The organism is Candidatus Deferrimicrobiaceae bacterium, assembly GCA_036504035.1.
Taxonomy (GTDB): Bacteria; Desulfobacterota; Deferrimicrobia; order Deferrimicrobiales; family Deferrimicrobiaceae; genus JANXPS01.
Genome location: DASXVV010000008.1, coordinates 172,100 through 229,770, shown reverse-complemented (window position 1 = coordinate 229,770; position 57,671 = coordinate 172,100). Strand labels below are relative to the sequence as shown.

At 55.3% G+C, this 57,671-nt stretch carries 49 protein-coding genes and 3 pseudogenes (2 of these 52 running past the window's edge); 31 read left to right on the top strand and 21 right to left on the bottom strand.

Annotated features, from left to right (window positions below; genetic code table 11):
• The 5 genes in view from VGK27_05735 to VGK27_05715 are tightly spaced (at most 40 nt apart) and all read right to left on the bottom strand, a layout consistent with a single transcriptional unit that may run on beyond the window.
• Positions 1 to 586, bottom strand: partial view of an HAD family phosphatase gene (locus VGK27_05735; protein ID HEY3489607.1) — the 5' portion only. The gene continues 74 nt to the left of window position 1, outside the view; 586 of the gene's 660 nt are visible here — the first part of the coding sequence; its start codon is at positions 584 to 586; its stop codon lies off the left edge, out of view.
• Positions 570 to 2,744, bottom strand: coding sequence for a DNA translocase FtsK 4TM domain-containing protein (locus VGK27_05730; protein ID HEY3489606.1), 2,175 nt, complete (start codon positions 2,742 to 2,744; stop codon positions 570 to 572). The genes VGK27_05735 and VGK27_05730 overlap by 17 nt, the downstream gene beginning before the upstream one ends.
• Before the next feature lie 6 nt (positions 2,745 to 2,750).
• Positions 2,751 to 4,400, bottom strand: a complete 1,650-nt coding sequence (locus VGK27_05725; GenBank protein ID HEY3489605.1) for a ribonuclease J — start codon at positions 4,398 to 4,400, stop codon at positions 2,751 to 2,753.
• Positions 4,401 to 4,440: 40 nt separating this feature from the next.
• The gene (locus tag VGK27_05720; protein ID HEY3489604.1) at positions 4,441 to 5,157 is read right to left on the bottom strand and encodes a lysophospholipid acyltransferase family protein; all 717 of its coding nucleotides are present in this window, start codon (positions 5,155 to 5,157) and stop codon (positions 4,441 to 4,443) included.
• On the bottom strand, positions 5,154 to 5,732 hold the full coding sequence (locus VGK27_05715; protein HEY3489603.1) for a JAB domain-containing protein: 579 nt from the start codon (positions 5,730 to 5,732) through the stop codon (positions 5,154 to 5,156). The genes VGK27_05720 and VGK27_05715 overlap by 4 nt, the downstream gene beginning before the upstream one ends.
• Positions 5,733 to 5,810: 78 nt before the next feature.
• On the opposite strand from VGK27_05715, the gene VGK27_05710 reads away from it, so the two are divergent.
• Together VGK27_05710 and VGK27_05705 are read left to right on the top strand one after the other, a co-directional pair.
• A complete protein-coding gene (locus VGK27_05710; protein HEY3489602.1) occupies positions 5,811 to 6,764 on the top strand; it encodes a MoxR family ATPase in 954 nt (317 codons plus the stop codon).
• Entirely contained in the window at positions 6,761 to 9,796 is a 3,036-nt protein-coding gene (locus VGK27_05705) for a transglutaminaseTgpA domain-containing protein (protein ID HEY3489601.1), read from the top strand. The genes VGK27_05710 and VGK27_05705 overlap by 4 nt, the downstream gene beginning before the upstream one ends.
• Here VGK27_05705 and moaC read toward each other — a convergent pair.
• Positions 9,793 to 10,236 (bottom strand): annotated as a pseudogene (moaC, locus tag VGK27_05700) (cyclic pyranopterin monophosphate synthase MoaC). The gene VGK27_05705 and the pseudogene moaC sit on opposite strands and share 4 nt — an antisense overlap.
• An 82-nt stretch (positions 10,237 to 10,318) precedes the next feature.
• Here moaC and VGK27_05695 point away from each other — a divergent pair.
• Genes VGK27_05695 through VGK27_05660 form a run of 8 tightly spaced genes read left to right on the top strand, consistent with a single transcriptional unit; the run spans position 10,319 to position 21,473 of the window.
• Positions 10,319 to 11,791, top strand: a complete 1,473-nt coding sequence (locus VGK27_05695) for a hypothetical protein (protein HEY3489600.1) — start codon at positions 10,319 to 10,321, stop codon at positions 11,789 to 11,791.
• Complete coding sequence (locus VGK27_05690) at positions 11,792 to 12,361, top strand: hypothetical protein (protein ID HEY3489599.1); 570 nt, start codon at positions 11,792 to 11,794, stop codon at positions 12,359 to 12,361.
• Between the two features lie 3 nt (positions 12,362 to 12,364).
• Positions 12,365 to 16,789: a tetratricopeptide repeat protein gene (locus tag VGK27_05685; protein HEY3489598.1), complete on the top strand. Its 4,425-nt coding sequence runs from the start codon at positions 12,365 to 12,367 to the stop codon at positions 16,787 to 16,789.
• Positions 16,786 to 18,099, top strand: a complete 1,314-nt coding sequence (locus VGK27_05680; protein HEY3489597.1) for a tetratricopeptide repeat protein — start codon at positions 16,786 to 16,788, stop codon at positions 18,097 to 18,099. The genes VGK27_05685 and VGK27_05680 overlap by 4 nt, the downstream gene beginning before the upstream one ends.
• Positions 18,054 to 18,356 (top strand): hypothetical protein, encoded by a 303-nt coding sequence (locus tag VGK27_05675; protein HEY3489596.1) that lies wholly within the window; start codon positions 18,054 to 18,056, stop codon positions 18,354 to 18,356. Before VGK27_05680 ends, VGK27_05675 begins: the two co-directional genes overlap by 46 nt.
• Positions 18,353 to 19,354, top strand: a complete 1,002-nt coding sequence (locus tag VGK27_05670; protein HEY3489595.1) for an AgmX/PglI C-terminal domain-containing protein — start codon at positions 18,353 to 18,355, stop codon at positions 19,352 to 19,354. The genes VGK27_05675 and VGK27_05670 overlap by 4 nt, the downstream gene beginning before the upstream one ends.
• Before the next feature lie 7 nt (positions 19,355 to 19,361).
• Positions 19,362 to 20,363, top strand: coding sequence for a HEAT repeat domain-containing protein (locus tag VGK27_05665; GenBank protein ID HEY3489594.1), 1,002 nt, complete (start codon positions 19,362 to 19,364; stop codon positions 20,361 to 20,363).
• Positions 20,364 to 20,423: 60 nt separating this feature from the next.
• The gene (locus VGK27_05660; protein HEY3489593.1) at positions 20,424 to 21,473 is read left to right on the top strand and encodes a YifB family Mg chelatase-like AAA ATPase; all 1,050 of its coding nucleotides are present in this window, start codon (positions 20,424 to 20,426) and stop codon (positions 21,471 to 21,473) included.
• On the opposite strand, the gene VGK27_05655 is transcribed toward VGK27_05660, so the two are convergent.
• Together VGK27_05655 and VGK27_05650 are read right to left on the bottom strand one after the other, a co-directional pair.
• The gene (locus tag VGK27_05655) at positions 21,454 to 22,983 is read right to left on the bottom strand and encodes a recombinase family protein (GenBank protein HEY3489592.1); all 1,530 of its coding nucleotides are present in this window, start codon (positions 22,981 to 22,983) and stop codon (positions 21,454 to 21,456) included. The genes VGK27_05660 and VGK27_05655 overlap by 20 nt on opposite strands.
• A 45-nt stretch (positions 22,984 to 23,028) precedes the next feature.
• Positions 23,029 to 23,511 (bottom strand): DUF6530 family protein, encoded by a 483-nt coding sequence (locus VGK27_05650; protein HEY3489591.1) that lies wholly within the window; start codon positions 23,509 to 23,511, stop codon positions 23,029 to 23,031.
• Positions 23,512 to 23,853: 342 nt separating this feature from the next.
• Here VGK27_05650 and VGK27_05645 point away from each other — a divergent pair.
• Positions 23,854 to 24,006: pseudogene (locus VGK27_05645) on the top strand (IS4 family transposase).
• A 113-nt stretch (positions 24,007 to 24,119) separates the two neighbouring features.
• Here the strand turns inward: VGK27_05645 and VGK27_05640 are convergent.
• Positions 24,120 to 26,057, bottom strand: a complete 1,938-nt coding sequence (locus tag VGK27_05640) for a hypothetical protein (GenBank protein ID HEY3489590.1) — start codon at positions 26,055 to 26,057, stop codon at positions 24,120 to 24,122.
• A 1,194-nt stretch (positions 26,058 to 27,251) separates the two neighbouring features.
• Positions 27,252 to 28,061: an ArdC family protein gene (locus VGK27_05635; protein ID HEY3489589.1), complete on the bottom strand. Its 810-nt coding sequence runs from the start codon at positions 28,059 to 28,061 to the stop codon at positions 27,252 to 27,254.
• A gap of 144 nt (positions 28,062 to 28,205) precedes the next feature.
• Between VGK27_05635 and VGK27_05630 the strand changes: the two genes are divergently transcribed.
• From VGK27_05630 to VGK27_05610, 5 genes are all read left to right on the top strand, one after another.
• Positions 28,206 to 29,453, top strand: coding sequence for a type IV secretion system DNA-binding domain-containing protein (locus VGK27_05630; protein ID HEY3489588.1), 1,248 nt, complete (start codon positions 28,206 to 28,208; stop codon positions 29,451 to 29,453).
• A 182-nt stretch (positions 29,454 to 29,635) separates the two neighbouring features.
• Positions 29,636 to 30,259, top strand: a complete 624-nt coding sequence (locus VGK27_05625; GenBank protein ID HEY3489587.1) for a hypothetical protein — start codon at positions 29,636 to 29,638, stop codon at positions 30,257 to 30,259.
• Between the two features lie 95 nt (positions 30,260 to 30,354).
• Positions 30,355 to 31,935, top strand: coding sequence for a M23 family metallopeptidase (locus VGK27_05620; GenBank protein ID HEY3489586.1), 1,581 nt, complete (start codon positions 30,355 to 30,357; stop codon positions 31,933 to 31,935).
• Between the two features lie 167 nt (positions 31,936 to 32,102).
• Positions 32,103 to 32,561, top strand: coding sequence for a hypothetical protein (locus VGK27_05615; protein ID HEY3489585.1), 459 nt, complete (start codon positions 32,103 to 32,105; stop codon positions 32,559 to 32,561).
• A 24-nt stretch (positions 32,562 to 32,585) separates the two neighbouring features.
• Positions 32,586 to 32,915 (top strand): hypothetical protein, encoded by a 330-nt coding sequence (locus tag VGK27_05610; protein ID HEY3489584.1) that lies wholly within the window; start codon positions 32,586 to 32,588, stop codon positions 32,913 to 32,915.
• Positions 32,916 to 33,019: 104 nt separating this feature from the next.
• On the opposite strand, the gene VGK27_05605 is transcribed toward VGK27_05610, so the two are convergent.
• Both VGK27_05605 and VGK27_05600 read right to left on the bottom strand, forming a co-directional pair.
• Positions 33,020 to 33,580, bottom strand: coding sequence for a hypothetical protein (locus VGK27_05605; protein HEY3489583.1), 561 nt, complete (start codon positions 33,578 to 33,580; stop codon positions 33,020 to 33,022).
• Positions 33,581 to 33,707: 127 nt separating this feature from the next.
• On the bottom strand, positions 33,708 to 34,187 hold the full coding sequence (locus tag VGK27_05600; GenBank protein ID HEY3489582.1) for a hypothetical protein: 480 nt from the start codon (positions 34,185 to 34,187) through the stop codon (positions 33,708 to 33,710).
• 238 nt (positions 34,188 to 34,425) lie between these two features.
• Here VGK27_05600 and VGK27_05595 point away from each other — a divergent pair, with 238 nt between their 5' ends.
• From VGK27_05595 to VGK27_05585, 3 genes are all read left to right on the top strand, one after another.
• Positions 34,426 to 35,136 (top strand): LexA family transcriptional regulator, encoded by a 711-nt coding sequence (locus tag VGK27_05595; GenBank protein HEY3489581.1) that lies wholly within the window; start codon positions 34,426 to 34,428, stop codon positions 35,134 to 35,136.
• Positions 35,137 to 35,943: 807 nt separating this feature from the next.
• Entirely contained in the window at positions 35,944 to 36,546 is a 603-nt protein-coding gene (locus tag VGK27_05590; protein HEY3489580.1) for a hypothetical protein, read from the top strand.
• Positions 36,494 to 37,036, top strand: a complete 543-nt coding sequence (locus tag VGK27_05585) for a hypothetical protein (GenBank protein ID HEY3489579.1) — start codon at positions 36,494 to 36,496, stop codon at positions 37,034 to 37,036. Before VGK27_05590 ends, VGK27_05585 begins: the two co-directional genes overlap by 53 nt.
• Positions 37,037 to 37,233: 197 nt before the next feature.
• On the opposite strand, the gene VGK27_05580 is transcribed toward VGK27_05585, so the two are convergent.
• Positions 37,234 to 38,298, bottom strand: a complete 1,065-nt coding sequence (locus tag VGK27_05580; GenBank protein ID HEY3489578.1) for a tyrosine-type recombinase/integrase — start codon at positions 38,296 to 38,298, stop codon at positions 37,234 to 37,236.
• Positions 38,299 to 39,061: 763 nt separating this feature from the next.
• Between VGK27_05580 and VGK27_05575 the strand changes: the two genes are divergently transcribed.
• From VGK27_05575 to VGK27_05550, 6 genes and pseudogenes are all read left to right on the top strand, one after another.
• The gene (locus VGK27_05575) at positions 39,062 to 39,343 is read left to right on the top strand and encodes a helix-turn-helix transcriptional regulator (protein HEY3489577.1); all 282 of its coding nucleotides are present in this window, start codon (positions 39,062 to 39,064) and stop codon (positions 39,341 to 39,343) included.
• A 767-nt stretch (positions 39,344 to 40,110) separates the two neighbouring features.
• Positions 40,111 to 40,338 carry a hypothetical protein gene (locus VGK27_05570; protein ID HEY3489576.1) on the top strand — a complete coding sequence of 76 codons (228 nt, stop codon included), beginning with the start codon at positions 40,111 to 40,113 and terminating at the stop codon, positions 40,336 to 40,338.
• A 115-nt stretch (positions 40,339 to 40,453) separates the two neighbouring features.
• The gene (locus VGK27_05565; protein ID HEY3489575.1) at positions 40,454 to 41,110 is read left to right on the top strand and encodes a hypothetical protein; all 657 of its coding nucleotides are present in this window, start codon (positions 40,454 to 40,456) and stop codon (positions 41,108 to 41,110) included.
• Positions 41,111 to 41,131: 21 nt separating this feature from the next.
• Complete coding sequence (locus VGK27_05560) at positions 41,132 to 43,285, top strand: type IV secretion system DNA-binding domain-containing protein (protein HEY3489574.1); 2,154 nt, start codon at positions 41,132 to 41,134, stop codon at positions 43,283 to 43,285.
• Positions 43,286 to 43,310: 25 nt separating this feature from the next.
• Positions 43,311 to 46,475, top strand: a complete 3,165-nt coding sequence (locus tag VGK27_05555; GenBank protein HEY3489573.1) for a metallophosphoesterase — start codon at positions 43,311 to 43,313, stop codon at positions 46,473 to 46,475.
• A gap of 407 nt (positions 46,476 to 46,882) precedes the next feature.
• Positions 46,883 to 47,091: pseudogene (locus VGK27_05550) on the top strand (integrase core domain-containing protein).
• 399 nt (positions 47,092 to 47,490) lie between these two features.
• Here VGK27_05550 and VGK27_05545 read toward each other — a convergent pair.
• From VGK27_05545 to VGK27_05515, 7 genes are all read right to left on the bottom strand, one after another.
• A complete protein-coding gene (locus VGK27_05545; protein HEY3489572.1) occupies positions 47,491 to 48,879 on the bottom strand; it encodes an NUDIX domain-containing protein in 1,389 nt (462 codons plus the stop codon).
• Between the two features lie 8 nt (positions 48,880 to 48,887).
• On the bottom strand, positions 48,888 to 49,574 hold the full coding sequence (locus VGK27_05540; protein ID HEY3489571.1) for a hypothetical protein: 687 nt from the start codon (positions 49,572 to 49,574) through the stop codon (positions 48,888 to 48,890).
• 20 nt (positions 49,575 to 49,594) lie between these two features.
• Complete coding sequence (locus VGK27_05535) at positions 49,595 to 50,125, bottom strand: hypothetical protein (protein ID HEY3489570.1); 531 nt, start codon at positions 50,123 to 50,125, stop codon at positions 49,595 to 49,597.
• 512 nt (positions 50,126 to 50,637) lie between these two features.
• Entirely contained in the window at positions 50,638 to 51,564 is a 927-nt protein-coding gene (locus VGK27_05530) for a reverse transcriptase family protein (GenBank protein HEY3489569.1), read from the bottom strand.
• A 16-nt stretch (positions 51,565 to 51,580) separates the two neighbouring features.
• Positions 51,581 to 51,865 carry a helix-turn-helix transcriptional regulator gene (locus VGK27_05525; protein HEY3489568.1) on the bottom strand — a complete coding sequence of 95 codons (285 nt, stop codon included), beginning with the start codon at positions 51,863 to 51,865 and terminating at the stop codon, positions 51,581 to 51,583.
• A complete protein-coding gene (locus VGK27_05520; GenBank protein ID HEY3489567.1) occupies positions 51,834 to 52,166 on the bottom strand; it encodes a hypothetical protein in 333 nt (110 codons plus the stop codon). Before VGK27_05520 ends, VGK27_05525 begins: the two co-directional genes overlap by 32 nt.
• A gap of 552 nt (positions 52,167 to 52,718) precedes the next feature.
• Positions 52,719 to 53,249, bottom strand: coding sequence for a helix-turn-helix transcriptional regulator (locus tag VGK27_05515; protein ID HEY3489566.1), 531 nt, complete (start codon positions 53,247 to 53,249; stop codon positions 52,719 to 52,721).
• Between the two features lie 122 nt (positions 53,250 to 53,371).
• Between VGK27_05515 and VGK27_05510 the strand changes: the two genes are divergently transcribed.
• The gene (locus VGK27_05510; GenBank protein ID HEY3489565.1) at positions 53,372 to 53,722 is read left to right on the top strand and encodes a hypothetical protein; all 351 of its coding nucleotides are present in this window, start codon (positions 53,372 to 53,374) and stop codon (positions 53,720 to 53,722) included.
• On the opposite strand, the gene VGK27_05505 is transcribed toward VGK27_05510, so the two are convergent.
• Positions 53,719 to 54,717: an NAD(P)-binding domain-containing protein gene (locus VGK27_05505; GenBank protein ID HEY3489564.1), complete on the bottom strand. Its 999-nt coding sequence runs from the start codon at positions 54,715 to 54,717 to the stop codon at positions 53,719 to 53,721. The genes VGK27_05510 and VGK27_05505 overlap by 4 nt on opposite strands.
• A gap of 105 nt (positions 54,718 to 54,822) precedes the next feature.
• Here VGK27_05505 and rplU point away from each other — a divergent pair, with 105 nt between their 5' ends.
• The 5 genes in view from rplU to VGK27_05480 are tightly spaced (at most 24 nt apart) and all read left to right on the top strand, a layout consistent with a single transcriptional unit that may run on beyond the window.
• Positions 54,823 to 55,137, top strand: a complete 315-nt coding sequence (gene rplU / locus VGK27_05500) for a 50S ribosomal protein L21 (protein HEY3489563.1) — start codon at positions 54,823 to 54,825, stop codon at positions 55,135 to 55,137.
• Between the two features lie 24 nt (positions 55,138 to 55,161).
• A complete protein-coding gene (gene rpmA, locus VGK27_05495) occupies positions 55,162 to 55,419 on the top strand; it encodes a 50S ribosomal protein L27 (protein HEY3489562.1) in 258 nt (85 codons plus the stop codon).
• A gap of 16 nt (positions 55,420 to 55,435) precedes the next feature.
• Positions 55,436 to 56,443 (top strand): GTPase ObgE, encoded by a 1,008-nt coding sequence (gene obgE / locus VGK27_05490; GenBank protein HEY3489561.1) that lies wholly within the window; start codon positions 55,436 to 55,438, stop codon positions 56,441 to 56,443.
• A complete protein-coding gene (proB, locus tag VGK27_05485; GenBank protein HEY3489560.1) occupies positions 56,433 to 57,638 on the top strand; it encodes a glutamate 5-kinase in 1,206 nt (401 codons plus the stop codon). The genes obgE and proB overlap by 11 nt, the downstream gene beginning before the upstream one ends.
• Positions 57,635 to 57,671 carry the beginning of a glutamate-5-semialdehyde dehydrogenase gene (locus VGK27_05480; protein ID HEY3489559.1) on the top strand. 1,223 nt of this gene lie beyond the right edge of the window, so only the first 37 of its 1,260 coding nucleotides appear in the window; its start codon is at positions 57,635 to 57,637; the stop codon falls past the right edge of the window. Before proB ends, VGK27_05480 begins: the two co-directional genes overlap by 4 nt.

Here is a 57,671-nt window from a genome sequence, read left to right as displayed (position 1 = left end):
CGGCAAAGGTCAGCCCGTGGAGACCGGCAAGCCGTGCCCCCTCGGCGTATTCGGGAATGTCGTCGATGTAGACGCAGGCGCCTGCCGGAACGCCCAGCTTCGAGACCGCATCGGCATAGATCCGGGGATCGGGCTTGAGCGTCTTGACCCGGTAGGAGAGCGTAACCGTCGAAAAGCACGGAAACGGGGGCGACGACCGGATGTGGTGCCGAAAGTGCAAAGGGTTCGTGTTGGAAAGCAGGCCGACCGGGTAGCGGGAGGCCAGCCGCCGGATGAGATCGGCGGTGCCCGCGATCGGGGCGAAGAGGTCGGTGTAAGCCGCGACAAACTCGGGCATGGGCATCTCGGCGCCGGTGCGGGCGATCACGCAGCGATAGAACGCCGGCGAGCTGATCGTTCCCGCCTCGTATCGGGCATGGAGACCCGAGTCGTAGATCTCGGCCGAAAGCCGCGGGATCGACAGCGGAGAACGATCGGCCAACTTCCGGAGGAAGCGGCCGGTGTCGACCGTCGAGACCACGTTGCCGAAATCGAAGATGACCGCACGGACCTTCGATGCGCCCCGCCCGCTAGTCGTGGCCGCCACCGTATACCTCGCGCGGCTTGCCGCCCTCGGAGGGGCCGACGATGCCCTGACGCTCCATCGCCTCGACGATGCGCGCCGACCGGTTGTAGCCGATCGACAGCCGACGCTGGATCATCGACACGGAGCAGCGGCCGGCCCGGCGCACCTCCTCGACCGCCCGTTCGAAGAGCGGGTCCTGCGCGGCGTCGGCCTCGTCTTCGTCTGTTCCGGCCGCCGCCGCCGCGATCGACTCGTCGTAGACGGGCGCCCCCTGGCTCTTGAGGTGCTCGACGACGCGCCGCACCTCTTCGTCGCCGACGAACGGACCGTGCGCCCGGATGAGCCCCGCGGCGCCCGGCTGCAGGAACAGCATGTCGCCGTTGCCCAGGAGCGCCTCGCCGCCGCCGTGGTCGAGGATGGTCTTGGAGTCGTAGACCGAGGTGACCTTGTAGGAGATGCGCGCCGGGAAGTTGGCCTTCATGAGTCCCGTGATGACGTCGACCGAGGGGCGTTGCGTCGCGACGATGAGGTGGATGCCGACGGCCCGCGCCTTCTGGGCCAGCGTGATGATCAGCGCCTCGACCTCGCGCTTGGACGACGTTCCCATCATCAGGTCGGCGAGCTCGTCGATGACGATGACGATGTAGGGGAGCCGCGCCAGCTCCTCGGTCTCGGCGCCCGCCGCCCTGGACTTGGCGCGCGACGCAAGCTTCTTGTCGATGGTCTGGTTGTAGGCGTCGATATGCCGGACGCCGCTCTCGCTGAGCAGCTGGTAGCGGCCGTTCATCTCGCCGACCGCCCAGCGGAGCACGCCGCAGGCGGCCCGGGGATCGGTGACGACGGGATGGCGCAGGTGCGGGATGCCGTCGTAGGGCGACAGCTCGACCATCTTGGGGTCGACCATGAGGAGCCGGACTTCCTCGGGCGTGGCCCGGTAGAGGAGCGACAGGATCATCGAGTTCATTCCGACGCTTTTGCCCGCGCCTGTGGCGCCCGCGATCATCAGGTGGGGCATCTTCGCCAGGTCCCGGACGATCGGCTCGCCGAAGAGATCCTTCCCGATGGCGATAGCAAGCGGCGAGGTCGAATCGGCGAAAGCGCGACAGCCGAGGATCTCGCGGAGAACGATCCTGGAGCGCTTCTCGTTGGGGATCTCGAAGCCCATGACGCCCTTGCCGGGAATGTTGGGGACCACGCGCACCGCATCGCACCGCATGGCCAGCGCGAGATCGGCCGCGAGCGCGGCGACCCGGCTGATCTTGACGCCCGCCGCGGGCCGGAACTCGTAAGTCGTGACGAGCGGCCCGGTGCGGATCTCGGTGACCGTCCCCTCGATGCCGTGCTGCCGAAGCATCTCGAGCAGCGCGTCGGCGTTCCGGCGCAGCGTCGCCTCGTCGGCGCCCGCCTCGGGCGGCGGCGCCGGCTCGAGGAGGTCGAGGGCGGGCGGCACGAACGCCTTGCCGGGGCCGTCGACGGCGCGCGGCGCCTCGTCGACGTAGGGGGTCGCCGCGACGATGCGCGGAGAGGGGGTCTTCCGGGGATCGGCAGACGGCTCCCGGGGGTCCTTGCCGCGGGGGGCGGGCTTATCCCACGCCCCCTCCTTCGGGGCAAGCCGCTCCTTGACCATCGCGCGCACCTCGTCGCTGCTGCGGGAGCGGCGCCAGAGCGACGGGATTCCCGAGAGGGAGGAGCCGGTGAGGAGCATCAGGGAGAAGAGGAACATCGCGGAGAGGCAGAGGACGCCACCGACGGTGTTGAGCATCCGGCCGAACAGGTTGACGCCCGGGAGGCCGACGATGCCGGGCAGGAAAACATCTTGCCCCAGCAGGCGGACGTGCCCCGTGAAGAAGCTCAAGCCTCCCAGCAGGGAGCAGACGGCCAGCAGGCCGCCGAGCGCCCGCGTCCACTTTCCGCCCATCTCCTCGCCCCGGAAGGTCCACCAGGCCAGGCCGATGCACAGGATCGGGAAACCGACGGCGCCGATGCCGAACGATTGCAGCAGCAGGTCGGCGAAGACGGCCCCGACGCGGCCGCCCCAGTTGTGGACCGGCGCCTCGAAGGAGCTCCATGTGGAGAGCGAAGGATCGAACTGGTCGAACGAGATGAGGGAAACGGTGAGGAAGAGCCCCAGCGTGAGGAAGACGATCGCCAGCGCGTCCCTGCGGATCTTTTCGCTCATCTTGGGCTAGAGCCCCACGATGACGGGAAGGATGACCGGCTTGCGGTCGAGCCGCTTGTTGAAGAAGCGCCGTACCGCCCGGCGCACCTCGTCCTTGAACTCGGCGTAATCCTTGCGGGTCTCGGGCCCGGCCGCTTCCCAGCAGGCGAGCACCGCCTCGCGCGCGCCCGCGACCAGCTCTTCGTCGTCGTGCTCGGTCACGACGCCGCGCGTCATCACGTCGGGACCGTAGAGGATCTCGCCGGTCGTCGTCGAGATGGCCATCAGCACCATGACCAGCCCCACCTGGCTGATCTGGAAGCGGTCCTTGAGGACGAACCCGTCGACATCGCCCACTCCCTTGCCATCGACGAAGAGGCGGTTGACCTCGAGCTCGCCGGCGCGGGAGAGCATGCCATCGGTGAATTCGAGGATCTGCCCGTTGAGCGCCAGCTCGACGATCGGCACCCCGAGCGACTGGGCCAGCCGGAGGTGGCGGATGAGGAGCCGCGCCTCGCCGTGCACCGGGACGAAGTGGACCGGGCGCACCGCCTCGATCATGCGGACCAGGTCGTCGCGAGTGGCGTGCCCCGAGACGTGCACCTCGGAAATGCTGTCGTAGAGCACGTCGGCGCCGGCGAGGAACAGGTGATTGATCACGTTGAAGATGGTGCGCTCGTTGCCGGGGATGAACTTGGAAGAAAGCACCGCCGTGTCGCCCGGCTTGACCTTGATGTACTTGTGCTCGCCCAGCGCCATGAGCGTGAGCGCCGAGCGCGGCTCGCCCTGGCTGCCGGTGGTGAGGACGACGACGCGGTTGTCGGGCAGCTCGGACAGCCGGTCCATGCTGGTCAGCACCTCGGGGTGCGGAAGCTTCATGTAGCCCAGCTCCTGGGCGGTGTTGACGTTGCGGACCATGCTGCGGCCGGACAGCGCGACCTTGCGGCCGTTGCGCCAGGCCGCGTTGAGCACCTGCTGGACCCGGTGGATGTTGGAGGAGAACATGGCGACGATCACCCGGCCGGACGCCGCGGCGAATATTTCGGACAGCGCCTCGCCGACGAACGCCTCGGACAGCCCGTGCCCCTCGCGCTCGACGTTGGTCGAGTCGGAGAACAGGGCGGTCACGCCTTCTTCGCGCCCGAGCCGCGCCAGCCGGTCGATGGCGGTGGGGATGCCGTCGGGCGGGGTGTCGTCGATCTTGAAATCGCCGGTGTGGACGAAGATCCCCTCTTGGCATCGAAGGATGTAGCCCACGGCGTCGGGGATGCTGTGGCAGACCGGGAACGACTCGATTTCGAACGAGCCGACCCGAAAGCGGCCGGCGCGGGGGACGACCTCGAGCCGCGCCTTGTCGAGGCCGTACTCGGCCAGCCGGTGGCCGACGAGCCCGAGCGTCAGCCGGGTGCCGAAGACGGGGACATCGTACTCTTTCAACAGGAAGGGGACCGCGCCGATGTGGTCTTCGTGCCCGTGGGTCAGCAGGACGCCCGCCAACCGGGGGGCGACGTCGGCCAGTATCGCGAAGTCGGGGATGACGTAGTCGATGCCCAGCATCGTCTCGTCGGGAAACATGAGGCCCGCGTCGACGAGCAGCGCGGTCGCGCCGTCGTCGAACAGCATCGCATTCATCCCGATCTCGCCCAATCCGCCCAGCGGAACGACACGCAGCGTCATGATGCCCTCTTTCTCCTCATCCCGTCGTTTTTGCAGCGAATCAGGATATCACACGGGCGGCCTGCTGCGCCGCCAGGATCGCCTCGCGCGCGAGGCGGGTCAGCTCCTGCGCCCCGTGCGGATCGCCCCCCGTAGCGGACCGGATCGGCGGGAGCACGCGGAGCGTCAGGGTTGCGGGATGGACCCGGAGCGCTCCCTTGGGCAACGCAAGCCGCGATCCGTCGATGAAGACCGGGACGACCGGAACGCCGGCCCCTTCGGCGATGCGGAAGGCGCCCGACTTGAACGGGCCGATCGTGCCGTCGGCGCTGCGCGTGCCCTCGGGGAAGAGCACGATGCGCTCGCCGCGGGAGAGGCGCAGCCCGGCCTCGCGCATCATGCGGACGGCGTCGCGCCGGTCGCTGCGGTCGACCAGCAGGTTGCCCGCGGCCACGATCGCGCGGCCGAACAGGAAGACGCGGCCGAGCTCTTTCTTGGCGACGAAGCGGACGTCGCCGGGAACGGTCGCCAGCAACAGCGGAATGTCGGCGAGGCTCTGGTGGTTGGCGACCAACATCGCGCCGCCCGGAGGGAGGTTTTCGAGCCCGGAGACTAAGATCTTCCAGCCGGCGAGGCGGGCGAACGCGCAACCCCACCAGCGCATGACCGCCGCGGGCCATCGTTGGCCCCGGCCGACCGCGCCCGCGACGACCGTCGCCGCAGAGCCGCCGATCATCAGGGCGAGGATGGCGAGCGATCGGAATATGTCGGAAATCACCAGTCGGAGGCCTCCCGGAAGCTGTAGAACGTGCGATCCCCGATTATGACATGATCGAGCACCTGGATGCCCACGATTCCCCCCGCCGCGCGGAGGCGGCGCGTCACCTCGCGGTCTTCGACGCTGGGCGAGGGGTCTCCGCTCGGGTGGTTGTGGACCAGGATGACGGAGGCGGCCCGCTCGCGCACCGCCTCGGAGAACACCTCGCGCGGGTGGATCAGGCTGCCGTCGAGGATGCCGACCGAAACGCGGATCTCCCGGATCGCGCGGTGCTTGATGTCGAGCAGGAGCGTGTGGAACTGCTCGACCGGGATGCCCGCCAGCCGGTAGCGATAGCGCTCGAAGATGTCGGCGGCCGAGCGGTGGGGCGCGCTGCGGTCGGCCGGCGCCGAAAGGGCGCGACGCGCCAGCTCGAGCACCGCGTCCCAGCGCGCCTGTCTCGGGGGGTCGGCCGGTTGCGGCGGGCCGCAAACGAAGCGGCGCATCCCCTCCCGGTCGTCCGGAAAGGCGACCCGGAACAGGTCGGCCTCCCCCGCGTCTTCCAGCGAATAAAGCCTCTTGCGCGAGTCGTTCATGTTTCCTCCTGCGGATGTCGTGCAGGGGGTGTATCAATTTTCGTTCCCCGCGGTGCGACGGGGATCGGCGATAATGGCATGATGACTTTCGACGATGCGCGCACCCTGATCGGGCTGCTTGAAGCGAACGTGACCGCCGTCCTGCTGGGCAAGAAGGCCGAGGTCACGCTGACGCTCGCCTCCTTCCTGGCCGGCGGCCACATCCTGCTCGACGACATCCCGGGGACGGGCAAGACGACGCTGGCGCGGGCGATCGCCGCCGCGATCTCCGGCACCTTCCGCCGCATCCAGTTCACGAGCGACATCCTCCCGCAGGACGTGACCGGGGTCCACGTCTTCGACGCCGCCCGGCACGACTTCACCTTTTCGCCGGGGCCGCTCTTCGCCAACATCGTGCTGGCCGACGAGATCAACCGGGGCAACCCGCGCGCCCAGAGCGCGCTGCTCGAGGCGATGAGCGAGCGGCAGGTCACCATCGACAACCGGACCTACCCGCTGCCCGACCCGTTCCTCGTGATCGCCACGCAGAACCCGCAGGAGCAGTACGGCACCTACCCGCTCCCCGAGTCCCAGCTCGACCGGTTCAACATGCGGCTGCGCCTGTCTTACCCCGACCGGGAATCCGAGCTGCGGCTGATCCGGGAGTCCACCCTGTCGGCCGGGAGGGACGGCGCCGGTCCCGTGCTGACGCCCGGGCAATTGCGCGACCTGCGCGCCGTGGCGTGCACCGTCACGGTGGCCGAACCGATCGTGTCGTACATCTACCGGATCGTGGCGGCCACGCGCGCCCATCCCGCGATCCGGACGGGCGCCTCGCCCCGAGGCGCCATCGGCCTGAAGGCTACGGCGCAGGCGCTGGCGCTGCTTTCCGGCCGGGATCACGTGATCCCCGAGGACATAAGGCACGCCGCGCCGCCCGTGCTGTCCCACCGCATCCTCCTCCCGGGCGCCGGCGACGGCGGCCCGGTCGGCGCCGAGGCGGGAGACGCGCTCCTGCGCGAGATTGTCGACATCGTCCCGCCCCCGGCATGATCGCGCGGCTGCGCGGACGGCTTCGCCCCCCGAGGCGGCTCAAGACGACCCGGGAGGGAAAGTGGTTCCTCGCGCTGACCCTGGGCGTCGGTATCGCCGCGGTCAACACCGGCAACAACCTGCTCTACATCGTCCTCAGCGCCAACCTGTCGATCGTCCTCGTCTCCGGCTTCCTGTCCGAGATGACGTTGCGCGGCGCCCGCGTCGCGGTATCGCAGCCCGCCGAGGCGTTTGCCGGGCGCGAAGGGCTCTTGGCGGTTACGTGTACCGTTCCGCCGTCCCGGCGGTTTCCCGCGCTTTCCCTGGATGTCGCCTTCCGGATCGACGGGGAGCCGCTGTCGGCCCGGATGCCCGACGCCGCGCCGGGAACGATGTCCGCCCGGGTCTTGACGTTCCGGCCCCGCCGGCGCGGAATCCATCCGATCGACGCCGTCGCCGTGTCGACCCGATTCCCCTTCGCACTGTTCGAAAAATCGCTGGAGCCCGCCGCCCCGGATCTCGTGATTGTTTTCCCGGAGCCTGTCCGGGCGGCCGAAATCGGCTTCCCTGCCGGCGTCAACGCCTCGGCCGAAAGCCGCCCGGGAGGGCGGGGCACCGGGGCGGGAATCCGCGGCGTCCGCGATTATGCCCACGGCGATCCCGCCCGCGACATCCAGTGGAAGGCCACGGCGCGGCTCGGCCGGCGGATGGTCAAGGAGCGCGAAAGCGAGCGCGCCGGGCTCCTTGAGATCCGGGTGCCGGACGGAATCGCGGGGCCCGCCTTCGAGCGCGCCGTCTCGGGCGCGTGCGGCGACGTGCTCCGCTGCGAGCGGGAGGGGATCGGCTACCGGATTCACCATGCGGGCCGAATCGCCGTCGACGGCACCCGGGAAGGCGCCCGGAAGGAGGCGCTGCGCTTTTTGTGCGAGGTCGCGCCGGGCCCCGCCAAAGCCGCGCCGCGATCCGCCGCAGGCGGCGGGCCCCGGAAGCCGCATGGCCCGCTCCCAGGCGGCGACGCCCTCACCCGGGAGACCCGCGACCTCCTCTGGTGGATTCCCCGCATCTTCTGGGGAAGCGGGCTGCTCATGCTCTTCGCGGCCGGCGTGCCGTGGCCCTTCGTCGCGGGGGCCGCCGCCGCATTCTCCGCCGGACTGGCGATGGAGCTAGGCGCGCTTCCCCCGCTCCGGGGACGCGGACTCGAGACGCTCCTGGGCGGGATCGTCTGCCTGCTCGCCGCCGCCGATTTCCTTTTGGGCGGGCGCGATCCGCTCCGGTCGGGCGCGCTGCTCGTGCTCGGCATCCAGTCGATCCGCTTCCTCCTTCCGAAGCGGGTCTCCGACGGCTGGCAACTGACCGCCGTCACCTTCCTCGAATACCTGGCCGCCGCCGCGACCGAAAGCGGACCCCGCTTCGCCCTGGCCGCCGCCGCGTTCCTGCTGCTGTGCCCGGGCGCCATGTGGTCCCATCACGCCCGGAATCGGGCCGAGGCGGGCGGGCCGGCCGCCCCGGTTTCCCCCCGGTTCGCCGCCACGCTCCTGCTGGGCATCGCCCTCGCCGGCATCGCGATGTCGGCGCTGCTGTTCACGGTCACGCCCCGCCTGCGGGTGGGACACCTCTCCCGAAAATCCCCCGCGACGCGGAAGACGATCGGCTTTTCGGACACCCTCTCGATGCACGACATGTCGGGCGCCGCCTCGGACACGCGGGTTGCGGCCCGCATCGATTTTCCCGGAGGGGAAGGCGGCCCGCCGGGCGGCGAGCGCTACCTGAAGGGGGCGAGCTGGTCGATCTTCACGGGAGGGCAGTGGCGAAAAGGGGGGGAATCCCCCGCGCTCGTCCCGAGGGTCGGCATCAACTATTTCCTGGCGCCGCCTTCGGCCGGAACAGACCCGGTCGAGGCGGTGATCACGCTGGAACCGCTCGACAGCGCCGCGCTCTTCGTCTACGGGTCCCCCGTCTCGGCGGAGGGTCCCCTCGGGAACCTGCGCGTCGATCGCTTCGGCAACCTGCTGCTGTCGTCGCCAGACCGCCCCGCGATCCGCTACCGGCTCCGCTTCATGCCCGCCCCTGTCCCGCCTTCGGGCGTCTTTTCTCCCCCCTCCGACGCCGATCGCCGGAATCCGGCCGACGAGCTGCCGGAAATCGCCGCGCTATCGGCGGAAGTCGCTCCGCCCGGCCTTCCTCCCGAGGCGCGGGCGCGCCGGCTGGTCGCGTTCCTGCAGGCGGGCTACCGATACACGATCGAGGGATCGGCGGAAGGAATCCGCGATTTCCTGTTCGTCCGGAAGGCGGGTTATTGCGAGCATTTCGCGACGGCCTTGTGCCTGCTGCTGCGGGCATCGGGAATCCCGGCGCACGTCGCGGCCGGCTACCTGGGCGGCGAGTGGAACGAGATCGGGAACTACCTGATCGTGCGCCAGATGAACGCGCACGCCTGGACGGAGGCGTGGATCGGCGGCCGCTGGGTCACGCTGGACGCGACCCCGGCCGGGCGGAGCGAAGGCGTCGCCGCCCGGCAAAAGGCCAGCCGGGGGGAGAAATATCTCGACTGGCTGCGCCACGGGTGGGACCGATATGTCGTCGATTACGACCTGGCGATGCAGGCGAAGGGGGTCGAGGCGATCGGGGCGGCGTTCAAGCGGCTTCCGGCCGCGGGGCGAGGCGCCCTGCCGCGGGCGGCGCGGACGCCGGTCGCCGTGGCGATCCTGGCCACGGCCGGAGCCGGCATCCTGCTATGGCGGTTGCGACGACGCGCGGGCCGCCGGGCGGATGAGGCCTCAGCCGGCGGCGAGCCGCTCCCGGCCCCGTACGCGCGGCTGTTCCGGATGCTCGCGCGCAACGGTTGGAAAAGGAATCCGGGCACGTCTCCCGCCGGGATGCTGGCGGCGGCGACCGCCGGCCGGCCCGAACTCGCGGATGACCGGGCCCGGTTCTGCGCGCTCTATCACCGCGACCGCTTCGGCGCCGCCCCGCTGCCCGCCGGCTTGCGCGCCGAGGCGCTGGCGCTGGCGGACCGGCTGCGCTTGGCGCTTTCCCGCGAGACGGCAAGGTAGTCCCCGCTCTTCCCGCCCGATTTCTCGAGCAGCCGGATGCCGGTGATCTCGATCCCCTTGTCGACCGGCTTGCACATGTCGTAGACGCACAGCGCCGCGGCCGCCACTGCGCAAAGCGCCTCCATCTCGACGCCGGTCGGCGCCACCGTCTTGACCTCGGCTTCGATGCGCACCTTCCCCGAGGAAGGCAGCGCCAGGTCGACCCGGACGGACGCGAGCGGGATCGGATGGCACAGCGGCAGCAGCCGGGGCGTGTCCTTGGCCGCCTGGATGCCCGCGACGCGCGCGACCCCGAGCACGTCGCCCTTCGGGATCTTCCCGTCGCGCAGCATCTTCCATGACGCGGGCGACAGGACCGCCCACCCCTCCGCGACCGCCCTGCGCGCGGTTTCCACCTTGCCCGAGACGTCGGCCATCCGGGCGTCGCCTGCCTTCCCCATTTTATTTCCACCTTTCCCCGGCAACGGCCGGGCGTGCTATGATTGCCCGGATCGATTCTACGCCCCTGCCCCAAGGAGCGACATGCCCTTTCGTTTCACTTCCCGCGTACGGCTGTTTGCCGCGCTGCTCGTCCTGCTCCCCGTCGTCGCGTCCGCCGCGAGCCGTACGCTCGTCTATCCGCTGCCTCCGGGCGTCGAACTCCCCTCCGAATTCGTGTTCAAGGGCGAATACCCGCTCAGCGAGCTGCGCCCGGGCCGCCTGACCGAGACGCAGAAGAAGGAAATCGCCTATTTCCGCGAACGGATGCGGAAGGATCCCCGCATCTTCATGCTCATCCGCGTGACCGCCGACCCGATCGGCAGCGAGGCCGAGACGGCGACCTGGACCGGGCGGATCGCCCAAGGGCTCGCGGGCCGCCTGCAGGACGCCGGCATCCCGAAGGACCGGATGATGATCGTTCCGGCCCGCCGCGATACGACGCTTTTCGACGAACCGCGCTGGGGGGCGTTCGAGAAGCGGCAGCGCGTCTACCTCCTCGGCCTTTCGGGGGGGGATTGGCTCAAGCGCAAGATCGAGCCCGTCGCGATCGCGAAGCCGCTTCCGCCCGAAGCGCCGATGAGCATCCTCCTGCCGCTCGAGGGAAAGACCGATCGCGCCAACCACCTGCTCAAGGGAAAAGCGCCGGAAGACGTCAAGAACGTCGCCATCCTGGTCGGCCGGGAAACCCGCACCGCAGACGTCATCGACGGGCAGTTCGAGGTCCCGGTCTCGCTCCGGGCAGGCGAAAACCGGATCACCGTCACCGGCCTCGACGCCTTCGGGCGCGCCCTGCGCGCGACGCGAACCGTGCTCTATATCCCCCCGAAGCCGAGCATCTCGATCATCGACCCGGCCAAGGGCGTGGTCGTCGACACCACGCTCAGCCCGATCATCACGGTCAAGGGACAGGTCAACAGCAAGACCCGGCTCAAGACCGTCTACCTGAACCAGAACGGGCTTTACCGCCCCATCCGTTTCAAGCCCGACGGCAGCTTCTCCCAGCAGACCGCGCTCATCACCGACGACGACCTGTTCCAGATCGAGGCGCTCGACACGGGCGACCAGACCGGCGCCAGCGAGGTGCGGGCGGCGCGGTCGCACGGCATCGCCGAACGACCCCTGATGGCCATCCTCCACTGGGACCAGGACGACGTCGACCTCGATCTGCACGTCCGGGACAGCCGGGGGCACGAGACCTCGTTCGACGCGCCCGAGGTGCTCGAGAGCGCCACGGCGATCCCGTCGGGCAAGCTCTGGGTCGACAACAAGAACGGATACGGCCCCGAGATCTTCACCGCCGAGGAGACCGAGAAGGAAAGCTACACCTTCGTCGCCGACTACTACTCGGGCAAGAAACCGTGCCGGGCGTTCCTCACCGTCGTGCTGTTCGCCGGCTCCCCGTCGCGGCGGCTCGTCCGCATGTTCGGGCCGTTCCAGCTTTCCCCGGGCAAACCACCCCGCGAGATCGTCGAAGTCACCATTCCGCAAGGCACCATCCGCGAAAGGAACCGTTAAATGACCCCGTCACGCATCCGGATCGCCACGCTTCTCGCGGCGTGCATCGCACTTTTGGCCGCGCCGGCCTCCGCGCTCGCCGCCGCCGAGACAGCCGAGGCCGTCGAAAAGGATCTCGCCGCCGTGTTCCAGCGGATGGACGCCATGAAGACGGAGCTCGACCGGATCGAGGAGCTGGCGGCCGCGCCCAAGGCGACGATGCTCCGGATCGAGATCCTGGCCGACGGAACGGCCCCGGTGGCCCCCGTCCAGGTCCGCTTCCTGGTCGACGGCAAGGTCGAGGACGAGCACGAGTGGTCGAAGGTCGATCGCGATTCATTCTCCGACCGGAACGTCCCGATGCCGCTCGTCTTCATCATCCCCTACCTCCCCGGGAACTACGCTTCCCGGCTCGAGATCCAGAACCCCGCCTGGAAATCCCCGGTTGCCTTCGACTTCAACGCCGCGATGCGCAAGGGCGAGACGACCATCCTGCGCCTTCGCCTGGGCACCCCGGCCGGGAAGGCCGAGCCGCAGCTGACGAAAACCCCGGAAGCGCCCCAGGCGCCGGCCAAGGTTCCCGGAAAATAGCGCGTGAACCCGACGCTCCGAAAAGCGGCCGCCCTCCTGCTGGCGGCCGGCCTGCAGACCGGTTCGGTCCCGACGCACGCCGCGGCCGGGCCCTCCGCGGCGGCCGGGCGGGTCGCGTCGTTTCTCGATCGCGGGATGCCCGCGGTCGCCGAGCGCACCTTCCGGGCGATGCCCGCCGCCGAGCAGGGCGCGTCGCCGCTGCTCCCCGCGTTGCTCCGGGCGATGGCCGACCGGGGCGGAAGCGGGGAGGCGCTGGCGCTGTTCGAGTCGGTGCGCCCGCATCTCGCCGAGCCCGTCCGCTCCGAGGCGTTCCTGGCCGCCGCGCGCATCCATTGGGACGCCAAGGCCTTCGACAAGGCGGCCCCCCTCCTCCGCGAAGTCGCCCCCGGTTCGAAGGCGGCGCCCGAAGCCATGCTCTACCTGGCGCGCGCGCTGGCCGCCGGCGGCGACCTTTCCGGCGCGGCGAAGGCGCTCGAATCCGTTCCCCCCGGTCCGAGACGCGCCCTGGCCGCCGGCGAGATCGCCATGTTGCGCGGCGACGCCGCCGGCGCGCAGGCCGGCTGGCAGGGGACCGCGACCGATTCCCCCGCGGCGCTTTCCGCCCGGCTGCTTGCCGATTCCATCCGGGCCGACGCCGATGCCCTGGGCGCGCTGTCCGAAACGCGCGGGATGTCCGCGCCGGGGCGCTGCGCCGCGCTCGAGACGCTCGCATCGGTCCGGCTGCAGGCCGGCGATTTCGCCGGCGCGCTCTCCGCAGCCGACAACGGGATCGCCGCCGCGCACGATTGGCTGGACGACGCGACGACGCAGCCGAAGTGGGACGGCACCCGGGCCGGCGCCGACCTCCTGTGGGGCGCGCTCGTCGCCCGATTCCCCCACGACGCGCCATCCGACCGTTTCTTTGCCAAAGGACGCGGCTTCCTCTCGGAATCGGCGCTGCTCCAGGCCACCCTCTCCGCGACCAACGACACCCGCGCGCTATCGCGCGACGTCCGCTGGAAGCGGGGGGCAATCGCGGCGCGCCGGAAAGCGGTCGCCGACGCGCTCGGCCGGTCCGAAGCCATCCGCCGGTCCTATCTCGACGACCGCCAGAAATCGCTCATGACGCGGAACCGCTTCAAAGCCGCGGCGTCCGAGGTTCCCATGGCGGCGCTCGGCGGCACGATCGATCCCAAGGGCGCCGCGCTTATCGAGGGCACCGACAAGCGGAGCGCCGAGCTGCGCGGGCGCATCGCGAAGCTCATCGCCGACGTCGACCGCGCCTCCTCGAACGGCCCCTTCATGCGCGCCCTCCCGGCCGAGGATCAACGGATGGTTTTTTACGCCCGCACCCGGCTGGGCAAGCTGGCCGACGAACTCGACGAGCTTGACGAGAGAGGCGCCTTCGCCCGCGGCCGCGTGTGGAACCGGTGGAAGTCCGCCTACGTCGCGCGCATCTCTCTCATCATGAATGCGTCCGACAACGCCACGATTGCGTCGACAGGCGGCGAGCGGCGCGCCGCGAAGGATGCGGTACCGCTGACGTCCGCCCAGACCGAGCTCGACCGCTGGCTCGGGGCACTCGGCACCTTCGACCGGATCGCGTCCCGCGACACGGCGCTTTTGGCCGGGCAGCGGGCCGCGCTCGCCCGGGATGCCGGGGAACGCGTCGAATCCGCCCGGGCGCTGCTCGTCGAGGCGATCCGGCGCAAGGAACGGTCGTTTCAATACCTTGCGGGACGCGCGGCGACCGAGTGGCGCATGGCGGGAAAAGCGGCCCCCGCCGACAACGCGTCGATATCCGAGGCGCGGCGCGCATCGCTCCTGTCCGAGGCGCTTCGGCACTTTGCGGCCTCCCTCCCCCCCGGCAAGGAATCGGCGCCCTGGCTCGACGAGGCCCTCTACGCCATGGGCGAGCTGCACTATGAAAGTGAGGAAGCGCGCTTCTTCGGCAAGGAGGGCGCCGGGAACATGCCCGACTACTCCACGGCTTCCGCTTTCTTCCGCCGCGTGATCGACGAATACCCGGCCAGCCCATACGCCGAGCCTTCGTACTACGGTCTCGCGATCGCCCAGCAGGATTCCGGCGCGGCCGACGAAGCGTACAACACCATGGAAAAGCTGCTGGCCCGCTACCCGGCGTCGCGTTACGCCGACGAAGTCCGGCTCCGCCTGGGCGAAAGCGCGTTCGACTCGAACGAGTTCGCCGTCGCCGAGCAGCACTACCGGAAGGTCGGCGAGAAAGCGCCCCCCGAGATCCGCACGACCGCCCTGTTCAAGCTGGGCTGGTCGCTCTTCCTGCAGTCGCGCCCGAAAGAAGCCGCCGAGCCGTTCCTGTCCTCGCTGCTCCTTTCCCCGAAGGCGACGAAGACCGGCGGGGTCAACCAGGAATCGCTGAAGATGGTCTCCCGCATGCTGGTCGAGGCCGGGATCGACAACACGGCCGAGCGGTTTCTCGCCGACCGGGGGGCGTCCGTCTTCGGCCCTCCCGTGCTGCTCCAGGTGCAGGGGCTGCTCGACACGCAGAACCACCACGCCGAGGCCACGGCCGTTGCCGACCGTCTCGGCGCCGGTTGGCCGCTGGCGTCCGAACGCGTCGATGCCGAGATCACCGCCGCCGAGGCGCTGCGCAAGGCGAAAAAGGACGAGGACGCCTATGCGCGGCGTGGCGGGTTCCAGTCGGTGTTCGGACCCGGCACCCCGTGGCAGGCCGATCCTTCTCGCACGAAGGCCGAGATCGCGCGGGCCGACAACACGGCCGAAGAGGCGACCCGCGTCGCCGCCTTCCATTTCCACGGACGGGCCCGCGAGGGCGCGGTCGCCGATCGGGGACGCGCGATGAGGCTCTACGACGCCTATCTCTCGGGATTTCCGGCGGCCCCGAAAGCCGAGGAGATCGCCTACCAGCGAAGCTGGCTGCTGTTCGAAGACAACCGCAAGAAAGAATCCGCCGCCGCATTCGAATCGGTCGGGAAAAACGTCTCGGGTCCGAGGGCCGAGGCCTCACGCTACATGGCGGTGCAGGCGGCGAAGGACATCGCGACGCCCGCCGACGCGGCGTCTCAAGCCGAGATCGTCCGGCTGGCGCGCGCCTATGAGCAGGGCTTCCCGAAAGGCGAACGGCTCTACCTGGTCGTCATGGACCGCGCCGTCGCGCACCGCAACGTGAAGGAATTCCGGGAGGCCGCCGAAGCCGCGCAGGTCGCCGCAAAAAGCGCAGCCACGGTCCCCGAGCGACGCGCCGCGCTCCGGATCGGCGCCGACTCGCTGTTCGACGCGGCCGATTACGCCGGGGCCGAAATCGGCTACCGGGCGCTGCTCGCCACCGCGCCCGAAGGCAAGGAAAAAGCCGAGGCCGAGAGCTGGACCGGCTTCTCGATGTTCCGCCACGCCGAGGCGCTCCAGAAGACCCAGGGCAAGGGAATCGAGGCGGCCGACCTGTTCCTCAAGCTGTCGAAAGAGTTTCCCGCCCACGAGATCGCGACCGTCGCCCGGTTCCGGGCGGGCGCCGCCTACGCCGACGGCGGGCGCACGCGCGACGCGATCGACGCCTTCCTTGTTGTCGAGGGGGGCGCCGGGGAAAAGGACAAGGAGCTCCGGCTCGACGCCACCCGCTGGCTTGCGCGGCTCTACGAAAAGAACGGCGAGCCGATCCCCGCAGCCGAACGGGTCGAGAAGCTGGCCGGCCTCGCCAAGGATGCGCCCGAGCGCGAGACGCTGCTGCTGAAGGCCGCCGACCTGGCGACCGCGGGGAAGGACACCCCCAGGGCGCACCGGTTGCTGCTCACGGTCGCCGCCCTGCCGACCACGGCCGTCCCGCTCCGCATGCACTGCCTGACCCGGGTCGCCGACGACGAGCTGGCCGCGGGCCGGATCGACGAGGCCGACAAGCGGTACGGCGAAGTCATCGCCGTCCATCGGACGGCCAAGGATGCCGCGCCCGAGCTGGCGGGGAAGGCGTTTTTCCGGCAGGCCGAATACCGGTTCCGGAATTACCTCGCGATCAGGATCGTCCCGCCGCTCGAGAAGACGTTCGCCGCCAAGCAGGAGGCGCTGACCGCGTGCGCCGCGCTTTACGCCGAGGCGGTCGGGACGGGCGACACCGACACGGTTTCGGGCTCCCTCCACCGGATCGGCGAGGGGCTCGAGGAATTCCGGTCGGCCATCCTCACCTCCCCGACGCCCGACGGCCTTTCCGCGGTCGAGAAAGAGGAATACGGCCTGCTGCTCGAGGAAAAGGCGGCCCCCATCGAAGACAAGGCGATCGAGGCCTACCGGAAATGCCTCGACCATTCGATCGCCGCGGGCGCCGCCACGGCATGGTCCGACAAGAGCCTGGCGCGGCTTCGAGCGCTGCGTCCCGCCCGCTACGGCAAGAAGGGCGATTTCGCATTCCCGGTGCTGTCGCTCCCCGACTTCCGCGGCATCGTCGAAAGGAGCGCCCCGTGACGTTTTTCCGCATCGCGCGCCTGCTCGCACTGTCCGCCGCTTTCGCGGCGGCGGCCGGCTGCGCCGCTCCCCAGGTCGGGCTGCTCCCCGCCCCCCCGATGACCATCCGCAAGGAAGCGCCCCCTTCCCCGGCCCGCATCCCTTCCACTGCCCCCCCGGCGGCAGCGCCCCAGGGCACGGCGCCCCAGGGCACGGCGCTCCAGCCCCCGGCGACCCAGGCCGGTACGGCTTCCGCGGCGGCGGCTGCACCGGGAGCCGCCCCTTTGCCGGTCGCCGACAACACGATCCCGGCGCCCCCCCCTATCCCCGTCGGCTGGAAGGAATACACCGACGCGATCGCCCGAACACGCGAGGCCATCGCGCGCCAGAAGCCGGGGGAAGCCGTCGCCGCCTGGAAATCGATCGAGGGCGGCCCCTACCGGGCCGATGCGATCTTCCACCAGGGCGTCCTGCTGCACCTCGCCGGAGACATCGACGGGGCGGCGGCCCAGTACCGGCGCGGTACCGATGATCCTCCCATCCACCAGCCGTCGGCCGCCAACCTCCTGGGCATTTACCTGATGAAGGGCGAGATCGCGAAAGCGCGCGCGCTGGTCGCCCGGTCGGTTCCGTCGGGGGCGCTCGCCCCCACGATCCCCGAACTGGTCAACAACGCCGGCGCCGTCCTGCTCGAGGCGGGCGAGACCGAGCGCGCGGGGACGCTGCTGGCCACGCTGTCATCCCGGAACGACAACAGCGCCGCGGCCGAATGGAACCGGGCAGTGCTTGCATGGAGAAAAGGCAACGCGGCCGCCGCCCGGACGATTTCCGGGCAGCTGCCGGCCGAGACCGGCCAACTTTGGGTCGTCACGGCTTCGCGGGCCGCCTGGGACAACGGGCTCGCTTCCCGCATCGCCGGCCCCTACTCGTCGGCGCCGGGCGGCGACCGGCGGCTGACGCCGCTGGCCCGGAACTTCGCCGCCTATACCGCCTATCGCGCGGGAAAATCGGACGCGGCCGACAATATCCTGTCCGAGGCGGCCCGCGCGCCGGACGCTCCTCCCGAGCTGATGGCAAACCTTGGGCTGCTGCAGGTCGAGCGCGGCCGGTGGAAAGACGGGCGGTCGACCCTCGAGCAGGTCACCCGGGAATATCCGTCGGTCCCGGAGGGGTGGCTCAACCTGGGGATCTTCCGGGAAGTCTATGCCGGGGACGCCCCCGGGGCAGTGGAATGCTATCGTAGATATGTTAGTTTAGGCGGTCAAAGAAAAGACGAGGTCACCAAGTGGATCGACTGGCTGCAAAAACCGGCGCCGCCCTCTTCGCCCTGACGCTCATGCTCGGCGCGCCCGCACCGGGACGCGCGGCGGCCGGAACCGCGGGGAAGGGCCGCAAAGCCGAGACCGCCGAGCGGCGCCGCGCGCCGGTCCAGCTCGAGGCGGTTAGCATCACCGGGACGCCCGAGCACCCGGCGATCCTCTTCTTCCTCCCGCGCGCCAAGTTTCGCCTTCTCCCCTATCGCACCGGGCGCGACTGGAAAGAGCGGATCCTGACCGAAACCAGAGAAATGGGTGACGCCCCCCGATGAGCGCAGAGCTGCTGTTCGACGACCATAATCCCAAGATCGAGTTTGGCGACAGGCAGGAGAAATTCTTCAAGCTTGCCGTCGGCATTTCCATCCTTTTCCACATCCTCGGACTCCTGACCAGCCCATGGTGGCAGCCCAAGCCGGTGACGCGCGACCAGGTCATGCAGGTCGATATCGCCAACGTCCCGGCCCAGGAACTGCCTCAGCCCAAGGAGGCGGCGCCGATCCGGCTGCCCGACGCGGTGAAGGCGGCCCCGCCGCCGCCGCCCAAGCCGACCGCCGAGCAGATGGCCGAGTTCAAGAAGCAGGCCGCCGAACCCCCGCCGACCCCGGCGCAGCTGGCCGAGCGCGCCGCCCAGGCCGTCCGGGAGGAACACGAAGCCGCTCGTACCAAGGTGCGGAGCGTCGGGCTGGGCGCGGTCCTCGAAAAGAGCGGCGGGAACGCCGCGCCCCCGATCAACGTCCCCACCAGCACGCGGGTGTCCAACGGCCCCCGCGGCGCCATGGACTACGGCGCGGCCAAAGGGACCAGCGGCGCCGACCCGCTCTCCGGGAAGGGAATGACTCCAGGCATCGAAAAACAGCTCGCCTCCGCCTCCCGCGGCGGTGGCGGCTCCGGCGCTGCAGGAGGGCGTCTTTCCTCCAAGGTTTTCAAGACCGACACGGGGATGGATGCCGAAATCAGCGGATCGATCGACGACCAGTCCCGCTCGGCCCAGGCCATCTCCGCGGCGGTCAAGAACTACCAGAGCGGCATCAAGTACGCCTATACGCAGGAGTTGCTGAAGAATCAGTCCATCAGCGGAAAGATCACCGTCGAGTTCGTCATCCGGCCCGACGGATCGGTCGAATCGGTCGACATCAAGCAGTCCAGCGTCAACTGGCCCCCCCTCGAGGCGGCCATCAAGAAGCGGATCTCGCTGCGCTGGAATTTCGGTCAATCCAAGGGGGGCCCCGTCAAGGTGGCGTTCCCCTTCGTCTTCCACCCCGAGATGTGACCTTTCGATGACGTTGCGTACGCCCATCTTCCTGACGGCTTTTTCGGCGCTCGTCACCGCCGTCCTCCTTCCGGCGCCCATGGCGCGCGCCGCAAACCCGGGAGCGAACGCAGCCGGGGTCCTGGAGCTGCAGGACGACGAGCAACTGACCCGGATCGAGCAGATCATGTGGAGCCGTGACGGGAACGAGATCCCGACCCTTCGCAAATGGGCCGCGGCCGACGACAACGAGCGGGTCCGCGAACGCTCGGTAGGCGCCCTCGTGCTTCTGGGCGACAAGGGCGAAGGCAACGTGTACCAGGACCGTCTGGCGCATGACGCCTCCCCCCGCGTGCGGCGCGCCGCCGCCGAGGCGATCGGCATCCTCAAGACCCGGATTTCCTCGACGCAGCTCGTCTCGACGCTCCAGAAGGATTCCGATCCGATGGTGCGCGCGGAAGCCGCCCGGGCCATCGGCCTGACGGGGCTGAATCTCGCCGGCCCCGCCCTCCTGGGCGCCGTCGCGCAGGACGCATCCCCCGAGGTCCGCGCGCTCAGCGCCGAAGCGTACGCCCGCCTCAAGCTCAACCAGGGGACCGAGCTGCTCCAGGGCGTCGCCCTCCGGGAGTCGTCCCTGCTCGTCCGCCTCTACGTCCTGCGCGCGCTCGTCGAGACCGCCCCCCGGGAGGCACAGCCCACGTTCAAGGTCATATGGGAGACGGCGCGGGAACCCGACCTCCGCGTCGAGGCGCTCAAGGGGCTGCTCCTGTCGGGCCGGGAGAATTGGGAAACCGAGGGGATGGCGAGCGCCGACGACCGGGTTCGCTTCCTGGCGTTGAAGGCCTGGCTGGCCAAGCACTATCCGAAACGAACGGTCTTCCAACCGGCACGCAATTCAGCCGAGGTGATGCGGCTCGAGCCGTTCCTGCAAGACACGGTGCGCGGCATCCGCGACATCGCCCGCGAAACGCTCGAACGCGCCGGCTTCAAGCTGAAGTCGTCCGGCTTCGGCTACCAGATCGCCGACTAGCCCTAAAAAAGGCGGCACGCCGCTTGATGGAACCTCCAGGCACCCAGGAGGAACCATCCCATGCTCGTTCGCGTCCTCACATCCACGCTATCCGGCATCGACGCCATCCCGGTCGAAGTCGAGACCGACATCTCGCAAGGACTCCCTTCGCTCACGGTCGTCGGGCTGCCGGCGGGCCCGGTCCGGGAAAGCGGCGACCGGATCCGCGCCGCGGTCCGCAATTCGGGCCTTCCTTTTTCCGGCCGCAAGATCACGATCAACCTGGCGCCGGCCGACCTCCGGAAAGACGGCGCACTGCTCGACCTGCCGATCGCCCTCTCGATCCTATGCGCCGAAGGGGTGATCCCCGGCAATTCCCTCGGCAAATACCTCGTGGCCGGCGAGCTGTCGCTCGACGGCTCCGTCAAGCCGGTTCGCGGCATCCTGTCGCAGGCGCTGCTCGCATCCAGACTCGGCCTCACGGGCATCATCGTGCCCAGCGCCAACGCGCGCGAAGCTGCGATGGTTCCCGGCCTGTCCGTACTCCCCGCGCCCGACCTGCGAACGGCGGCGGCCATCCTGTCCGGCGAGGCCGAGGCGCCGTCTCCCGCTTCGGCCGACCGCGACCCGGGCCCCGACGCCGACCTGCCGCCCGACCTGGCCGACGTCGCCGGACAGATGGTGGCCCGACGCGCGCTCGAGATCGCCGCCGCCGGCGGGCACGCCCTGATGTTCGTCGGCCCGCCCGGCTGCGGGAAGACGATGCTCGCCGAGCGGCTGCCCGGCATCCTCCCCCCCTTCGAGGCGGACGAGGCGCTCGAGACCGCCCAGGTCTACAGCGCGGCGGGCGAGCCGCCCTGGCCCCGGGTGCCGACCCGACGCCCTTTCCGCGCCCCCCACTTCTCGATCACCCGGGCGGGGCTCGTGGGCGGCGGCAATCCGCCTAGGCCCGGCGAGATCAGCTTCGCGCATGGCGGGGTTCTCTTCCTCGACGAGATGGGGGAATTCTCCCGGGGGACCCGCGAAGCGCTCCGGCAGCCGCTCGAGTCGGGCGAAATCCGCATTGTGCGGGCGGGAAACTCCTGCCGCTTCCCGTCGCGCTTCCTGCTCGTCACGGCCACCAATCCGTGAAGTTGCGTTGCCTTTCTGCCAGCTTCTCAGGGGCTGGCGAGCCCTGAAAAAAAGGTGGCGCTTTGGAGGAAGCTGAGGGGAGATAGCAGAGGTTGATGGTGACGTCTTCGGAGCCGATAATGAGTTTGTCAGTGATGCTCTCGACGATTTGGCGCTTCTCGTCGGGAGTGAGGGCGGGCCAGTTGGAATAAAGATCTCTGGCTTGGGATAGGATTTGGTCGCTGGAGAGGTATTGGATTTTCAGGAAATCAATTTCCCCTCGGTGTTCGGGGATAGAATCGTCAATCTGTTTCAGTCTGGCTTCTAACGGCTTATGTGTTCGTCCAAACCCTTCCGGGGTGATCTGGTCTTCGACATACAGCCGATAGACCTTATCCATTTCCTTTTTGATCTTGGTTCGTTCTTCGGCAAGTGACTGAAGAAGTTCTTCCTTCTCCTTGATTGTCTGATCCGCTTTATCCATATACCCGGCAATGTCTTCTGGAGAGAAGAAAAACGCTTTGAGTTGATGCTGGAATATTCCTTCCAAGTCACCAATCCCAATCTTATTCCGACAGCTATAGCAGATATATTTAGGGGAATTGGACGGGACATACATCTTGCTGCCGCATTCGCAGAAAGCATAGCCGGTAAAAAGGTGAGCAACCTTTTTAGTCGGAGGGCCTTTTTTCTTTCTTTGCTCTTCCAAAATGGAATTGCATTGATCCCAAAGTTCCGGGGAAACGACAGAGGGCACCTCTATGAAGACCCAGTCTTCTTCGGGCTTCAAGACCCAATTGCGTTTGTCGCCCAAGCTCTTGGTGTAATTGAGCCGGTGCAGACCCTTCGCGGTCGAATCTTCTAGCAGTCTTTCAATGGTGGTGTCCGAGAAATTGGCTCCGCTTCGAGTGCGATAGCCTCTTTCGGTCAGGATGCGGGCGACGGTCTTTTTCCGGCGATGCTCCGCGAAGAGTTCATATATGAGCCTGCGGATGGGGGCTTCCTGCGGGTCCACGACCAACTTTTTATCTTGCCAGCGGTAACCTAAGGAGGCTTGACCGCCCAGGGGTTTGCCGAGTTTGGCGCGAATCGGAACGGAAGCCGCCACGCGGTCAGCAATCTCTTCCCGTTCCCATTGGGCCATGGCCGCGATCATCGTGTAAAAAAGTCTTCCTGCTGGAGACGAGGTATCGATGGATTCCTGGAGGGAAATCAGGTCAGCGTTGTGTATTCGGAAGAATTCGGAGAATTCGAGAAGTTCTCTGGTATTGCGGGCCAGTCGGGCGAGCTTGGAAAATATCAGTCCGGTAATGTGGCGCGTCCGGATATGATCCATCATATTTTGGGCTTCCGGAAGATGGATGATGGCCTTGCCGCTGACGGCTTCGAGCAGGTAAACTTCCTTTACTTGCCAGCCTTTGGACTCTGCATAATAGCGGGCGCGTTTTTCGTGATGTTCCGGGCTTTCACCTTTGACTTGGTCTTCAGTGGAAACCCGAATCCAGATACCGACAGGTTTTGATTTCTCCATTTGCGCCCTCCTCTACTGAGATGAGCTTCTACGGCGTGATAAATATCAGTCAATATCAGCGGCGTTAAGTAAATCCCTAAGCTTGCGAAGACGGGTTTTCATAAGGGAGATATCGCGATTCAATACTTCCTCTGGAATCGATTTTTCAAGCTTATTAACCTCTATGGCGTTGGGCTGATCTTCGAAAGTATCGGGTGGAATAATAAAATTGGTATTAGTTTGACTCGTCAAGGCAATAAGCATAAAGATATTTAAGTCAACCACTCTATGCAAAGGTAGTTCCTCGGATTGCCTGGACCATTTTTCTCCGCTGTATCGCCATATTTTAGCGGTGAAATAATTTTCCTCATTGCCTTCCCACTGTCCGATACCGACAGATAGATACTTAGCATCAGTGTCGGGAATGAATAATTTGTCGAATGGCGCGTAAGGGATCATGAAGAACGGCTTATGCTTCAGCGAAAGGGGCGGAGGAAACTGAAGAAGTGTGGGAGTGGTTTCCTGGGTGGGAGTGATGATCTGTGGCATGATTAACCTCCTGTTTATGATTCCGCTTACTAGACTTCCACTACTACTCACGCTTGTCAACATATTTTTGGCATTCTGGAGCGCACCTCCAGAAAATGGGATTGATGTCTGATTCACGCGGAGGACACCACATCGCAACCGAATACTGCAATGAGAATCGGGTGGGTTGCCGTTTCATGTTTGACCGTCTTCGGGCTGATGGATTGCTCAATCCGCTTTTTGCAGCCGGGGGAATCTTTAGACGGGAGGCCGCCTGGCTTTCCCTGTTTATTCTTTTGATGCTTGCGGCAAATATTGTGCTACAGGCCGAATTGCGCCCCGCCAAACATTAGGAGTGGTCGGGCTTGTTTGGACAGGGACCGCTGGCATATCGAGATCTTCTTCAAGACGATCAAGCAGAACCTGATAGTCAAGACATTCGTGGGGACAAGCGCGAACGCGCTCAAGATCCAGATTTGGCCAGCAATGATCGCGATCCTGCTGCTGAAGTACCTGCGGTTCCGGTCGCGGGTCGCCTGGTCGCTCTCCAACCTTGTGGCGCTACTCCGATATAACCTGTTCCCCTACAGGGATCGGCATCGGTCATTTCTCGTCCCAAACCCCTAATTTTACACAGGGGGAATCGTTGAGTTCAGGTTATCTTGGACAGCAGTGATGTCGTTGCTTTTCTTAAGTATAAATCTGGTGATAGTTGGTTTTTTGACACTGTATCCATACTTAGTCATATTGTATATCGCTTTATCAGTCGCTTCTTTCATGCGAACAGATATGCCCTTGTCCCCACGAATTCGCTTCAATGTATCCCTGTAGTTTACAGGGCACGCGTTGAATTCGTTTATTTCTTCTTCGTTTATAAACTCGTTAAATAGCTGAACGCTCTCCGTTTTAAGCTTTAAACTGCCGCGCATTAATGGTATCGGCTCCTCTCCGAACTTTTCCTTTAAATCTTTAACCCTATATTTTTCCGGCATAGGCACCGCGTCGCACATAAAAGTTATATAGGTGTATTCACACAGTATCTTGTCCATATACATTAAACCCTTGACAGAAATATAAACATTTTCAATGTCTTTGACATCGTTGCCTTCCGGTGACTCAATAAGTGCAGATTTTAATAGTACATTAATTGAATTAATAATTGCATCCTTTTTATATCCGATAACATACAAAGTGTTAATGATATCTGAGCATTTATAGGTAGTGTTGAGATTGGCTGGCAATATTTGAAGTATTCTAATGAAAATAAGCGTATTCCGATAATTAAAATCTCCATCATATTGCCATTCATGGAAAAATAGGTTGAATATATTTGACGATTTTTTGTCATAGCATAACGTATGGACCCCCATATAGCATTCCAAAAAGTCGAATAATTTTATCGGCCTAAGCGTGTCTCCAACGAAATCTGGGTCAACAGAACTAATTTTATTATACAAGCCCGTAATAAAATTTGGTCTGGAGAACAAATATGGAGAATGAAAAAAATGATATAAGTTGTGAATGTACTCCCTCGTATTATAGTTTGTGAGCCTATATAGCTCTTCAAATAGATCATCTGGTGCATTTTCTAAGTCAGTCACAATGCAACTGTATATATTAATCATGTCTGTTTCGTTTAGTTCAATGGGATGACTGTTGCCAGAAAGAGATATTCCTACTGTCTGTCTGTTATCTTGTTGTTTTAATTTGTTTAATCTTTTTCGAACAATATCATGGACCCGTGGCTTTGTTATATAGAAAGAGCATATGTGAGAATCATCAATTCCAAGTCTTTTAGGGTGCCAATAATCCCGCAGGGCAAGAACGCAATGTACCCCATATACAGATTTTAAATAGATGCATTTATCGACAATTGCCTTGACTGTTTTTATTGGCAGGTCATCTAAATTGTCAACTATCATGAAAACTAATTGGGAATTTTTCTGCGCCCAATGCAATAGATATCTTAAGGATTCTTCTTTATTGTCAATTACCCTTCGAACCAAATCTTCGTCCCTTACAATAAATTCGTATATCGGGTCTAGCTGTCGCATGGCCCCTGGAGAATTGAAGAACATAGAATACTTATCTTCGCCTTCTTTTATCCTGTAATGAATTTCCTCAACTAGCAGTTTAGCCGGGTCGCTTAAGGCCGGTTCATCATGTTTAAAATTCTTTAAATCAACATATACAGTTAATGTGTTTTCGATTGATGCTTGGCTTTTCTTGAGCGTACTAATGTATTTTTTTAAGAGTATGGTTTTGCCAACACCCTTTTTCCCAATAAGCAAATATGCCATTCCCGGGTTCTTTGCGATTTCATTTATTAAGTCGTCTGTTCTATTTATGTAACTACTGGATGAAGAAAATAGTTTGTCCAATAACACTTCATACGCATGACCATTGTCTCGATGGTCTACGTATAAATTTTCTAAGATGTATTCATCTGTAACACTTTTTTCAAGCAAAATATTATCAAAGCTATTTTTGAAGCTATCAAATAGCGGATTGTAATTTTCTAATCTATGTGCTTCAAGATCTATGATGTTTGGCAACCTATTTCCCACGCCACTCCCCCTTTATAATTACTGGCATTAAAAATAATTTAATCTTGTTTTTAAACCCGAGTCTATATGATAACAACAATAAATATAGCCCGTATGTATTATTGAAAGCATTAATGCGTATGGTTGGCTTAACTTTGTCCCGATAACAGTAAGTGATATCAAAATATAATTCAGAATTAATGGGAGATAATTCAGCCTCGAAATTTTCTATAACGGGATCGTTAAACACATGCTCACCGCGGCTATTTCGACAATCAATTCTCGCGGGAATCCCGCTGATGCCACGAAGTCGCCGCAGTTTAAACTTTGCAGCTACAGGCTTACAATATTCAAATTTAAAAGAGATTATAAAGTCTGACTTATCAATCCGATGGCTTTCCTTGGAAAGCAACGCGACCTTATCTAATGCTCCAAGCCACAAATCGTAAAATAATAAACTGAATATAGGAAGCAATACCTCGGCTTTTATTTCTGCACCGAATACACTTTTAATGTTCGGGCCATATTTCAAGCCGAACAAATAAAAGCCCAATATTAATAGCATAAAGACAACTCTAATTATGAATGACCGCACCTGCCACCTCTAATTTTGGACAAGGGATGCTTTACCAAAAATCGCAAGGCATTCTATTCGCTTCCCGTCTGGGCGCTTCCCGCATATTACGTGCTCCTAACGAAAGGCGCCACAATTATTTTCACAATTCGCTAGTTTATATCGGAACCGAATGTGCTTACCGCATCATTACTATTACATATTGGTTGCCAATTGATATTTGCATTGATTAAGCAATGCGTGCTCGGGATAAATCAGTAATATGGCTATTGGGGTTGCGGTATTGCCTTAATTAAATACATCCATTAGAGTGTAAGTAGAGTTGTACATTTATAATTACAATAAGGAGGAGTACATGAATGCATTGCTACGCATGATTGCGCTTGTGATTATCTGGTACATATTCTACAAAACAGTATGCTTTGCGGTAAATCCTAATGTTGCGCAAATAATTGCTAGTTTGGGTGCATTTTTTGTTGCAGATTGGACTCGGTAGTTTCCCGTTGTTCTCAACAATACAGAAATACCCCGACATAGTTGGGGACTTTTTTGTAAAACGCCCGACACCAAAAGGTGTAGGGCGTTTTATGGACTTAATTTTGCTACTAAACGGAGCAAAAATTTCGGACTCCGTAAATGACTTACAAAGCGATATTTTCTCGCCCTTCACTGCTTGTTTCGCTTTTTTCTGTCAGAATCAGATTTAACACCTGTTCCGTCTCATCCAGAACATCCAAACATGCCCGCAAAGCTGAAATTTTAAGTTTCGCGGCATAGTTTTCGATATACTGGTAGGAGCTTCCCAAAGTGCTACCGATTCTTTTCCCAACCAGATGACAAAGCGCTTGGCTGGCGAGTTCCGCCACGATTTCCTGAAGCGGGTCCTGCCCTTCTTTTAACCCTTCCTTAAGTTTCTCATGAGCGACATGCGCCAATTCATGGAAGAAGACCTGCTCTTCCTTGGTCGCTAGGCCGATGACTTTGGCCTTGGAGCTGTAATACCCATAGCACTTGTAGTTTCCGGGAATCGCCCGGACGGAGATGCCCCATTCTTCGGCCTTTTCCAGGAGGGGCAAAGAAGACAGATCCATTTCCGGATGCTCAACCGGTTTGCCAGTGGTGTCCTCATAGCGGAAGACCGGCATGATCCGAAACCCCTTGAGAATCGTTTCTGTGCCATCATCGTCACATTCCCGTACTCGAATGAGCGGAATGTGAATGTAGAAGGCTTTCGCGCCCTTCTTGACGGATCGGCCTACCTCTTGCCATTGCCGGAACCCTCGGGCGTCTCCAGTGCCCGCCAGAATCATCAGAATTCGATTTCTGAACGACCAAGTGCTACTCGGAATATTGGGAACTGGAAACACGCTGAACGCTACCGCCTTGGGAATGTCACCGCTTTTAAATTTCTCTACGATACCATCCAAAACCTCCCGCACATTGTGAGACATGGCTTCCCTCCTTTGGTAATTCTGTTGTTAAGGTTCTAAATACATTTTAAGAACCTGACGAAGAATCATAAGGAGGAGGGATTTGCCCACTGTGTCAATTTTTCCTTTCTATCTGCCTATTCAATGCAGATATATCATTGGTACATGGATGGGAAACCAAATGATAATGATAAGGTAACCCCTATTGCCAGAACAAATTGGAGAAATTCCGATGTTCTTTTTGGCATCAAGCAAAAAGACCGTCGTAGTCACATGTATATTATTGGCAAAACAGGAACCGGGAAATCGACCTTGATCGAGAATATGATTAATTCCGATATCCAAGTAGGGCATGGCGTAGCTTTAATTGATCCCCACGGGGACTTGGTGGAAAGCATCCTCGATCTTGTTCCTGAAAAACGAATTGATGACGTGATCTATTTCAATCCGGCTGACCTAGCTTACCCAATCGCTTTCAATCCGCTGGAGAAGGTCCACCCGGATTATCACCACTTGGTGGCTTCCGGTATCGTCTCGATATTCAAGAAAATCTGGCCGGATTTTTGGGGACCAAGACTGGAACATATTTTGCGCCACGCCGTTATGACTCTTTTGGAATATCCCGATAGCACACTGCTGGACCTTCCAAAGCTATTGACCGATGACAAATTCAGGATAGAAGTGCTAAAACATGTGACTCATCCTCAGGTAAAAGAGTTTTGGTATGCCGATTTCGGAAAAATAAATCCGAGGTCAAGGCACGAAGCCGTTTCACCAATTCTCAACAAAATGGGCCAGTTTCTAATCAGCTTGCCTCTGCGCAATATCGTTGGGCAAAGGGGAAATTCATTCGACCTGAAGAAAGTTACCGATGAAGGAAAGATTCTGCTGGTCAATTTAGCCAAGGGGAAAATCGGGGAAGATAATTGCGCCGTCCTGGGAGCGATGCTCGTCACCATGATATGGCTGGCCACCATGAGCCGGACCGACAGGCCAGAAAACGCTAGGAGACCTTTCTATCTGTATGTGGATGAAGTCCACAACTTCCTTACGCTGTCTTTTGCTGACACAATGTCTGAATCAAGAAAATATGGCCTAAACCTTATTCTGGCTCATCAATACATCGACCAACTGGATGTTGATATCCGCAATGCTATCTTTGGAAATGCGGGAACTATAATTTCATTTCGGATTGGTGCGAGGGATGCCAAGCATATTGCCTTGGAATTTCATCCCGATATTAATGAGACTGATTTAGTCAATCTGGCCAATTACGACGTATATTTGAAAATGATGATTGATGGAGAGATTTCAAAGGTGTTTAGCGCTACGACGATGCCAGAGTCGAAGATAGATAGGTCGTACAGGCGGGAGATTATCTGGATATCGAGGAAGAAATATGGGAGGAGATGAGGTAGAGGTTTTCTTTTCAGGAAAGACGGCTGATTACAATTTCAGCAATAATGGATTTATTTGTTGACTTGCCAGCAGAATTATGTATCGTGAATATATTCGATCTTTGACAGCGCGGCAATAAAGTGGGTTAATAGGAATAGGAATTATTTGAATATAATTTGTTTATGGAAAAACGGTTAATGAATCCAGTCGTCATATTTTTGCTATCTACCATATTCGTAGTTGGGCTTACACATTATAATAGGAACAGAATAGCATATGTAAACAATGGCACAGAACAGGTTATTCCCAGCAAACAACCGAGACATTATACCAATGATTGGAAAACATACACAGATTCCATCTCTGGTTACTCAATAATGATTCCAAAAGATTGGTATGACCTGGGCTCTCAGTCTAACCAAAAATATTTTGCCAATGAGAATATCGGCGCTCCACTTGAGGGGAGTAATAACTTAATATGGTTAACTATAAGTAAAGTGTATTTTAACTCATTAAAAGCTGAGGACGAGAATAGTCTTAATGGATACAAACGCGCCTTGTCTCAACGCAAGGGAGAGACTGTGGATATGGACGGCCTAAAAATAACGGTATTTCCAAATATATTTGCCCAAGGACATAATATCTTGAAATATTCAATGGAACCCGCTGTGGACACTGAATACTACCATGCCACTGAATACCTCATAACAAAAGGCGACACGTTTATTAATGTATCCTTTGCAACATTACAACGAGATGTAGGCGATAGAAACATTGATTTTTTCGATACGATAGCAACTTCCGTATTATTTATCAATTAACCATTTTCAATAGCGATTACTGGCACAATGGTTCAAATAGTCATATCTAACAATAGCTTTCCGCTCTGTATTTTAAGCCGCGAAGGAGGATAGTGATGAGATGGAAGCCTAATTATACAATATTGCTCTGGGCGTTTTGTTTTATCCTTTTTTCAAATCTCGCTACTGCAGGCCCTCCTGAACTGAAATTGCCGCTTCAGGATGAGGAAAAATGGATTGTCACGGTTGGGTATAACGGATCTAGTACACATATTAATAAGGATTATTACGCGTTAGATTTTGCGCAAAGTGAGTGTAATGCTTGGCGTAAGTCTGTCCGCGCAGCAGCGCCCGGAACCGCACGAACTTACCCCTGTAAAGATGCTAATTGCAAAGAGGATTATGGAAAGTACGTCCTGATTGATCATGGCGATGGCTACTTCACGCGTTATGCTCATCTAGATTCATTTTCAATTGAAGATGGCAAATGGGTCGAACAAGGACAGGAAATTGGAAAATTAGGGAATACAGGGAATGTCGATGGGAAGAGCTGCCTTTCTCATCAGGGTCTCCATCTTCACTTTGCGATGTACAAAGATGGAGCGGCGTATAAACCGGAACCCATGGATGATTACTCCAATATAAAGCAAGGAATTGTTCTGATTTCTTCTAACCGTGAACCAAAACCCAACAACAATTGGGTTCAATCTACCGACGAATACTCATGTATAAAATCAATCAACGATGGCAAACTATTTTGTTGGGAGTACGGCTCAGACCGAAGTTGTTCGAAAGGGAAATTATGGTTTTATAACGATATTGGAAAGCACATCTGCTCTCTTTCCAACAGTGATATATGTAAAATTGAGTTGTCATATAATGCCAAACTCGTCGATAGCTTTGGCGGCTACGATTGGACTTTTGATAATGGGGAAATGAATGCCCCAGCCTCTCGAACCTCAACCATAAAAATAAAATCTATCGGCCTTTGTGACGATGGCAATAACGATCCAAAGCATGTACTCGAAAAAACACCGGATGCTCGATACCATATTCATATCGTAATCAAAAATGAGGGGAAACACACCGCGAAGAACATCGAAATTAAATACTATATCTCAAATGACAAAACATTCGGAGACAAGGACGATGATTATATCGCCTCCGATTGGATAGATTCAATCGCGGCAGGGGAAGTCCATGATGACCGAAAAACGAAGGACAATAATAACAACCCGCTGAAAACTCCCGATGATGTCGGGGAGTACTACGTCTATGCTCATATTATCAACCACGGAGACGGTACAAGTGACATCTCTAGCAACGATGACAAAGACGAGTATGGCAATTTAACGATCAAGGATTATGTCCCTCCACCCCCGCCCAAGATAATTACGATTACAGATCCAACGGGTGGAACCTGGAAAACGGATCGTAAGCACACCATAAATTGGAAATCGGAAAACTTGCCGAAGTCAACGCATGTAAAAATCGAGTACACCCTAGACAGTAACAACTGGCATATTCTGACTGATAGCGCTCCCAATGACGGTGGAAAGAGTTGGAACATGGAAGACAAACCATTCCGGGATATTATTAAAAAAGATACTGACAAGGCCAAGATCAGGATAACCTCGGTAGAATATCCTAAGGTTTCAGCCACTTCTCCTAGGTTTAAAATTGATCACAAGAAATAAACCACCGGTCGTTTACTCGACGGATTACCCCTCCTCGCTTCAGGTGGTGGGGTCATTGCTTAAAAAGATTTTTGAAATCTCATTATTATATTAGTTGCTTCTTGCCTTTTACGTATGAGATTTAACCTAATATCCTTAGGTATAATAACTATCAGAAGGAGGAATTTGTGTTACGTAACCAACTACATAAGTTTATTATTGCTACCTTGGCGGCATGTTTATTGTCTGGATGTGCTATGCAGATGGTCAGCAAATATGACGACCAGACGGATGCAAACGTGACAGTGCTTCAAAAAAAGCTGGATACATTTTTCGTAAATCTAAAAAACGAATCTTATCCGGATTGTTCGTATTCCAAAAACAAGAGTTTTTATGATGACGTCAAGGTACAATTAAGTGGTATCCAGGTCAGGGCAAATGCTATTCCGAATAATAATATAACGATACAGGAACTTGATGCACTATCGAAAGGAATTTCAGGTCTTGAGAAGAATCAGAAACTAAAGGATAACGACAATGCATGCCTTAATCCCGCAATTATCGATGCCGATCAAACCATGTTCAACTCAATGTTCACAGCAATATTAAAACTTGAGATCGCCAAAAAACGTGGGGAAGCCAAGTAGACATAACAGGAGAGGAGAATTAAAATGGCCTTAAACTTTGATAAGATCGGAAAAGATATGGGTGCGGCGCTTCTAGGTAGCCTTAAAGACAAGGCTCCTGATATTGAGACGTACGCAAAGAGTGAAGGGGTGAAAATGGCTCAATGTCTTGCCACGATTACTTCACTTTTCGCAACGGGTGCAATAACACAAGAGGAAGCAAGCATACAGCTTGATATTCAGAAGCAAGCTGTGAGATCAATTCTATTAACTATCGAAGGCCTTGGCTCTTTGGCAGTTGAGGCGGCGATTACTGCTGCTCTTGGTGTAGCGAAAGGCGCAGTCAATACGGCATTGAAATTCCCTTTAATTTAAAGCAGCATAATTATATTACCAAATATAGTTATGCTGAAATAAGACAAGGCTCCACGCCTTGTCTTATTTTTCTATAATCATCACTTTCCTATTTCGATATACCCTCAGCGGAAGAAATAAATGACCTTCCCGCAAAGCGAAAATGCATTGTAGCCAGCATCGACACTGGTAGAGCCAAAGGCGGAAGAATACGTAGCTTCCACCTTGGCCGATGTGTAGTTTATATCCACCCCCACATACACATCCTTGGCAATGTAGGGAGCTGGCTGAAGAAATCCGCCAAATATTTCGTATCCGCTCCCTTTGGTCTTTTCCTTAACCACGCCAATCTGTTCTTCTGGTCCCTTGATATAGGCATAGCCGATTCCGGCGTAAGGCCGAGTCGGCTGATTGAACAACAGAAATTCCTTATCAAACAGGTAATTCCCACGGACGCTGAAGGTGGTAAAATCCCCGAGAGCACCGAGGCCGACACCGACGCCTGCCTGGTCGGTCACCCAGTATTCCGCGATTGGTCCGATTCCGAAATTAAAGGCGTCCAATTGAACACCGGCCCCGTAACGGTCTTTCATCGCAAAGCCATCCGCGAAGGCCAGGGAAGCTGAAAAGACCATCACCATCACGACTGCAAGAACCCACCCGGCTTTTCTGTACCTGCGGCTCATACGCCCTCCTTCGGTCGATGTGTGATTTACGAAAATCGAGAAGCTGGCTTTTATTGGCCGAGTTTGCAATACAGCGCCAGTAAACTGTTCCATGCAATTCTTCCGACAGACAAACATCCTGCTACCTTCAAGTTTTAACGGGAATATGGCTTCTAATATCTTCAAATAGTGAGTCGTAATACCCTTTATCCTGTATGACGTCCGCCGAGACAACTGTTTGCTTACGATACTTAAAAAAGAAATTCCAGACTAGATATTTGAAGTTGTGGTTGCGATACAATCTACATTTAACTACTTCCTCCATGGCGGTGACCTGTAACCGTGTAGCGCCATGCTTTAGAGGTAAAACGTAACAATCCAAGGCGGTTGTAGAAAGCCATCTTCTACCACCGAACACATTGAATGCCTGGATATGATTCTTTTCCTTTATTTTAATGCGGAATCCCTTTGCATCCAGGACCTGATGTAGGGCTTTGATTACCTCCTGATCCGGACAGGGAAAGACCGAACTGCCCGCCATCGGACCCATGGGAATCGGGGAAGGATATGGATATCTCATCACTCGAAATATCACCTGGGCACATTCGATCCATTCGCCAAACCTCATGATGCCTCCCCTTCCGGTCGTTTCCTGCGAGGGGACAGGTGGAGGACAGGCAGTAACCCGAGGAGAAGGCATTCCGGATTATGGCACTCGATACAGAAGCGGGTGAGAAGCGTCAAGTCGTATTCCATGCACCCTCCAAGAGGCACAGTCAGCATATTCCTAATTGGAATGCTATAGCAAGTAATATAATTCCATTACGGCCTTTGACTCCACGCTCCATATCCGCGATAAGAGGAGGATGGAGAGAAAGTTTCAGATAATTTTGAAGAATCTGCGCCTGAAACGCGGGTGGACCCAATCCGAACTGGGGGAAAAGATCGGGGGTGACCAGCCTGAAATTTCCCGCTATGAGCTCGGACTGCGTTTCCCTAGTCGGGATCGGCTGCTGGCCTTGGCGCAAGCGCTGGAGATTCCGATGGGAATGCTTACGGGGGACGAAGAGGCAAGGGCTCCGGTGGCGGTGCATTTTCGCTCTGAGAGCCTTGCGGACCAGGTCGTTCCAACTGACCGAAAATCGGAGCTGTTGGATGTTCCTTTGGTTGATGACGCTGTGGCCATTCGAGGCGGCCATATTCGCGGGCAGGAAATCAAAGACTGGGTACTGATCCTCCACTCCCAGTTGGGGAACCGAACAAATCACGACTTGGTATGCGTCTACGTTCGGGATGCCGCCATGGAACCCCTACTGTCGGCAGGAGCGATAGCCTGCCTGGATCGGGACGAGAAACCAGTTGACGACGAATCCCTTCTCCCCGACGCTATTTATGCCGTGAGGATCAAGGAAGACGAATTGGTTCTCCGGCAGCTTTCCGTCAAGGCCGATTCGTTGGTATTGATTCCAGCAAATCTAGACCGGAAGACTTTTCAGGTCTTACACACTGATCGATGGCCTCAGTCAGGGATCGTTATTGGCCGGGTGATCTGGACCGGGGTTTCGCTCATTCGCTGAGGCGGGAAGCAAGTATATATTACTCACACATTTACCGTATCCCCATTTGCCGCTTTAGGCTTTTCCTCCCTCCCTTGCCGTACTTATTCCTTCTGCTATACTGAGTTTATAAAATTTAAGTATAAATATGACTTAAGGCCATTATAAAAAATCTTTCAAAGAAAGTGACGTAATTGTTCAGTTATAGGATATCCGTGGCGACATAAAGCTAATTGCCGAAGGGTAGTTCTCAATTCAGAGGCGAGCTGAGAGAATTCCGAAAGGAAGAGGATGGAAGATTATCAGAAGTGGACAGTCGGCTCAAACAAATCTTTTAATACCTTTTCAATATCGAAGACGAACTGATGGAAATCAAAAAAGATTACCCCACTCTAGAAAAGAGAATCAGGCGCCTTGAAGCCAAGTTGGAGGAGTATCGACTCTTGCTAACGAAGGAGAAATTGGCATAATCCTTGGCCGCTCTCTGCATCCGACGCCCGAGTGCAAATAATGGATTGACATGCAATTTGCATCATGCTATAGCGAACCTATAGGAAGGTCTCTCATCCTGCCAGACTTATCATGGAGGTGGCAAATGTTCAAAAAACGGCTCGGTCCCCATCCGCATGACGCAGGACAGACACCCGGACTGACTGGATGCCCCGATATTTGGGAATTGGAAAACGGCGACATTGCAGTCATTGGTATTGACCAGACTAATCTTCTCGTTCCTTCGCTCCCAAACGATGCCAACTGCGGCCCTGATGAGAAAATTGTCGTAATTCCACGTCGGATACTTGTTGGAGCAAAACCTTACATATCATAGACATGCAAACCCTAAATAACGAAGTATCAAACGCAATACGCAAAGCGAAGGCACTTGATGCCGCGTCATTTGACGATGCTTTCTCTAAATTTTGGAGCGCACTATCTATTCAATTTTTTAAGTTCGAACGTCTTCAAAGTTACTACGAACCGGATGATCCTAGCTACCAAGCTTTCCAACAAAAAGATATGGATAGTGCCATACAACATCTGGAAAATAGGATCGAAGCGCTTCATTTGTTTTATGAACAGGCAGCAAGAAAAAATGTAAGCATCATTCGAATGAGGGCGGTTGAAAAGCCGTTATCTGAATATTTAAACTATGAATTTGAATCCTATCGGATAAGCTCAAAATATGGAGAACGGATTCTGGTCGTTGATCTTACCAATATTGACCACAGCTCTGATCTTTACATTGCTTCGGATTTTCTTATGTTTGATGCTAAGACCGTTCTTGTCCATAATTATGACAAGAACGGTCAATCAAACGGAGGATGGCTGATTGACGATCTTGATGATGTAAGAGTATTTGCTGATTTGGCGACCCGATACCATGAAATATCAATACCATTTGGTCACTTTGAAAGGCAAAATCGTCTTAAGTGACGATGCCCATTCGATGGTTCAATGGCTTAGCACAAATTGGTTTAGCGTTATACAGACACTTGGCATAATGAGTAGCTTACTCTTTACTGCTCACACATTACGCTCGAATAATAAATCCCAACGAATCGCAAATCTTTTCCAAATCACACAATATCATCGAGATATGTGGGCAAACACCTTCGAACACCCGGAGTTGCAAGTTATATTTGATCCAGCAGTTGATTTGTCTCGACGGCAAGTAACCAGAGAAGAGAGAATATTTGTCACTATGATGATCCTTCATTTAAACGCAACATTTGAAGCGATAGAGGCTAACGCCATTGCACCGATAGACGGATTACGAAAAGATATCGTAGATTTTTTCAGCCTTCCAATTCCTAGGGTTATATGGAACGATATTCGTAAATATCAAAATAAAAGGTTTGTAAAATTTGTTCAAACCTCTTCCGCCATTGTATCTGCCCAGATTTCCAGCAAGCAGATGGAGTAGTTATTTTATCTCTTCCCTGTATTGCTACATACAAGCGTTGACCGCCTGTTGCCCAAAAAGCGATAAAGATAGATATTTTAGATAATAACAGATTAGATTTGATACAGTAAGTTTTTGCTTACTTTCGAGAAAATACCGTGTTTAAGGGATTTTATTTCGCTGTATTTGGCGGTTCGAATCCCATACGCGGTACAAATTTAATCGCAGAAAGTCGGTACTTCGGTATCGACTTTTTGCTTTTGTAGAGCCAGATAATCGACTTTGTCCATTTCCGATTGATTGGTGACCGCGACTCGGAATTGTCGAGTGTTGCCCATCTGTTGCCCAAAATCATTTTGCGGATCTAGGACATCAATGGCTGACCGCAATTCGGATTGACTCAAATGGGCATAACGCATCGTCATTCTGATATCGGAATGCCCCAAGAGTTCCTGGACAGCTTTTAGGGATATTCCTTTCTTGACCAAGGTCGAGGCAAAGGTATGTCGCAAGGTGTGCCAACCGATTTTCCGTAATCCGGCTTCTCGGCAAATACGATGAAGGACTGTACCGCAAAATGACTGTCGCAATGGTTTCCCATCTCCGCCTGCGAATACGAAACCGATTTTTTGATATCTACCTCCGAGCATTTCAAAGACATCAGATGATAGGGGGATATGGCGTGCTCGGTTGCTCTTGGGGCTCCCTAAGACTCCCTGAGCAATGGATTTGTTGACGGAAAGCATCCGTCTGTCTAAATCAATATCCTGCCACTCTAGGGCAATAATCTCACCGAAGCGAAGTCCTGTCCTTAGAGCTATAAGAATCATATCTCCGATTATACCGTTTGGACTGCCAAGCAATGTTTTGCAGTCTATCTCCGACAGGAAGTCATATTTTTGCGGCTGGACCTTTAAGAGTCTGACTTTCGGAATACGATCCAAGAGTTCCCATTCCTCGGCAGTGCTCAAAGATTTTCGCAAAATCGCCAAATGGTTATTAATGGTTTTGTTGCACAAATTTGACTTTGCCTTGAGGCGCTTGTATTCTTCGACCTTAAGACTATCAATTTTACCAATTTTTATTTTTCCGAAGAAAGGAACGAGATGAACCCTTAGCGTAGTCTCTTTGCTCAATATTTCAGAATGTTTGTTGTTGTTCTTGGCATATATCTCGAACCACTCCCAAGCGAACGTCTTGAAGTCATCATCCGGCTTCTTCTTTTCGTCCTCAAGTGATTCACCCCGAGCCAATTTTTGCCTGATAAGTGATTCGTAGTCCAAGGCTCCTTCCTTGAAATTCACAGGGCTTCTTTTCCGGTATCTCTGACCATTGAAACGAAAATCAACCCACCATGAATTCCTAATTTTTCTTACGCTCATATATATTATCTGTCTTCCGGCCCAATACGATTGCTTCTCAGATATTCCCAGACATCCGCTTCCGCAAATCGAATACAACCCTTGATCCTGTAGTAGGGAATTTTTCTGGACTCGATCAACCGATAGACCGTGATTTTTGAAACGCTCATAATCGCAGCTACCTGGTCGATAGTGTATAGCTTGATTGTATTGTCGTCGGTATTCATTTAATTGTTAATGAGCAATACAGGTCAACAATTTGTTTGTTGTTGGGCTGTATTGCCATATATAGCATGGATTAGATTGTTTAGACAAATGCTGGCAACTAAAGAAGATCGAGGTCGATAATCTCTTCCTGATCCGAATTTGATTTGGACGGATAGATGACCATATAGAAATAGATCAACCTTTCGGCCAATTCCTGGGCCTCAGCATTCGTAATCCGCTCCCCGAAGTCCTCGAAATAGATGTCTTTGATGTTTTGGATAGTTTCTTTTGGTATCTTCATACACATATTGTATTCCAACACTTTTTATCTGTAAGCCAGTAATAACCGCCTCTTCCATCAAATACTCTCTCCTTTACTGTGCATACCAGCATATTTGCCGCTTCCGGCAAATTCTTCCCTATTCCTTTCATTTCGCTCGGGGGTATTCTGAAAGAGTAATTCGTAAAACAAAAAAAGATGAGAAAATATTATCTCACCCTAGAAAACAATCTTCTGCGCAAACATCGCAAAGCCAGAGGATTAAAACAAAAAGAGGTCGCCCGATTATTGGGGATCAAAAACACCAGCCTCATATCCCGCTGGGAAAATGGCGAACGGTTTCCACGTCCGATCAAACTTTTTCAATTAGCGATTGTCTATCGCACCATCACCGAGGCCTTGTATCTGGATACCGTCCGACAACTACGAGAGGAAATCATGAAGAAGGAAGAAAGCATAAAAACAAACAAGCTTAAATAATATATTTCAATTTAATGAACCAACTCCTGTTATGCGCCAACGCTCTTCCAAGGCCCTTAAGAAACATGCAAGATGGCCCGTGGTATTGGATTCACAAGGAGATTCTGTCTAAACATGCTAAAGACATGCGATTCTCGACTATGCTGGTCTACAACGCGCTGGCATACTTTGCCGACCGGCAGCAAAAATCATATCCGAGCCAAGAATATCTAGCTGACTTCTTGAATTTAGCTCGGAGCAGTGTCCAACGCGCCCTGTGGGAGTTGGAAGCGCGTAAATTAATATTTGTCGCCAGAGGCAAAAAGAACCATCGATATTTTCTGCTCAAAACTGATGTGTAGCATTTTGATACCCTATATGCCCTCTAGGGATGCTTAATAGGCATCACCGGAGGGCACTAACAAGATATAACTAACAAGAATTAAATAACAAAACGAAATATTTTGCGAGCAAGCTGTGGATAGCTCAAAATATATATTCAATCTAATCTGATGCAAAAACCAATTGTTACCCTCGGCATTAATCCAGGCACCAAGTATCTTGGCTACGCAATTTTTCACGAGACTGATTTACGCGAGTGGGGAGTCAAGAGTTTTTCTGGGAAATGGTCGAAAACCAAACGACGGAAAATCCAGAAGGTAGTTTATGATATAATAACTCGCTATCAAGTAACTAATATAGCCATCAAGAAACTGCATCCTTCCCGAAGTTCGCGCCATTTGAACGACCTCGCCGCCTGTCTCCGGCGCGACTCGGAAGGAGGCGGATTGAACGTTTCCCAATACTCGATATCAGAGCTGAAAGCTTTCTTTTCCTCCTACTGCGAAGACTCCATCCAAAACAAGCAAAGTCTCTCACAAGCTATCGCCGCCCAATATCCAATTCTTTTCAATGAACTGGAAAAAGAAGGCAGTCACAAAAACCGCTACTATACGCGGATGTTTGAAGCGGTGGGATTGGCGGCTTTGGGCTATGCCCAAAGAGATGGCCGATAACAATCTTAACCAGAATACCGTTGACTTGCGAACAATTTAATGCATGATAGTTGCGTAGACTAATGAAATGTGCCTTTTAAAGTCGGGCCGTTACCTAACCATGCGGAGGGCCGAGATGTCAAAAGGAACCATCGTCGCTCTGGTCGTAGCTGGCCTCATCTGTCTCATCCTAGCTCCCATCTTCTCTCATGTATTTGGTTTCATAGGCCTCGTCCTGATTGTCGCCGGCCTGTATTTCGGCTTCGGTCCGGATGGAATTCTCAAAAAAGGCCAAGTGAAAGAGACATGGGGAACCATGATCGAAAAAGCCCATGGCAAGGCCGAAGACGTTTTTAATGATTCCGAGTTTTTCATCAACGACTCTAAGGTCCCCAACCTTTCAATGGCACGTAAATCCATGACTCCGGGGATTGTCACGGGACTCATTGGGAAATCCCGTGACTTCCTTACCATTCGCGACCATGGCAACTACCGCCTCCAACCCTATCAAATCTATGTCAACGCCCGCGACTACGGAGAAAATCTAGTGGTTTCCTGGCACCTGCTCTACAAACCGACTCTCCTGCAATCCCTGCTGCTCCTGCTGCCGTATGTCAATGTCATTCCCGCCACGCTCGCGGACCTCGATCTTTTCGATGAAAGTGATCTTCGCTCCTACCTGACCAACATCGATAACTGCGTCTTCAAAGCCGTGGAAAAAACCGCACAAGGTCTTGGACAGGATACCTCCAAGATTAATCGCAAATCGAAAGGCTTCTTGGGAATTTCCTGATTAGCTTTGGAGCAGCACCGGATGAGCTTTTTGAATTATCTGTTTGGGAACACCGAATCCAGTCCCGCGCCGGTAGTTATTCCGGAGCTGGTCGCAGACGACCCCTACCCCAAAATCGTCGACAAAAACATTTCCGACTCTCTCAACCTCGGTTGGTATTTGAGTTCGGACAAAAACGAATTCCAGCTGGCGAAAATATCCCAGAAAGACCGGGCTACCCATTTCTATGTCATCGGCGCTACCGGCTCCGGCAAAACCAAATTCCTCGAATATCTCATCCATCAAGATATCGAACAGCGAAACGGCTTTGCGGTCATCGATCCGCATGGTGATTTGATCGAGGACATCAAAGGCTTCTTGGCTTGCACATATACCGAGCGAGAACTATCCGAGCGCATCATACTGGTTGACCCGACCCATCCCACTTTGACCGTCACTTTCAATCCGCTGGAGCGGCTTCCCAACGTTTCCGTGCCGGAACAGGTCAACGAACTGGTCAGTGCCTTCCGGAAAATCTGGTCCGATTCCTGGGGCGTCCGAATGGAAGACCTGATGCGCAGTTCCATGATTGCCCTAGGGGAGGCCAGTTTTAGCCTGGCGGACTTACCGCACTTCCTGACTGATCGAGATTTCCGGAAAGATGTTCTCACGAAAGTCAGTCATCCCATCGCGCAGGAATATTTTCAACGATTCGACCAGATGACCGACCGCAGCCAGCTCACCTGGATCGAACCGGTGATGAACAAGATCAACGCCTTCCTCTCCGACGAGCGCATCCGGGCAATGTTTTCTTCGTCCAAGAATTCCTTCAACTTCCGGGAAATCATGGACCAGCAGAAAATCCTGCTCATCAAGCTGGACAAGGGAAAGCTTAAGGGTTCGTCGGATTTATTGGGTTCGCTCCTGATGGCGAAAATTCAGATGGCCGCTTTTTCGCGAGCGGACATTCCGCAGAGTAGGCGCACCCCCTTCTATCTCTACATCGACGAGTTTCAAAATTTCGCCAGCGAGTCGTTTTCCGTCGTTCTGTCGGAAGCCCGGAAATACGGGCTATCCCTTATCATGGCGCACCAGACGCTAGCTCAGATTTCGACCGAACTTCGAAGCCTCATTCTGGGTAACACCGGAATGCAAGTCTTCTTCCGGATCAATCGCCAGGACGCGGAACACCTGTCCAAAGAAGCATTCGAGTATTCCGGATTCGAGGTCAAGTCCCACACCGGTTCCCGGCCAAATTATTGGAGCTACCGGGAGGAGTGGGAACAGCGGATCAAGGAGCTGCAAACCTTGTCACCTCGCTGCTGTTTCGCCAAGCACAAGATCGAAGGCGGGATCATTCCGATCCAGACTGCCGATATCGAACCGGCCTGGGGAACATTGGACAAGAGCGAATCAGAATATTTGGACTTCATGAAAAAGCTGCCCTTCGGGATGAAATATCTGGTGCCGCGCGAAACGCTGAAGGCGGAAACCTACCGGAGAAAGGAAGTCGCCCAGGAGCGCCGGGAAATTCGGCAGGCAGGACCAGCCAAAGTAATCCCGATAGCCGTCCTTCCGCTCGCGGAGACCATCGAAACGATTCCGCCTCCCACCCCAATCATTCAGATGCCAGCGCCTGCTACGAGGAAAAGGGTCAAGGCAGATCGACAACCGGCAACCGAAGGCAAGGGAGGCCAGCAACACAAATATCTTCAGTCCCTCATCAAGCGGATGGCGGAGGAAAAAGGATTTCGGGCTATCATCGAAGAGCAAATCCCTGATGGATCGGGAAGCGTTGATGTGGGGTTGAGCCGGGACGGAGGACGCATCGCTTGCGAAATCTCGATGACCACCAGCGGCGAGCATGAATTGGGGAACATCGAGAAATGCCTGGCGACGGGCTATGGGACGGTGATCCTCTGTTCGGCGGAGAAGAGGGCGCTGGAGAAGGTCCGAAAGCTGGCTTTAGAAAAGCTGGATGATGCAGCCCAGGCAAAAGTGCTCTTCCTTCAGCCCGAGGAAGTCCTCATTCTGCTAGAAAAGGAAGCGGCCAAGAGCCTTGCGACCGAGGGTATGGTAAAGGGATACAAGGTTAAGGTGGAGTACCAAGCCGTTGAGGAAGCGCACAAGACGGCCAAGCGGGAGGCTGTGGGGAAAGTAATCGCGCAGGCGATGAAAAGGATGAGGGGCAACTAGGAAGAACATGCAGAAGGAGTAGTAAATGATAAGAATCGCCCACATTTCAGACCTCCATTATTCGAAAGAAAGCCAGCCTGATATAAGCAAATTTATCATTGGCCCACTTCTGAACGATTTAATTGCTCATTCAAAATCTCAACCGATTGACATACTAGTGTTTACTGGCGACCTAATCGACAAGGGGGGTAAAAGTTTTGACGGCGACACAGAATTAGCATTACTTAGTTTTGACGAGAACGTGTTAAGCCTTTTATTAAATAAGCTGAGTTTAAGCAAGGACCAAATATTTATTATCCCCGGGAATCATGATTTAGATTTTTCTGCCGACGCAGACTTTGTTGATGATGGACTCGGGACTAAATTGGTCACCGTCGATAAAGTAAATGAGTTTATAGATGAAGGCAATGGTAAATCCACAAGCGGGATTTCCAGGATGTTGCCGTTTAAAAATTTTGAGCGAGGATTTCATGCGTCTTTCAAAGGGAAACATGAGATATCAAATTTCAATTCCGCTTATGAGTTGGATGTTCGAGGGATAAAAGTTGGAGTAGCCGGATTTAATACAGCATGGCGATGTTACCCAGGGAAGGATGATAAGGGTCGAATGATTATTGGGGAAAGACAAGCGACACATGCTGAAAATATAGTGAATGGATGTGATATTAAAATAGCACTGATGCACCATCCGTTGGATTGGCTCATAGACTTTGACAGAAAATCGGTATCTCCTTTCATTGAAAAAACATACGATTTGATCCTGTGCGGGCATGCGCATGAAGGCAGGTCGAGGAAAGAAGAAACTATTTTTGGTAGTTATTATATGTCCGAAGCACCGGCAAACTGGGCGTACAACATCAGAAGCAATGACCTTGTCCATTCCAACGGTTATACAATTATTGAATTCGATAAGGATACGCGAGTAGTTGAAACCATCAACAGGAGATATTGCCACACCAAAGGAATTTATGATTGCAACACAGACCTAGGAATTGTGAATGGGGTTAAGAAGTATCAGTTGCTCTGCTTTGAAGAGGCGGCGCCACTTCATAAGGAGCTAAAATTTGCCGAAAATATAGATGGTCTTTATCGAGACGAAGCCAATGAACATTTATTGAGTTTTAATACTGACACTAAAGCTCCGAAGGACATTAAATCAATATTTGTGATGCCGAGAGTTGTCAACAATATAGAATTTGATTCGGAAAAGGAAAAAGAAGAGATTTGTTATAGCCTAGAAGATATTTGCAAGTCAAATGACAACATTGTGTTGTTTGGTTCCAAAGAGTCAGGGAAAACCGTCTTGCTATATCGGATACTATTTGAACTTGCCGAGAATATTAAGACTTATCACAAAACACCTGTATTCGTTGATTTTATCGATATCGGTAACAGGAGAATAGAAACCATTGTTGGACGCTTTTTGGGGATTGGTCCGAAAGAGGTTAAAGAATATTTAGAAGGCCATAAAATCGCATTACTCGTTGACAACTTTAGCTTCAATGAAGGATGCAGGGAGACACTGAAGCACCTAGAAGCATTCAAAGATAAAAACAATATCCAGATAATTGGGACCTGCAACCACCTTATTGAGGGAAGCGTATTAATTGATATTCTAGAATATGCTAAAAATATAGCCACGTCATACTTAACCATCAGAAACTATAAAACTAAAGAAATAAAATTGTTAATTGAAAAATGGTTTGTTGATAATGAGGATATGAATAAGCCAGATAAATTACATAAGGTGTCTACTGTATTGCGAAGTTTAAACATCCCATCCACACCTCTTTCTATTTCGATGTTCTTGTGGATTATTGAACATCAGGAGAATTACAAGCCAGTAAACAATTCCGCCATGTTGGAAAATTTCATTGAGCGATTATTCAAAAAACACTCTGTAAAGAAGGTTTTGTCTGGTGGTTTTGATTATTGGAATAAGCAGAGGCTGCTCGCTGATATTGCTCACCATATGTACCAGAAGGGACGAGAGAATTATAGAATTCCAAGTGTTGACATTATTTCCTTTATGCATGATTACTTCCTCGCCAAGAAGTTCGAATTTGAGGCGGAGAAAGAATTAGCGCACTTTTTGGAACGTGGCGTTCTTGTAAAAGAAAGAGATAATGGCGAGGTTTATATTCGTTTTAGATTCGCGTGTTTCTTCCATTATTTTCTCATGAAAAAGATGGATTTCGACCCAAAATTCAAGGAATACGTGCTGTCTGAAAGCAAGTATCTTGGTTTTGTAAATGAAATAGATTATTTCACTGGCCTCAAGCGAGATCAGGCGGATATCCTGAGACTCATATTAGATCGAATGAAAACCGAATATAAAGGCTTGATGGAGTTCATTTTAAGCCTAGACAACACTTTTGACGATAGATTTGATTCTTCCACTAGTGTCACTAAAACCTTAGACGAAAATGGTTTTGTTAAAATGTTAAAAAGTAGGAAGCCGACAGAAAAAGATTTAGAGCATATTAATGATAATATGCTGGACTCCATAAAGCCTGAAAGAGGAATTGAGAAAAAAGAAGAATCTCTTTCTACTTTTGATCGATTGGGCGAGTTATGGATTTTAGCCGCCAAATTATTGAAAAATACCGAAGAAACCGAGGAGGTAAATCTAAAGGATGAGGCATATAACGACATTCTTCTGTGCTCAATGGCCTTTGCTAATTTATTTAAATATTCTATCGACGAATACTTAAAGAATAAGGAGCTGGCCGAGAAACACCCGCTTTACAATCAAATGAAGCTTGCAAGGAATTTCATCCCATTGATTCATCAAATATTACTGCACATGTTTATGGGGACGCAAAAGTTAAACATGGTTATTAGAGATAAAATAACTAAAGACCAAGCCAGAACTGATATATCCGAGTTTGAAAGATATATATCAATATTCATGTATGCCGACATACGTGGGAAGGATTATGAAAATTATATTAAATCATATATCGGATCTATCAGGAAGCCTTATATCGCAGACATGAGCTTGGTCAAGCTTACATCCTATTACTTCCTCCGGTCAGGTAAAGCTTCTGACCCTAAATACCTAAATATGATTTCTGAGCTTATCGTAAGAACAAAAGGAAAACCAATGAATGAAAAGGGGAAAATCATTACGCGTTACAAGAATTTAAAAAAGAAGTCAAAAGAAGAACAAATAAAGTTGGAATTCTAAGTTGTGAATAGTGATGTGTATAGGGCTCTTCCGGGTTTGGAGTGGGTGAAAGGGCATGATATCAACAATAGTTAACGCGGGGCGGAAGGTTTTTTGGAGGGAAAGGATGGCCTTCGAAAAAAAAGGTCCAAACGCGCAAGATATTTTTTCGCGGGCTCGCGCCCGCTCGATCTCCCATTTCCACAGTGTCGTTGGATCGACTCGAATACCTTTTGCCAATTCCCTGAGCGTCAATCCGAGGGCTTCCCGGCTGATCCGGATTTTCTCGCCGATGGTGTAGCGCTTTGCCTCGTAGGGGACCCGAAGTTTGACACCCCAACCCTCTAATTTCGACCTAACAGACCGGAAGTATTCCCGATTCCGGTTTGTTATGGTTGTTTTATGGGGTGCGTGGTGTCAAACTTCGGGGGTTGTTGCCCTGCACGACGCCGGTTCGCAGTCCGGAGAGCAACGGGATGGCCGAATCGTTAGTGCGGACGTTCAAGCGGGACTACGTGCATCAAAACCGCCTCGATGATGCGGCATCAATCATGGCGAGCTTCCCCTGTGGTTCGACGACTACAACGAGATCCGCCCGCACAGCGGGCTCAAGATGCTGGCTCTTCTGGGTATTTAGTGGGTAACCGCCCGCCCCTGGGCGGCGACTCTCGGAAAGCTGGGCGTCGCATGTAAGGGTTTTGGACAAAAAGTGAAGCATTGGTGAAAAGCGGTGTTTAATAGAAGGTGTGCAGAATCGGGAGGTTACGATGTCACAACTCGCCTGGCCCACCGCCACCTCCCTAAACCACCGCTTTGCCCCTGACGGTTCCCGATCCGACCGCGAACCGACCACATCACTCCTTACCCACTACAAACCCGGAAGAGCCAAGATGCTAACGCCCAGAGAGAATACCGTCAGACTCAGTCGTTAACCGGCAGCGTGGCAGTGTCCGGGAAATAAGGGGTAACTCCAAAAGCAAATGGGATGCAAAGTTTTTGTTGTCTTTGCGAATAAACACGGGACATTCCCAGTGCGCTAAATCAAATTATTTAGATAAAGAACAGCTGTAGAGGTTGAATCAAACACTTTAAGCCCGACTTCCTTGCATGTAGATTTTATCACATTCACCATTTCTGGATCTTCGATATAGCGATCCCATTTCAGCCCGTGTGGTGACCACAGTGCCTTTTTCCGTTCCGTCTTTGATGTTTGGGGATTTAATCCTCTTGCCACAATTCCCTCAGGGTCAGCCCAGAATGCACCAATAACAATCCCAATAGCACCGGCCTCTTTTGCTAAGTATACTATTCGTTTTATTTCATCTAAAGGAACATCATCTGGCAGCAGAGGTCTTAAATTAATGAGTATTGGGATTCCCGCATCTGAAAGATTTTTTACAGACTCAAAGCGTTTATCTGGTGTCGGAGCATATGGTTCTAATTTTGAAGCACTTTCCAAAGATGTAATTGTAACCAACCCACTCAAGTTATATTTGTTTTCAATTTTAACTTTCCTTAATATTGAAAGAGCCTTTGCTGTTTCTTTTGATATATGAGCTTTGGTAGAAAAACCAATATGCACAGGCAACCATATCAAATTTGTTATTATTCCTAAACCAAGTTCCGGGTTTAGAAAAGGATCATTATCGTATCCCAATTGTGCTGTAATTGTTATTCCTGGATTTTGTTTGCATACCTCCGCTACTAATCCCGCAGTGCGTTTTGGATCTGGTTCACCAAAATACACATCATGCCGTTTTGTGTAACAATATCTGCACCTATATGCGCACCTACCCCCAATTGGAACTAATACCCGTCCCTCCTCAACCTTTAAACATTCTGGAATGATCGATCCAAGTTGAAGGATAGCCGCAATCGCATTCATTCTAGTATGAGGGAATAATCTCTTTTTGTTATCTAAGTCATGCAAACCAAACCATTCGATAGGCCCTTCTTCGCCCGATGGGGCTACTGCGTAATCAAGTGGTTTGCAAAAATAGACCATGTTTATATGGACATGCCTGGGACGACCAACTTCCTTAATTTGTTCATATTGAACAAATCTGGGACTCGGGACCTGACAAACCGTCTCATCCTCACCGTATAATTCCCCAGAGGCAATGATTTCCGCGTTCCATCCGGTTTCTTCTCTTACCTCTCGGAGCACTGCTTCATGCAACAATTCTTCAAATACTAAATCGTTAATCCCTTCTATGGGTTTGCACAATTCCGATTTAGATTTAGTTTTAGTTTTGACATGCCCACCTGGAGGCAACCAGTGCTTTAAATCCTTATGATTGATAAGGCAGACTTTGTCATCTTTAACAAGATATGCCGAAACCACTATTTCAACAGGCAACCCCTTAAAAACGCCTAAATTTGCCAGATATTTATCAGCTGGATAGAATTTAACACCCGCCTTCACCAGTCCTCCTATTCGGCTTGATATTTATTAAAACTAAGGGAGAAATATTCTACAACAATAGTCCATATTTCCCTGGATATACCTTCAATACTTTTCATATTATTAGATTCATTACAATTAATAAGCCGATAGCTGTCGTTGTTATTGCACAATTCCAAATATGCACTGCGAACATTACCTAGATAGTGCTCATCTGCTTCATGTAAATCCTTATTTAATTCCGTGTAACTCCTGCTCTTCTTCTTTAGCACCTGGATCGACGCTAGTTCCACGGGCGCATCCAAAACCAACACTAAATTTGGTTTCGGCTGCCCAAGAACATCATGCTCAAGCTCATCTATCCATTCAAACATTTGATAGACATGATTGCGATCAGCTAGTTTTGATGCTTGGTGAGCCAAATTTGATGGTACGTATCTGTCAATAACCATAAATTCATTTTCGTTTATATTATGCTTGTTAAAGTAGTCCCACCGGTCAAAAGCATATAGATTAGCTACAAGCTTCGGATGAATATCATTTAGAGAACCGTAGCGGCCATTTAGATACTCAGCGATCATTTTACCAAAAAAACTATCATATACCGGGAACGATACGAGGGATGCCGATAGCCCGAAGTTTATCAAATTATCATGCAATATCTTACTCTGCGTTCCTTTGCCAACCCCATCTATACCCTCAATAGCTATAATCACAAGACAACCTCTTATAATTATTATTTGATTTCCGACAGCCAATTAACCATATTATGCAGATAACCAACAGGTTGATTAAATCTAGTCGCAATAGAATCAAACCTATTTTGCCTCAGATTTTCTGGCAGCATAGCGATGCTATCAATATGGTACTTTAAATACGATAGCAACTCTAAGAGAACGATAGGGTCTCTTGCTATACCTTTCGTCTCCTCTTTTAAACCATCCACGTAAAAATGCTTATTAAAATCGATATAACTTAATTCACTTTCTGAACGATCCTCTTTATCACCATAAAAGCCCACAACCCTACTGTTGTACCCATCATTACTATTTATCATAACTTCTCGCTGTTTATATATGAATTTCCCGCTATTTGGCCCCCACAAAGAAACCGCGTCCATACTTGCTAACAACAGCCAATCGTATGAATTAAATTCATCAACTATATTTACGATTGATTCTCTAGGCATGTCAGGAGTCTGCCATATACTGGCTAATACATTGATAATATTTGATAGCTCAGTATTAATATTACATTGTGTTGTCATTTTTCTTCCTCCCAAAAATATATTAAAAACATCCACAATGAACAAAGACACTCTTTACATATTGGTCAACATATTGATAAACAACAACATTTATGGCATTATTCGTGATGAATTATCCATGCCCTTATTCACCTACCTGCCCTTTTGCGTGTACGCACGGGGGACCCGCAACCTAGTCCCAGTATACCCATTTCGCACAAGAATGGTAAGTGAGGCATTCGTTATTCCGTCTTTTTTAGATCCACCAGTGATGGCAAAAACAGTTCCAATCCACCCGCTGAGCGCCCCCCCCAAGACGAGAATGGTTTACGGCATCGCTGTTTCGGCGGCGCTAATTATTTTGACCAGACTTGACCTGCTCGTGTGCGGTTTCTGAGGGAATAATATTTACAACACGAGCCCCTTCGAAAATATCGTTCATCCGCTCCGAGTTATTTTGAGCTGGTTGCCTGACTTCTTTGGGCCAAGTGGCTACAGAAACGGGGAACTCCAGATTATATTAAATCGCTACTCTATCCAAATATTTTGAGTCCAGACGATTGAACGCTCAATTTCTTTGCCATATTAAAGAGAAACTTCCCAGCCCCTTTATTTAGGCGTGTTATATACGCTATCTTGCCTCTTACAGATCTTATCTCTTTTTTTGAGACACCCAACCCCTCGCGTTGCCTGTCTAATAGTTGCTCAATGATCGCCCGTGTTTTTTTTATCATCTCGCTCGGCGCATCCAATTTGCTATTCACCCGCACGCCAGTTACAACCTGCTCAGTACTTCTTGGCATTATTATAGTTTTCTTTGGGTTGACTGCAAATCCCGCTTGATGAACTATCCTGTCTATCGTCCGGCTGAATTTCTTTATATATACAGGACCGGACAACGTTGAGTCGTCTACATACTGGTCATATCTAGCGCCATGACAACCAGCCATACTATTAATTCTTTTCGCTGTTTTTTCAATAATTAGAGCAGAAAGGATTGTACTGGTCGGTGAACCTTGAGGAACAGCACCATCTAAAGTTGTTAATCTAGTCAATAGTCTGCCTACATCAGGAGAGCATTCTAAACGTGTACAAAATAAGTCATACACCTTATGACTTTTTATACTTGGGAAAAAGTCCTTCAGGTCTATTTTTAAGACCATGGGTTTATTTACATGGGATTCCGCATTCGTAATATTCGAATGCTTTTTTCGGCCACCGTGTATATACTGAGGGAGAGAAATGCGCTGAAGAAGAGCTTGTAGTCTATCAAGTATACTCCGGAGACGACCTATCGGCTCGGCAATAGGCCTCACCTTGCCATTTTTGATCTTGGTAAATCTTTTGTAATAGGAATCAATGGAACTGCATATCTTTTCAAGCTCTAATGGATTGGTACCTAGGTGATGACACAGCGATTCAATACTTTTTATCCGTATTGTTATTAATTCTTTTTTCATTATGTCAACTGCCTTGCTATTTATCATAGAGCAAATTCAACTTTATCCCTACAAGATCAACAAATAGCTTCCGCAACTCAGCGTAAACATCGCTATCATCTGATCCTTCACCGATCAGCAGTAACGGCAGTGGGACATTAAAGTATTTGGAAACAGACTTCAAAAAAGTTAAGCTTGGCTCCCTCTTGGAGTTTTCGATCTGAGAAAGATAAACGCGAGACACTCCAGTTTTATCTGCCAATTCTAGTTGTGTTATGTCTTCCGTTTTTCTAAGCAGCTTTATAATTTTCCCAGTCTTCATACGGCTCCTTCTGGGATGAAATGCAGTTAAGTAAAGAATGGATTATCTCCACCAGCCTCACGAGGAACGATAGGATTTTCAACACATCGGCATCCTGTCGTTCGCGCATCTGATTCTCGGCTACAATCGCCTTGATGCACTTAGCACGTTCGAGCGCTTGTGCGCAATCCACCGGACTGGAACGACCTTCCGATTTTAGGCATTCGTCGATGTATTCAAGTTCGTCGACTAACCGTTGAATCTCCTTAATGACGGAAGACGTTCTACTGCCGGCTTGAGACCGTGACTTCAGCTTTTTCATTTTCCTCACCCCCTTTCTCGGTTGTTTCAGTCCGAGTTCCTGCTATTTGCAGGAACCTCTCCACATAACTGATATGCATCAATATTTCAGACAGAACAAACAAGGACCAACCTGAAATATCTTGCATATGTGCTCCAACCACACTCAAGCGCCCTGAAAACTACAGGAAGAAACGGGTACCGCTTCACCTGCTACGAAAACCCGTGGACACAAGAGACGTAACCATCCACCGACAACTGTGACAATTTCTGGCGCAACCGTACAAGGCCACACCACCATGACAGTCGGGAAGATCGGGACGCCAAGATGCGGTTGAAAGCACCTTCCCCTTTAGGAGAAGCGGCCCCTAAAATCAGAAGCCCATCAAGTTCGCCTAAAAACGGCGGGAGAAAGGGTCTTTCGTCTCAAGCCAACAGACTGTTGCTACCCCCTTTCAATTTTCTCCATGGGTCTCCATGGGCAAAAAAATTATATGCAAGCGAGAACATAATGTCAACTTATATTAACATTCTGCGAATCGTAATTTCTTGGAAATGGCCAAGCCGTTGACCATCACCGGGATAGCGTGGACGGTTCGGAGCGAATTCCAAGTTGGGCAGGTTCGCAATCTTCCGACAATACGGATACGATTCTTGAGGTGGGAAACTCAGGGATATGCTCTGCTTCGAAAAAATCGCTTAATCGCTCCAAATATTTTTGGGCGGGTTGCCGTCTGCTGATTTCCCATCCCCACAAAGTCGTCTTGTCTATCTGAATAGCCTTCGCCAGTTGACCCTGCGTCAATCCCAACGCTTCCCGAGCTATTCGAATTTTTTCTCCGATGGATTTCTTTTCCGGCTCGTATGGCATATAGCCCAGAAATTCGATGATGCGTGGAAGGAAGATGATAGACGGGGAAGCGTTGTTCGTCTCCCAATTAAAGACCGAAGACTCATCGGCTCCGAGCCTGTTCGCAACCTCCTTCTGATAGAGCTTCGCATCGAGCCGCTTCTTACGGAGATGGTCTCCCCAGGTGGTCAGAGTCGCAGGATAGGCGGGAGAGGTGGATTTCCGACCCTTTAGGGTCAACTGGCAGAAAGGCAACGCAGGAATGCCCTTGCGGAAACGCGGGCAACCCCCGCCGCATCTGCCGTTGCCCGCCGGGGCTCCGGGCGGCCTATGCCCGGAAGTTTTCGGGGCCCATCCTCGACCGGATCGACCTGGTGGTGGCGCTCCAACCGCTCCCGGGCGCCGACTGGGCCGATGCGCCCGGCGGGGAGCCGTCGGCGGTGGTGCGCGCACGGGTCGCGTCGTGCCGGTCGCTCCAGCGCCGGCGGGATGCCGGGCAGGCGCCGCCCTCCCTGGCGGGCATGGCGGCGTCGATGCGGCCTGAGGCCAGGACGTTCCTGGCCCGTGCGGCCGACCGGATGGCGCTGTCGGGGCGGGTGCTGGGGAAGGCGTGCCGGGTCGCCCGGACGATCGCCGACCTGGCCGGCGACCGGGACGTGGCGCTGCCGCACCTGGCCGAGGCGCTGCAGTACCGGCTATCGGAATTTTCCGGGGAGGAGGGGAGCTAGCGCTTGTCGACGATGTCCCAGAGCACTTTTTCGACGTAGTTGCGGAAGCCGTGGATGAAGGAGCAGCGGCGGTGGAAGCGGGCGAGTGATCCGGCGAAATAGAGGCCCGGGACGCTCGACTCCCCGGTCGCCGAAATGACCGGGAAACCGTCCGCATCGGCCCGGACGCCATCGCCGTCGATCGGGAGCCAGCCCGGGCGGTAGCCGGTCGCACACACCACGTCGTCGAACGTCTCCCGATCGCCGCCCGAGAAACGGACCGTGCCGCCGTCGATCGCCGCCGGCGGATCCGCCTCCCGCACCTTGATGATCCGGAACTTGATCAGCTCCTTGAGGAGGCTCTCGGACGAGCCCCGGATATCGTCGAGCCGTCCCGACACGCTGAAATAGGAGAGCGGGTTGCGGGTGCAAAGCGTCACCGAGGCCGCGGTCCCGGCCAGCCCGATGGCCAGCTCGGCCGCCGAGTTGCCGCCGCCCACCACGAGGATCCGCTGGTCCGCATAGGCCATGCAATCGATGAAGTCGTGCGAATGGATCACCGCGGGATTGCCCGCAATGCCCGGAATGTCGGGATAGACGGGCTCGGACGCCCCGCCGGTGGCGATCACCAGGAACCGCCCGGTGAGCTCCCCCCGGGTCGTGTCGACCGAGAAGCCGCCCGGAACGCGACGCGCGCCCGTCGCCAACGTGCCGCCCTCGACCCGGATCCGGCTCTCGCGGACGTACGATTCCAGGTAACAGAGGAAGTCTTCCCGCGAGGGAAAGGGGCGTTTCGTCCCGGGAAGCGCCCAGATGGGGCGATCCAGCGTCAGGGAGGTCCAGTCGGTGCCGGGTACCGCGGGCGACAGAAGCATCAATCCCCGGCGCATGTCCCGCCACGCCTGGGCCGCCCTTCCCCGCTCGAGGAGGCGGTAGCGGATCCCGTGTTGCTGTAGCATGTTCGCGAGGAGCAGCCCGGCAGGCCCGCCCCCGATGATGACGACGTCGTTGCGCACGGATCCAATCTACCACAAGCGACCGCCCGGATTTCCCGGTTGACATGTGGGCCGGCGTCCCCTATATTACTTATTTCCTATCGATCCGAATGGAGGATTTACATCATGTATGCCGTGGTCCGTACAGGCGGGAAACAGCTCCGCGTCGCCCCGGGGGACGTCGTCAACGTCGAATTGCTTCCGGTCGAGGCCGGCGCCACCGTCGAACTGACCGAGGTTCTGCTCGTCTCCTCCGAGCAGGGCACCACCGTCGGCACCCCTTTCGTCCCCAACGCCGCCGTCGTCTGCAAGTCGATGGGCGACGGGAAGGCCAAAAAGATCCTCGTCCACAAGCACAAGCGCCGCACCGGCTACGCCCGCAAGGCAGGCCATCGGCAGCCGTTCACGCAGCTTACCATCTCTGAGATCCGGATCGGCTAAAGGCCGGCCGGAAGGAGTCGACTCATGGCGCATAAAAAAGGCGTAGGCAGTTCACGCAACGGACGCGACAGCCAGAGCAAGCGGCTGGGCGTCAAGAAGTTCGGCGGCGAGCTCGTCACCGCCGGGGCGATCATCATCCGCCAGCGGGGCACCGCGGTGCACCCGGGCGACAACGTCGGCATCGGCCGCGATCACACGTTGTTCGCCCTCATCCCGGGGCGCGTTCAGTTCGATCGCATGGGCAAGGACCGCAAGAAGGTTTCTATTCTCGCGCTTTCCTGAACCGTAACACCCTTTCATGCACTTTATAGATGAAGCCACCATCACCGTCCGCGCTGGAGACGGCGGACGGGGATGCGTGAGCTTTCGTCACGAGAAATACGTCCCCATGGGCGGCCCCGACGGGGGCAACGGGGGCAACGGCGGAAGCGTCGTCCTCAAGGTCAGCACAAACCTCTCCACCCTGCTCGACTTCCGGTACCGCAACATCTTCAAAGCCAAGCGCGGCACGCACGGCAAGGGCAAGAAGATGCACGGCGCCAACTCCCCCGACACGATCATTGCCGTTCCGCCCGGAACCGTCGTGCGCGATGCCGAGACCAACGACCTCCTGGCCGATCTCACGAAGCAGGGACAAACGTTCGTGGCGGCCGCAGGCGGACGCGGGGGGCGCGGGAACGCCGCCTTCACCTCCTCGGTCAACCAGGCGCCCGACTGGGCCAAGCCGGGACGTCCCGGCGTCGAGCGACGGCTGCGGCTCGAGCTCAAGCTGATCGCGCAGATCGGCCTCGTCGGCCTTCCCAACGCCGGCAAGTCCACGCTGCTGTCCCGCATCTCGGCAGCCAAGCCGAAAATCGCAGACTACCCTTTCACGACGCTTTCGCCCGTGCTGGGCGTCGTGTCGCATCACGACGAGGAATTCGTCGTGGCCGACCTGCCGGGGCTGATCGAGGGCGCCCACTCCGGCGCGGGGCTCGGGATCCGTTTCCTGAAGCACGCCGAGCGCACCGAGGGGCTTGTCCACGTGGTCGATTCGGCGCACGAACCCGAGGAAATCGTCGAGGCCTACCGCACGATCCGGGAAGAGATGGAGCAGTTCAGCCCCGAGTTGGCCGCCCGGCCCACCCTGCTCGTTTTCAACAAGATCGACGTCACGGGCGCCCGCGAGGCGGCCGATGCCGCGCAGCATATCCTCGGCTACCCCGAACGCGACGTCCTCTACATCTCGGCGGTCACGGGCGAAGGAATCCCCGCGCTGCTCGACGGGCTCGCGGCACTCCGGAAAAGGCCCCCTTATGCCCTCTGACGATGCCGGGATCCGCGCCGCCTTCTTCCGCGGCCGCAAGACCCGCCGCGTCGTCGTCAAGCTCGGGAGCGGCATCCTGACCGACGCGTCGCTGGGTTTGCGCGAGACGACCATCCGGCGGCTGGCCGATCAGGTCTCCCGCGCGTGGGACGACCCGGGCATCCAGTTCGTCATCGTCACGTCCGGCGCCATCGCCGCGGGACGCAAAAAGATGGGGCTGGCCGAGAAGCCGCGCACGGTTGCCCTCAAGCAGGCCGCGGCCGCGGTCGGGCAACCCACCCTGATGCGCGCATACGAACGCGCCTTCGACAAGCGGGGCCGCCGGGTGGGACAGCTCCTGCTCACGCACGAGGACTTCGAGGACCGGCAGCGCTACCTGAACGCGCGCAACACGCTCGAGACGCTCCTGTCGCAAGGCATCGTCCCCATCATCAACGAGAACGACACGGTCGCCACAGAAGAAATCCGGATGGGCGACAACGACGCGCTTGCGGCGCTCGTCACCCAGATGGTCGGGGCCGGGCTCATGGTGCTGCTCACCGACGCCGACGGGCTCTACACCAAGGACCCGAACCGATTTCCGGACGCCCGGCGGATTCCCGTCGTCGAGCGGATCGACGATGCGATGATGGCGCTGGCGGGCGCCACGCGCGCCGGGTCGATCGGCACGGGCGGGATGGCCTCGAAACTTTCCGCCGCACGCGTCGTCTCATCATGGGGAACCCCGGTCATCATTACCTCTGGTTTCGCGAAACGGCCGGTGCTCGATGCCATCGAAGGCCTCGACGCGGGCACGCTCGTACTGCCGCAGCCCAGGGTCCGGGCGCGAAGCCGGAAGATGTGGATCGCCAACGCGCCGCACGTCGCGGGCATCATCACGGTCGACGACGGCGCGCGCGCCGTGCTCCTGAACGGCGGCAAGAGCCTGCTTCCGGCCGGCGTGATCGCCGTGTCGGGCGAGTTCGGCAAGGGCGACGCGGTATCCGTGTGCGATCGCCGGGGCGTCGTCTTCGCCCGCGGCATCGCCGGCTGGTCGAGCGCCCAGGTCGCCAAGGGGCAGGGGTACAAGAGCGCCGAGATCGGCAAGTTGCTCGGCGCCGGCGTGCCGCCCGAGGTCATCCACCGGGACGACCTGACGATTCTCCCCGCGGCGCGGCAAGCCGACGCCCGGAAAAAAGGAGACAAACCCTCATGACGACATCGACGCGCAGCGTAGCCGACATCTGCC

Coding starts and splice junctions, on each gene's coding strand:
- VGK27_05600 (HEY3489582.1), bottom strand. CDS start 34,187: ATGAGGTTTGGCGAATGGATCGAATGTGCCCAGGTGATATTTCGAGTG.
- VGK27_05670 (HEY3489595.1), top strand. CDS start 18,353: ATGAGCGCAGAGCTGCTGTTCGACGACCATAATCCCAAGATCGAGTTT.
- VGK27_05690 (HEY3489599.1), top strand. CDS start 11,792: ATGACCCCGTCACGCATCCGGATCGCCACGCTTCTCGCGGCGTGCATC.
- VGK27_05585 (HEY3489579.1), top strand. CDS start 36,494: ATGAAATATCAATACCATTTGGTCACTTTGAAAGGCAAAATCGTCTTA.
- VGK27_05705 (HEY3489601.1), top strand. CDS start 6,761: ATGATCGCGCGGCTGCGCGGACGGCTTCGCCCCCCGAGGCGGCTCAAG.
- rpmA (HEY3489562.1), top strand. CDS start 55,162: ATGGCGCATAAAAAAGGCGTAGGCAGTTCACGCAACGGACGCGACAGC.
- VGK27_05610 (HEY3489584.1), top strand. CDS start 32,586: ATGGCCTTAAACTTTGATAAGATCGGAAAAGATATGGGTGCGGCGCTT.
- VGK27_05625 (HEY3489587.1), top strand. CDS start 29,636: ATGAATCCAGTCGTCATATTTTTGCTATCTACCATATTCGTAGTTGGG.
- VGK27_05525 (HEY3489568.1), bottom strand. CDS start 51,865: ATGAAGACTGGGAAAATTATAAAGCTGCTTAGAAAAACGGAAGACATA.
- VGK27_05590 (HEY3489580.1), top strand. CDS start 35,944: ATGCAAACCCTAAATAACGAAGTATCAAACGCAATACGCAAAGCGAAG.
- VGK27_05630 (HEY3489588.1), top strand. CDS start 28,206: ATGGATGGGAAACCAAATGATAATGATAAGGTAACCCCTATTGCCAGA.
- VGK27_05665 (HEY3489594.1), top strand. CDS start 19,362: ATGACGTTGCGTACGCCCATCTTCCTGACGGCTTTTTCGGCGCTCGTC.
- VGK27_05575 (HEY3489577.1), top strand. CDS start 39,062: ATGAGAAAATATTATCTCACCCTAGAAAACAATCTTCTGCGCAAACAT.
- VGK27_05695 (HEY3489600.1), top strand. CDS start 10,319: ATGCCCTTTCGTTTCACTTCCCGCGTACGGCTGTTTGCCGCGCTGCTC.
- VGK27_05595 (HEY3489581.1), top strand. CDS start 34,426: ATGGAGAGAAAGTTTCAGATAATTTTGAAGAATCTGCGCCTGAAACGC.
- VGK27_05730 (HEY3489606.1), bottom strand. CDS start 2,744: ATGAGCGAAAAGATCCGCAGGGACGCGCTGGCGATCGTCTTCCTCACG.
- VGK27_05715 (HEY3489603.1), bottom strand. CDS start 5,732: ATGAACGACTCGCGCAAGAGGCTTTATTCGCTGGAAGACGCGGGGGAG.
- VGK27_05530 (HEY3489569.1), bottom strand. CDS start 51,564: ATGAAAAAAGAATTAATAACAATACGGATAAAAAGTATTGAATCGCTG.
- obgE (HEY3489561.1), top strand. CDS start 55,436: ATGCACTTTATAGATGAAGCCACCATCACCGTCCGCGCTGGAGACGGC.
- VGK27_05635 (HEY3489589.1), bottom strand. CDS start 28,061: ATGTCTCACAATGTGCGGGAGGTTTTGGATGGTATCGTAGAGAAATTT.
- VGK27_05535 (HEY3489570.1), bottom strand. CDS start 50,125: ATGACAACACAATGTAATATTAATACTGAGCTATCAAATATTATCAAT.
- rplU (HEY3489563.1), top strand. CDS start 54,823: ATGTATGCCGTGGTCCGTACAGGCGGGAAACAGCTCCGCGTCGCCCCG.
- VGK27_05605 (HEY3489583.1), bottom strand. CDS start 33,580: ATGAGCCGCAGGTACAGAAAAGCCGGGTGGGTTCTTGCAGTCGTGATG.
- VGK27_05555 (HEY3489573.1), top strand. CDS start 43,311: ATGATAAGAATCGCCCACATTTCAGACCTCCATTATTCGAAAGAAAGC.
- VGK27_05565 (HEY3489575.1), top strand. CDS start 40,454: ATGTCAAAAGGAACCATCGTCGCTCTGGTCGTAGCTGGCCTCATCTGT.
- VGK27_05710 (HEY3489602.1), top strand. CDS start 5,811: ATGATGACTTTCGACGATGCGCGCACCCTGATCGGGCTGCTTGAAGCG.
- proB (HEY3489560.1), top strand. CDS start 56,433: ATGCCCTCTGACGATGCCGGGATCCGCGCCGCCTTCTTCCGCGGCCGC.
- VGK27_05725 (HEY3489605.1), bottom strand. CDS start 4,400: ATGACGCTGCGTGTCGTTCCGCTGGGCGGATTGGGCGAGATCGGGATG.
- VGK27_05660 (HEY3489593.1), top strand. CDS start 20,424: ATGCTCGTTCGCGTCCTCACATCCACGCTATCCGGCATCGACGCCATC.
- VGK27_05650 (HEY3489591.1), bottom strand. CDS start 23,511: ATGCCACAGATCATCACTCCCACCCAGGAAACCACTCCCACACTTCTT.
- VGK27_05620 (HEY3489586.1), top strand. CDS start 30,355: ATGAGATGGAAGCCTAATTATACAATATTGCTCTGGGCGTTTTGTTTT.
- VGK27_05560 (HEY3489574.1), top strand. CDS start 41,132: ATGAGCTTTTTGAATTATCTGTTTGGGAACACCGAATCCAGTCCCGCG.
- VGK27_05655 (HEY3489592.1), bottom strand. CDS start 22,983: ATGGAGAAATCAAAACCTGTCGGTATCTGGATTCGGGTTTCCACTGAA.
- VGK27_05520 (HEY3489567.1), bottom strand. CDS start 52,166: ATGAAAAAGCTGAAGTCACGGTCTCAAGCCGGCAGTAGAACGTCTTCC.